45 protein-coding genes and 2 pseudogenes are annotated in these 49,849 nt (G+C 64.7%); 28 read left to right on the plus strand and 19 right to left on the minus strand.

Annotated elements, in window-relative coordinates:
• Positions 1-203 precede the first annotated feature (203 nt).
• The 5 genes from RYH74_RS04845 (at position 204) to RYH74_RS04865 (ending at position 4,117) form a co-directional block, all read left to right on the plus strand.
• Positions 204-908 (plus strand): TetR/AcrR family transcriptional regulator, encoded by a 705-nt coding sequence (locus RYH74_RS04845; RefSeq protein WP_025337938.1) that lies wholly within the window; start codon positions 204-206, stop codon positions 906-908.
• Positions 909-937: 29 nt separating this feature from the next.
• Positions 938-1,486, plus strand: coding sequence for a hypothetical protein (locus RYH74_RS04850; protein WP_003258915.1), 549 nt, complete (start codon positions 938-940; stop codon positions 1,484-1,486).
• Between the two features lie 135 nt (positions 1,487-1,621).
• Entirely contained in the window at positions 1,622-2,899 is a 1,278-nt protein-coding gene (locus RYH74_RS04855; RefSeq protein ID WP_013971219.1) for a flavohemoglobin expression-modulating QEGLA motif protein, read from the plus strand.
• The gene (locus RYH74_RS04860) at positions 2,871-3,794 is read left to right on the plus strand and encodes an alpha/beta hydrolase (RefSeq protein ID WP_317409033.1); all 924 of its coding nucleotides are present in this window, start codon (positions 2,871-2,873) and stop codon (positions 3,792-3,794) included. The genes RYH74_RS04855 and RYH74_RS04860 overlap by 29 nt, the downstream gene beginning before the upstream one ends.
• Positions 3,791-4,117 (plus strand): hypothetical protein, encoded by a 327-nt coding sequence (locus tag RYH74_RS04865; protein WP_003252219.1) that lies wholly within the window; start codon positions 3,791-3,793, stop codon positions 4,115-4,117. Before RYH74_RS04860 ends, RYH74_RS04865 begins: the two co-directional genes overlap by 4 nt.
• 161 nt (positions 4,118-4,278) lie before the next feature.
• Here RYH74_RS04865 and RYH74_RS04870 read toward each other — a convergent pair whose 3' ends face one another.
• The 3 genes from RYH74_RS04870 to RYH74_RS04880 form a co-directional block, all read right to left on the minus strand.
• Positions 4,279-5,070, minus strand: coding sequence for an OmpA family protein (locus tag RYH74_RS04870; RefSeq protein WP_025337942.1), 792 nt, complete (start codon positions 5,068-5,070; stop codon positions 4,279-4,281).
• A 50-nt stretch (positions 5,071-5,120) separates the two neighbouring features.
• Positions 5,121-5,534 (minus strand): DUF4398 domain-containing protein, encoded by a 414-nt coding sequence (locus RYH74_RS04875; protein ID WP_003258911.1) that lies wholly within the window; start codon positions 5,532-5,534, stop codon positions 5,121-5,123.
• 275 nt (positions 5,535-5,809) lie between these two features.
• On the minus strand, positions 5,810-6,154 hold the full coding sequence (locus RYH74_RS04880; RefSeq protein WP_013971223.1) for a type 1 pili tip component: 345 nt from the start codon (positions 6,152-6,154) through the stop codon (positions 5,810-5,812).
• 283 nt (positions 6,155-6,437) lie between these two features.
• Here RYH74_RS04880 and ppc point away from each other — a divergent pair, with 283 nt between their 5' ends.
• The 7 genes from ppc to RYH74_RS04915 all read left to right on the plus strand — a co-directional run bounded on the left by ppc (position 6,438) and on the right by RYH74_RS04915 (position 13,775).
• Entirely contained in the window at positions 6,438-9,065 is a 2,628-nt protein-coding gene (ppc, locus tag RYH74_RS04885; RefSeq protein WP_286101151.1) for a phosphoenolpyruvate carboxylase, read from the plus strand.
• 257 nt (positions 9,066-9,322) lie between these two features.
• Positions 9,323-9,973, plus strand: a complete 651-nt coding sequence (gene adk, locus RYH74_RS04890) for an adenylate kinase (RefSeq protein ID WP_003259830.1) — start codon at positions 9,323-9,325, stop codon at positions 9,971-9,973.
• A gap of 284 nt (positions 9,974-10,257) precedes the next feature.
• A complete protein-coding gene (gene tsaB / locus RYH74_RS04895; protein ID WP_075043965.1) occupies positions 10,258-10,932 on the plus strand; it encodes a tRNA (adenosine(37)-N6)-threonylcarbamoyltransferase complex dimerization subunit type 1 TsaB in 675 nt (224 codons plus the stop codon).
• A 131-nt stretch (positions 10,933-11,063) separates the two neighbouring features.
• Positions 11,064-11,354, plus strand: coding sequence for a hypothetical protein (locus tag RYH74_RS04900; protein WP_025337946.1), 291 nt, complete (start codon positions 11,064-11,066; stop codon positions 11,352-11,354).
• Between the two features lie 3 nt (positions 11,355-11,357).
• Entirely contained in the window at positions 11,358-12,227 is an 870-nt protein-coding gene (locus tag RYH74_RS04905; protein WP_317409034.1) for a DUF72 domain-containing protein, read from the plus strand.
• Positions 12,228-12,255: 28 nt separating this feature from the next.
• The gene (locus RYH74_RS04910; RefSeq protein ID WP_025337948.1) at positions 12,256-13,086 is read left to right on the plus strand and encodes an oxaloacetate decarboxylase; all 831 of its coding nucleotides are present in this window, start codon (positions 12,256-12,258) and stop codon (positions 13,084-13,086) included.
• Positions 13,086-13,775: an extensin family protein gene (locus RYH74_RS04915; protein WP_317409035.1), complete on the plus strand. Its 690-nt coding sequence runs from the start codon at positions 13,086-13,088 to the stop codon at positions 13,773-13,775. Before RYH74_RS04910 ends, RYH74_RS04915 begins: the two co-directional genes overlap by 1 nt.
• Before the next feature lie 12 nt (positions 13,776-13,787).
• Here the strand turns inward: RYH74_RS04915 and RYH74_RS04920 are convergent, their stop codons facing one another.
• Positions 13,788-14,408, minus strand: a complete 621-nt coding sequence (locus tag RYH74_RS04920; RefSeq protein ID WP_137163124.1) for an energy transducer TonB — start codon at positions 14,406-14,408, stop codon at positions 13,788-13,790.
• Positions 14,409-14,511: 103 nt separating this feature from the next.
• On the opposite strand from RYH74_RS04920, the gene RYH74_RS04925 reads away from it, so the two are divergent.
• Positions 14,512-15,288 carry a class I SAM-dependent methyltransferase gene (locus RYH74_RS04925; RefSeq protein ID WP_025337951.1) on the plus strand — a complete coding sequence of 259 codons (777 nt, stop codon included), beginning with the start codon at positions 14,512-14,514 and terminating at the stop codon, positions 15,286-15,288.
• Positions 15,289-15,417: 129 nt separating this feature from the next.
• Here RYH74_RS04925 and RYH74_RS04930 read toward each other — a convergent pair whose 3' ends face one another.
• Positions 15,418-16,059 carry a TetR/AcrR family transcriptional regulator gene (locus tag RYH74_RS04930; protein WP_075043969.1) on the minus strand — a complete coding sequence of 214 codons (642 nt, stop codon included), beginning with the start codon at positions 16,057-16,059 and terminating at the stop codon, positions 15,418-15,420.
• A 152-nt stretch (positions 16,060-16,211) separates the two neighbouring features.
• Here RYH74_RS04930 and RYH74_RS04935 point away from each other — a divergent pair.
• From RYH74_RS04935 to RYH74_RS04945, 3 genes and pseudogenes are all read left to right on the plus strand, one after another.
• Positions 16,212-16,357: pseudogene (locus tag RYH74_RS04935) on the plus strand (DNA-binding response regulator); the annotation flags it as partial.
• Positions 16,358-16,699: 342 nt separating this feature from the next.
• Entirely contained in the window at positions 16,700-17,800 is a 1,101-nt protein-coding gene (locus RYH74_RS04940; protein WP_025337955.1) for an efflux RND transporter periplasmic adaptor subunit, read from the plus strand.
• A 6-nt stretch (positions 17,801-17,806) separates the two neighbouring features.
• The gene (locus tag RYH74_RS04945) at positions 17,807-20,872 is read left to right on the plus strand and encodes an efflux RND transporter permease subunit (protein WP_317409036.1); all 3,066 of its coding nucleotides are present in this window, start codon (positions 17,807-17,809) and stop codon (positions 20,870-20,872) included.
• A gap of 250 nt (positions 20,873-21,122) precedes the next feature.
• Here RYH74_RS04945 and RYH74_RS04950 read toward each other — a convergent pair whose 3' ends face one another.
• The 3 genes from RYH74_RS04950 to plsB form a co-directional block, all read right to left on the minus strand.
• Complete coding sequence (locus RYH74_RS04950; RefSeq protein ID WP_025337957.1) at positions 21,123-21,812, minus strand: DUF4197 domain-containing protein; 690 nt, start codon at positions 21,810-21,812, stop codon at positions 21,123-21,125.
• Positions 21,813-21,845: 33 nt separating this feature from the next.
• Positions 21,846-22,244 (minus strand): YbaY family lipoprotein, encoded by a 399-nt coding sequence (locus RYH74_RS04955; protein WP_317409037.1) that lies wholly within the window; start codon positions 22,242-22,244, stop codon positions 21,846-21,848.
• Between the two features lie 76 nt (positions 22,245-22,320).
• Positions 22,321-24,807 carry a glycerol-3-phosphate 1-O-acyltransferase PlsB gene (gene plsB / locus RYH74_RS04960; protein WP_238067344.1) on the minus strand — a complete coding sequence of 829 codons (2,487 nt, stop codon included), beginning with the start codon at positions 24,805-24,807 and terminating at the stop codon, positions 22,321-22,323.
• Positions 24,808-25,038: 231 nt separating this feature from the next.
• Here plsB and RYH74_RS04965 point away from each other — a divergent pair, with 231 nt between their 5' ends.
• On the plus strand, positions 25,039-25,248 hold the full coding sequence (locus RYH74_RS04965; protein ID WP_003252255.1) for a cold-shock protein: 210 nt from the start codon (positions 25,039-25,041) through the stop codon (positions 25,246-25,248).
• 122 nt (positions 25,249-25,370) lie between these two features.
• On the opposite strand, the gene RYH74_RS04970 is transcribed toward RYH74_RS04965, so the two are convergent.
• The 4 genes from RYH74_RS04970 to RYH74_RS04985 all read right to left on the minus strand — a co-directional run bounded on the left by RYH74_RS04970 (position 25,371) and on the right by RYH74_RS04985 (position 30,520).
• Positions 25,371-25,745: a hypothetical protein gene (locus tag RYH74_RS04970; protein ID WP_286101163.1), complete on the minus strand. Its 375-nt coding sequence runs from the start codon at positions 25,743-25,745 to the stop codon at positions 25,371-25,373.
• A 17-nt stretch (positions 25,746-25,762) separates the two neighbouring features.
• Positions 25,763-26,575, minus strand: coding sequence for a putative RNA methyltransferase (locus RYH74_RS04975; RefSeq protein ID WP_025337963.1), 813 nt, complete (start codon positions 26,573-26,575; stop codon positions 25,763-25,765).
• Positions 26,575-27,726: a succinyl-diaminopimelate desuccinylase gene (gene dapE / locus RYH74_RS04980; protein ID WP_196175200.1), complete on the minus strand. Its 1,152-nt coding sequence runs from the start codon at positions 27,724-27,726 to the stop codon at positions 26,575-26,577. The genes RYH74_RS04975 and dapE overlap by 1 nt, the downstream gene beginning before the upstream one ends.
• A gap of 202 nt (positions 27,727-27,928) precedes the next feature.
• Complete coding sequence (locus tag RYH74_RS04985; RefSeq protein ID WP_075043974.1) at positions 27,929-30,520, minus strand: glycosyltransferase; 2,592 nt, start codon at positions 30,518-30,520, stop codon at positions 27,929-27,931.
• Between the two features lie 119 nt (positions 30,521-30,639).
• Here RYH74_RS04985 and tcdA point away from each other — a divergent pair, with 119 nt between their 5' ends.
• Entirely contained in the window at positions 30,640-31,449 is an 810-nt protein-coding gene (gene tcdA / locus RYH74_RS04990; RefSeq protein WP_162276773.1) for a tRNA cyclic N6-threonylcarbamoyladenosine(37) synthase TcdA, read from the plus strand.
• Positions 31,450-31,560: 111 nt separating this feature from the next.
• Here the strand turns inward: tcdA and RYH74_RS04995 are convergent, their stop codons facing one another.
• The 4 genes from RYH74_RS04995 to RYH74_RS05010 form a co-directional block, all read right to left on the minus strand.
• Positions 31,561-31,971, minus strand: a complete 411-nt coding sequence (locus RYH74_RS04995) for a SufE family protein (RefSeq protein WP_274119684.1) — start codon at positions 31,969-31,971, stop codon at positions 31,561-31,563.
• Positions 31,968-33,173 (minus strand): cysteine desulfurase, encoded by a 1,206-nt coding sequence (locus RYH74_RS05000; RefSeq protein ID WP_286101165.1) that lies wholly within the window; start codon positions 33,171-33,173, stop codon positions 31,968-31,970. The genes RYH74_RS04995 and RYH74_RS05000 overlap by 4 nt, the downstream gene beginning before the upstream one ends.
• A 120-nt stretch (positions 33,174-33,293) precedes the next feature.
• Positions 33,294-34,328 carry a 2,3,4,5-tetrahydropyridine-2,6-dicarboxylate N-succinyltransferase gene (gene dapD / locus RYH74_RS05005; protein WP_025337969.1) on the minus strand — a complete coding sequence of 345 codons (1,035 nt, stop codon included), beginning with the start codon at positions 34,326-34,328 and terminating at the stop codon, positions 33,294-33,296.
• 31 nt (positions 34,329-34,359) lie between these two features.
• Entirely contained in the window at positions 34,360-34,707 is a 348-nt protein-coding gene (locus RYH74_RS05010) for an ArsC family reductase (RefSeq protein ID WP_075043977.1), read from the minus strand.
• A gap of 592 nt (positions 34,708-35,299) precedes the next feature.
• Between RYH74_RS05010 and RYH74_RS05015 the strand changes: the two genes are divergently transcribed.
• The gene (locus RYH74_RS05015; RefSeq protein WP_084785061.1) at positions 35,300-36,946 is read left to right on the plus strand and encodes a Na+/H+ antiporter; all 1,647 of its coding nucleotides are present in this window, start codon (positions 35,300-35,302) and stop codon (positions 36,944-36,946) included.
• A gap of 151 nt (positions 36,947-37,097) precedes the next feature.
• On the opposite strand, the gene dapC is transcribed toward RYH74_RS05015, so the two are convergent.
• The 3 genes from dapC to map are packed head-to-tail and all read right to left on the minus strand — an operon-like array spanning position 37,098 to position 41,852.
• Positions 37,098-38,294, minus strand: coding sequence for a succinyldiaminopimelate transaminase (gene dapC / locus RYH74_RS05020; protein ID WP_075043979.1), 1,197 nt, complete (start codon positions 38,292-38,294; stop codon positions 37,098-37,100).
• Positions 38,295-38,324: 30 nt separating this feature from the next.
• Positions 38,325-41,027, minus strand: a complete 2,703-nt coding sequence (locus RYH74_RS05025; RefSeq protein ID WP_075043980.1) for a [protein-PII] uridylyltransferase — start codon at positions 41,025-41,027, stop codon at positions 38,325-38,327.
• 42 nt (positions 41,028-41,069) lie between these two features.
• Positions 41,070-41,852, minus strand: a complete 783-nt coding sequence (gene map, locus RYH74_RS05030) for a type I methionyl aminopeptidase (protein ID WP_025337973.1) — start codon at positions 41,850-41,852, stop codon at positions 41,070-41,072.
• 346 nt (positions 41,853-42,198) lie between these two features.
• Between map and rpsB the strand changes: the two genes are divergently transcribed.
• The 9 genes and pseudogenes from rpsB to RYH74_RS26425 form a co-directional block, all read left to right on the plus strand.
• Complete coding sequence (rpsB, locus tag RYH74_RS05035; protein ID WP_003252287.1) at positions 42,199-42,936, plus strand: 30S ribosomal protein S2; 738 nt, start codon at positions 42,199-42,201, stop codon at positions 42,934-42,936.
• Positions 42,937-43,122: 186 nt separating this feature from the next.
• Entirely contained in the window at positions 43,123-43,986 is an 864-nt protein-coding gene (tsf, locus tag RYH74_RS05040) for a translation elongation factor Ts (RefSeq protein WP_075043981.1), read from the plus strand.
• 180 nt (positions 43,987-44,166) lie between these two features.
• On the plus strand, positions 44,167-44,910 hold the full coding sequence (gene pyrH, locus RYH74_RS05045; protein ID WP_003252294.1) for a UMP kinase: 744 nt from the start codon (positions 44,167-44,169) through the stop codon (positions 44,908-44,910).
• Positions 44,907-45,464, plus strand: coding sequence for a ribosome recycling factor (frr, locus tag RYH74_RS05050; protein WP_025337974.1), 558 nt, complete (start codon positions 44,907-44,909; stop codon positions 45,462-45,464). Before pyrH ends, frr begins: the two co-directional genes overlap by 4 nt.
• Before the next feature lie 15 nt (positions 45,465-45,479).
• Complete coding sequence (uppS, locus tag RYH74_RS05055; protein ID WP_015269194.1) at positions 45,480-46,235, plus strand: polyprenyl diphosphate synthase; 756 nt, start codon at positions 45,480-45,482, stop codon at positions 46,233-46,235.
• The gene (locus tag RYH74_RS05060; protein WP_317409039.1) at positions 46,235-47,050 is read left to right on the plus strand and encodes a phosphatidate cytidylyltransferase; all 816 of its coding nucleotides are present in this window, start codon (positions 46,235-46,237) and stop codon (positions 47,048-47,050) included. The genes uppS and RYH74_RS05060 overlap by 1 nt, the downstream gene beginning before the upstream one ends.
• Entirely contained in the window at positions 47,047-48,237 is a 1,191-nt protein-coding gene (gene ispC / locus RYH74_RS05065; RefSeq protein ID WP_085587678.1) for a 1-deoxy-D-xylulose-5-phosphate reductoisomerase, read from the plus strand. The genes RYH74_RS05060 and ispC overlap by 4 nt, the downstream gene beginning before the upstream one ends.
• 71 nt (positions 48,238-48,308) lie before the next feature.
• Positions 48,309-49,661 carry an RIP metalloprotease RseP gene (gene rseP, locus RYH74_RS05070; protein ID WP_085587702.1) on the plus strand — a complete coding sequence of 451 codons (1,353 nt, stop codon included), beginning with the start codon at positions 48,309-48,311 and terminating at the stop codon, positions 49,659-49,661.
• 74 nt (positions 49,662-49,735) lie between these two features.
• Positions 49,736-49,849, plus strand: a pseudogene (locus RYH74_RS26425) (outer membrane assembly protein); the annotation flags it as partial.

The following is a 49,849-nucleotide window of genomic DNA, read 5'->3' on the forward strand; positions in this document are numbered from 1 at the left end:
GAATTGAACGAGCCGCCTTTCGAGGCGGCTTTTTCTTGCCCGTACACTTGAATTGCCTGTACCGGCCCTTTCGCGGCTAAAGCCGCTCCCACAGGGACCCCACTACCCTCAGGCTGGTGCGGTCCCTGTGGGAGCGGCTTTAGCCGCGAAGAGGCCGGCACTGACGAAACACTGTCCATGAGGTACCCTCCGTGACACCCGCAATGCCTCACCAGGGCGCCGCCGGCATCGCCACCGCCGTCGCCGAAAGCGTGCAATACCAAGGCCGCAAGACTGCCCGCCAGGGCAGCGAGCAGCGTCGCCAACTGATCCTCGACGCCGCCATGCGCATTGTCGTGCGCGATGGCGTACGCGGTGTGCGCCATCGCGCCGTCGCCGCCGAGGCCGGTGTGCCACTGTCGGCCACCACCTACTACTTCAAGGACATCGAGGACCTGCTGACCGATACCTTCGCCCAGTACGTCGAACGCAGCGCCGCCTACATGGCCAAGCTGTGGGCCAATACCGAGGTGGTGTTGCGCCAGTTGCTGGCCGAGGGTGACGGCAGCCCGCAGGCGCGGGCACGCCTGGCTGACGAGGTAGCGCGCATGACAGCCGACTACGTGCAGCGGCAACTTCTGAACCGCCGCGACTTCCTGATGGCCGAGCAGGCCTTCCGCCAGGAGGCGCTGCTGTGCCCGCGCCTGGCTCAACTGGTGTGCGCCCATGAACAGATCCTGCTGCATGGCACCCGCCAATTGCTGCAGGTGGTGGGCTCGCAGCAACCGGAACAGGACGCCCAAATGTTGACGGCGATTATCGAGCAGATGGAATATCAGGGCCTGCTCAAGGATGCGAACGCGCAAGCCGATGGGCAGATGCTCGCTATGCTTAGCCGATACCTGCAGCTGGTGCTGGCATCGGCCTGAGCCGAGACCGACTTTTCAAGGAGAACCTGATGAAAGCCTGGCGTGTGGTGTTGTTGACTTTGTCATTCCTGCTGCTGGGCGGTTGTCTGGTGACCTTCCACGAGCCTTTGCCGAGCAACCAGGCGGCGCCCAAGGCCCTGCTCGGCAAGTGGAGCAGCAAGGACGCCTGGGGCGAGCCGCTGAAGCTGGTGATCAGCCGTAGCGGCGGCGATGCCTACAAGGCAGTGGCCACGGCCAAGGGCAAGGCGCCCGAGGAATACGTGTTCACCGTGTCGCGCCACGGTAACCGCTGGTACCTGTCGGCTGGCGTGCCGAAGCGCCTGGGTGGCAACTTCCTGATCGGCGGTTTCGATATCGTCGATGGCAAGGAACTGGTGGTCTACAACCTGGATGTCGAGCAGGTGCAGCAGGCGGTGGACAAGAAGGAGCTGACCGGGCGCAGCACCGAGGTGCCGGAAGACAACGGCGACGGCGTGCTGATCGACAGCCCGTCGGCGCGGGTGCTGGCGTATCTGGACGACCCGGCCAACTCCGACCTGTTCGTTGAAGTGGCGCGGTTCCAGCGCTCCGGCAAATGACCGTGCTGGCTTCTTCGCGGCTAAAGCCGCTCCCACAGGGACCGCATCGGTTTCGAGCCTGATGCAGTACCTGTGGGAGCGGCTTTAGCCGCGAAGAGGCCGGTACAGGTTTCTTGTACTAGAAAGGAGTCCTCGGTGGACGAATACCAGCAAACCATCCGTGCCCTGTCCGACCGCATCGTTGCGGCACAGACCCCGATCCGGGTTCTGGACGCGGTGAAGTGGGACGACAACATCCGCCAGGGTTTCCTCAAGGCCAAGGGCAAGGAGCCGCCGGCCGTCGACCGTGCCTACTACCAGTCGCGCCCGCTGGCGTTCGATTCCAGCGCGGTCAAGGCCGAGTTCCAGGGCATCGAGCGCGACATCATTCGCCAGCTCGGCCAGTTCAACCCGGTCGGGCAGATCATGAAGCGCATGTGCCGCGAATACCGCATGGTGGTGCGCATGCTCGAAGCGCGCGGCACCGAGGATTTCGGGCTGATCTCCCAGGAACTGTACGGCGCTGCCTCGGATGCCTTCCACGCTGGTGATCCGACCCTGGCCGACCTCGGCCTGATGCTGTCGGACTACCTGAACAACATCGATGGCCGTGGCGACCTCAAGGACGAACCGAAGAACCTCACCGCCAAGGAGGCCGTGGAAATCCTCCAGCACCGGCTGAACAAGGTGTTCGGCGAGGCCGAGGAGACCATCCGTGTGTTCGAGTCCGACGGCATCGTCGCCGATGCCGCGGCCGGGGCCGACTACATCAAGGTGCGTGCCGACGCCATGTTCAACTCCCGTGACGTGCGCGCCCTGGAGGTGCACGAAGGGCTGGTGCATGTCGGCACCACGCTAAACGGCCTGAACCAGCCGATCTGTACCTTCCTGGCCAAGGGCCCGCCCTCGTCGACGGTCACCCAGGAAGGCCTGGCCATCCTCATGGAGGTGATCGCCTTCGCCTCCTACCCCAGCCGCCTGCGCAAGCTCACCAATCGGACCCGCGCCATCCACATGGTCGAGGAGGGTGCCGATTTCATGCAGATCTACAACTTCTTCCGCGAGCAGGGGTTCGAGATGGCGCAGAGCTACAGCAACGCCAGCCGGGTGTTCCGTGGGTCGGTGCCCAATGGCCTGCCATTTACCAAGGACTTGTCCTACCTCAAAGGCTTCATCATGGTTTACAACTACATTCAGTTGGCCGTGAAGAAGGGCAAGCTCGAACAGATCCCGTTGCTGTTCTGCGGCAAGACCACCCTGGAAGACATGCGTACCCTGCGACAGCTGGTCGAGGAAGGCCTGGTCGAGCCGCCCAAGTACCTGCCTGAGCAATTCCGCGACCTCAACGCGCTGTCGGCCTGGATGTGCTTCTCCAACTTCCTCAACCACCTGAGCCTGGACCGCATTGAAGCCGATTACGCGAACATTCTCTGAATGCTGCCGCCTGCTGGCCCTGGGTTTGATCCTGCTGGGCCTGGGCGGTTGCAGCAGCCTGCTGTTCTATCCCGAGCGCGGCCAGCCGTTCACGCCCGAGCGGGCCAAGCTCGAGTACCGCGATGTCACCTTGACCACTGCTGATGGCATCCGCCTGCACGGCTGGTGGTTGCCGGCCAAGGCCGGGGTCGAGGTCAAGGGCACGGTGCTGCACCTGCATGGCAATGGCGGCAACTTGCCTGGGCACCTGGGCGGCAGCTACTGGCTGCCGGAGCAGGGCTACCAGGTGTTGATGGTCGATTACCGCGGCTATGGCCTGTCCCAGGGCGAGCCGAGCCTGCCCGAGGTGTACCAGGACATCGCCGCGGCCATGGCCTGGCTGGAGCAGGCTCCCGAGGTCAAGGGCAAGCCACTGGTACTGCTGGGGCAGAGCCTTGGCGGGGCCATGGCCATTCACTACCTGGCGGCCCACCCGGAGCAGCGCCAGCGTTTCAGTGCCCTGGTGTTCGACGGTGTGCCGGCCAGTTACCGTGCGGTCGGGCGCTTTGCCCTCAGCACTTCCTGGATGACCTGGCCGCTGCAGGTGCCGCTGTCGTGGCTGGTGCCGGACGGTGACAGCGCGATCCGCTCGATCGAGCAGCTGAGCAGCCCGCCCAAGCTGTTCTTCCACAGCATCGACGACACCCTGGTGCCGATGGACAACGGCATCCGCCTGTACCAGCACGCGCCAGCGCCGCGGGTGCTGCAACTGACCCGTGGTGGCCATGTGCAGACCTTCGCCGACCCGACCTGGCGCCAGGTGATGCTGCGTTTCCTCGACGACCCCAGCCATTTCAACGGCCTGCGGCGGCTGGCCGAAGTACCCAATTACCCTGACGAGAAGAACAAGCAATGAGTGAAGAACGCAACGCCATCCCGCTGATCCTGACCGGTGTCGGCAGCATCATCGTGACGGTGGGGGCCTTGTGGTACTACGGTTACCTGCATTTCGCCAAGCCCGAGGATGCCCTGTTGCTGCAGGACTTCACCATGCTCAAGACCATCCCCGGCGAGGACTACAAGGTCTCGCTGGACCCGGCGCCACAAGTGGCCCAGTGCGTCGATGGCGTGCTGGTGCTGTTCGATACCCAGCAGAAAGGCCTGACCGGCGTGCTGGTGGACAACCGCAAGCGCGCGGTGCGTTGCATGGGCGAGGAAACCCCGCAGCAGGTGCAGTGAGCCATTATCTCTGCTGCCTGTGCTGGCCCTTTCGCGGCTAAAGCCGCTCCTACAGGGACCGCGCCAGTCCCTGTGGGAGCGGCTTTAGCCGCGAAGAGGCCGGAACAGGCAAAAGAAAGCCCCGCTTCGATCGCGGGGCTTGTCAGTTCAGCTAGCCAGCCTTACTGCTGTACCTGGCTCACCGAGCGCGGCGCCACCGGCTGGTTGTCGTTGGAGATGGTCACCTCCACCCGACGGTTCTGCGCACGCCCCGAATTGCTCGAGTTGTCCGCTACCGGGTACTCCTTGCCATAGCCCTGGGCGACGATGCGCGCCGGGTCGACGCCGGCACGTACCAGTGCCATGCGCACGCTGTTGGCGCGGCGCTCCGACAGGCCCTGGTTGTAGTTGGCCGAGCCGACGCTGTCGGTGTAACCCTCGACGATCACCTTGCGTTCCGGGTTTTCCTGGAGGAACTGCGCCAGCTTGGTGACGTTCGGGTAGGCGTTGCTCTTGAGTTCGGCCTTGTTGAAGTCGAACAGCACGTCACCGAAGGTGACCAGCGTGCCGCGGTCGGTCTGCTTGGCGTTGAGGCTGTCCTGCAGCTTGGCGATCTGTGCGTCGCGGGCGTCCAGCTTGGCCTGGGCGCGCTGGGCCGAGGCGTTCTTCAGTTCGCCTTCGGCGGTGCGCAGGGCGATGGTCTGCTTGGCCACTTCGACGCGCTGGTTGGTCAGGTAGGCCAACTGGTCGACCTTCTTCTCGTCTTCACGGTCCATGTAGGCCTTGTCGGCCTTGTTCAGCCAGTCCTGGGCGTCCTTGGTCTCCAGCGCGGCAACCTTGCTCGATTGCGGGTCGCTCTGCAGCGAGGAGAAGTTGGTGCGGGCCGATTCGAGGTTGGCGTTAGGGTCGTGCGAGCAGGCAGCAAGGCCGACGCTCAGGGCCAGCAGGGCGGGAATCATGACGTAGTTGCGCATAGTGTTCATCCTTTGATCGTGTGCGAAGGCCGAGGTAGGCGGGGCAGGGCTCACTGAGCGCTGCGCAGGCCTTCCTCACGTACGTCCTGAACGCCCTGGCGGGCATCCTGCACGGCCTTCTGGGCCTTGGCCGCCTGGGCCTTGCGTTCGGCGAGGCGGGCGTCCCACTCGGCCTGTTCGGCCAGGCGCCTGGCGTCGTCGTACTTCTTGTCATGCATGGCGATCTCGGCCTGCTTGAACTTGTCCTGTGCCGCTTTCATTTCTACGGCGGCGAACTCGGTGCCGCCAGCGCTGACGGCGGAGTTCACGGCGGACTGGGTGACTGCATACTGCTCGGTAGGCGGGTTGCCCGCACAGCCGGCCAGGACCAGGCTGCTGCCCAGGGCCAGCGCTGCCAGCTTGAACCCGCGCACATGAGTGGATGAGGGTTTGTAGATGCGGGTGTTCTTGGTGGTCAGTTCCATTGGATCACTCCTGTTTACGACGTTGTCCGTAGCAGTCCATCGCTCGTTCCCTGACACGTGCACGCGCTTCAGCTCAACGGTGCACAACGGCAGGTGTGCAGGGTTTTAGCGTGATGGCTATTGGCTGTGACTGACGCGTTTTTCGGATAGTTCAGAAAAAATCATCCTGAGCGGATAACTATTTCTGACTAATCGGTCAGTGCGATTCGCCCGGAACTTTCGCGGGGCGTAGCGGTATTCCGGGCCTTTGCCAGGCCCGGAGCGGGGGCGGCGGGTTACTTCTCGCTGTCGGCTGCCGGGTTGCTCAGGGCGTGCAGATGCTGTCGCGAAAGTGACAGAAAGCGCGGAGTAGGACCGATGTCCTCGTACAGCGGGTCGCCCTCCTCGTCGGTGGCAATGACCTGGCGGCCTTGCACATAGGGGAAGCTGGCTTCCAGCTCCTCGAGGGCTGCCGCGACCAGCTCACCGAGCAGTTCCTCGGCGGTGCGCTTGGGGTACATGTCGATCAGCGCGGCCAGGCGCGCTTCGGACTCAAGGTCCAGATGCAGGACATGGCCCGTGGGGCTGAGGGTACCGGCGGCATTCTGTTCCCAGTGCTGGGCGAGTTCACGGATTTTCATGCTGACCTCTGTTGACGCCTGAAAGGGCTGCAATGCATGGGAGTGTCGTGCTTTCACTTTAGTTTGCTTTGGCCGATCACGGCTTGCCATCGGCGCCTGGCTGTGGGCACTCTTGGGGCGAATACCGTGCACCCCTGTGGGAGCGGGTTCACCCGCGAACACCGGCGCAGCCGGTGCCAGGCACCGCGCTGGATGCTTCGCGGGTGAACCCGCTCCCACAGGGGCTCGCGTAAGGGCTGAAAAAGGGATGCAATGCGCCAGAGCCGCGCCGGAGAGAGGGCCAATGACCGATATCGATGTGCGTTTGCGTGAAGATGTCCATGTGTTGGGTGAGCTGCTCGGCGACACCATTCGCCAGCAGCATGGTGAGGCGTTCCTGCAGAAGATCGAGGACATCCGCCACAGTGCCAAGGCCGACCGCCGCGTTGCCGGCGAGCAACTGAGCTCGACCCTGGCGGACCTGGCCGATGAAGACTTGCTACCCGTGGCCAGGGCCTTCAACCAGTTCCTCAACCTGGCCAACATGGCCGAGCAGTACCAGTTGATCCGCCGCCGCGACGCCGACCAGCCCGAGCCGTTCGAGGCCCGGGTGCTGCCCGAGCTGCTGGCGCGCCTGAAGCAGGCCGGGCACAGCAATGATGCCCTGGCCCGGCAATTGGCCAAGCTCGACATCCAGCTGGTGCTCACCGCTCACCCCACCGAGGTGGCCCGCCGCACCCTGATCCAGAAGTACGACGCCATCGCCGGCCAACTGGCAGCCCAGGACCACCGCGACCTGACTCCGGGCGAACGCCAGCAGGTGCGCGAGCGCCTGCGCCGGCTGATTGCCGAGGCCTGGCACACCGAAGAAATCCGCCGCACCCGACCGACGCCGGTGGACGAAGCCAAGTGGGGCTTCGCGGTGATCGAGCATTCGCTGTGGCACGCCATCCCCAGCCACTTGCGCAAGGTCGACAAGGCCCTGCTGGAGGCTACCGGCCTGCGCCTGCCGCTGGAGGCGGCGCCGATCCGCTTCGCCTCGTGGATGGGCGGTGACCGTGATGGCAACCCCAACGTGACCGCAGCGGTCACCCGCGAAGTCCTGCTGCTGGCGCGCTGGATGGCTGCCGACCTGTTCCTGCGCGACATCGATGCGCTGGCGTCAGAGTTGTCCATGCAGCAGGCCGACGATGCCCTGCGCGAGCGGGTCGGCGACAGTGCCGAACCCTACCGCTCCCTGCTCAAGCAACTGCGCGATCGCCTGCGGGCGACGCGCGCCTGGGCGCATTCGGCATTGACCAGCAGCCAGCCGGCCAGTGCCGAGGTGCTGGTGGACAACCGCGACCTGATCGCGCCGCTGGAGCTGTGCTACCAGTCACTGCACGCCTGCGGCATGGGTGTGATCGCCGAAGGCCCGTTGCTCGACTGCCTGCGCCGCGCCGTGACCTTCGGCCTGTTCCTGGGCCGCCTGGACGTGCGCCAGGACGCCGCCCGCCACCGTGATGCGTTGAGCGAGATTACCGACTACCTGGGCCTGGGGCGCTATGCCGACTGGGATGAAGAGCAGCGCATCGAGTTCCTCCAGGCCGAGCTGAAAAACCGCCGGCCACTGCTGCCCGCGCACTTCAAGCCACAGGCCGATACCGCCGAGGTACTGGCCACCTGCCGGGAAATTGCTGCCGCACCGGCCGCCTCGCTGGGCTCTTACGTCATCTCCATGGCCGGTGCTGCCTCGGATGTGCTGGCGGTGCAGCTGCTGCTGAAGGAGGCCGGCCTGACTCGGCCCATGCGCGTGGTGCCGCTGTTCGAGACCCTGGCCGACCTCGACAATGCCGGCCCGGTGATGCAGCGCCTGCTCGGCCTGCCAGGCTACCGCGCCAACCTGCGCGGCCCGCAGGAAGTGATGATCGGCTATTCCGACTCGGCCAAGGATGCCGGTACCACGGCAGCGGCCTGGGCGCAGTACCGGGCCCAGGAAAACCTGGTGCGTATCTGCGCCGAGCACCAGGTCGAGTTGCTGCTGTTCCACGGCCGTGGCGGCACGGTAGGCCGCGGCGGCGGCCCGGCCCACGCGGCGATCCTGTCGCAGCCACCGGGTTCGGTGGCGGGGCGCTTCCGTACCACCGAGCAGGGCGAGATGATCCGCTTCAAGTTCGGCTTGCCGGGCATCGCCGAGCAGAACCTGAACCTGTACCTGGCCGCCGTGCTCGAAGCCACCTTGTTGCCACCGCCACCACCGCAGCCAGCCTGGCGCGAGGTGATGGACCAGCTGGCCGCCGATGGCGTCAAGGCCTACCGCGGCGTGGTGCGGGAGAACCCCGATTTCGTCGAGTACTTCCGCCAGTCCACCCCGGAGCAGGAACTGGGGCGCCTGCCGCTGGGCAGCCGCCCGGCCAAGCGCCGCGCCGGTGGCATCGAAAGCCTGCGGGCCATTCCGTGGATCTTCGGCTGGACCCAGACTCGCCTGATGCTGCCGGCCTGGCTTGGCTGGGAAACGGCATTGAACAATGCCCTGGCCCGTGGCCAGGGTGAACTGCTGGCGCAGATGCGCGAGCAATGGCCGTTCTTCCGCACCCGCATCGACATGCTCGAGATGGTGCTGGCCAAAGCCGACGCGCAGATCGCCGAGGCCTACGACGAACGTCTAGTGCAACCGCACCTGCTGCCTTTGGGTGCGCACCTGCGCGACCTATTGTCGCAGTCGTGCCAGGTGGTACTGGGCCTTACCGGGCAGCCGGTGCTACTGGCGCACAGCCCCGAGACGCTGGAATTCATCAGCCTGCGCAATACCTACCTGGACCCGTTGCACCGCCTGCAGGCCGAGTTGCTGGCCCGCTCGCGCAGCCGCGAAGCCGCTCTGGACAGCCCGTTGGAGCAGGCCTTGCTGGTGACTGTGGCGGGTATTGCAGCCGGCCTGCGCAACACCGGCTGAGGGTAGGCCCGGGGCGCACAGGGCAGGTGCCGTGCGGGGGATGCAAGTGGGCGAAGAGGGTGGTTGCGCCGGGCGCAACCGCCTGCCAGGCCAGCCGTAGGTGGCGCATTCCTGCAACTTTGGGACGCTTGTCTGGCTGCCGGGCGCTGTGTATCTTGAGCAGCCTTCTGACCGATTTATGGTCATACCCGATTTTCCGGACTTGGCCCTGGTCGCCGAATCCATTGAATTTCATAAAAAAATTTGAGGAGCACGAGATGCGCGTAATTCTGCTGGGAGCTCCCGGGGCCGGTAAAGGTACTCAGGCAAAGTTCATCACCGAAAAGTTCGGTATCCCCCAGATTTCCACCGGTGACATGCTGCGTGCCGCCGTCAAGGCCGGTACCCCGCTGGGCCTGGAACTGAAGAAAGTCATGGATGCCGGCCAGCTGGTCTCCGACGAGTTGATCATCAGCCTGGTCAAGGAGCGCATCGCCCAGCCTGATTGCGCCAAGGGCTGCCTGTTCGACGGCTTCCCACGTACCATCCCGCAAGCCGAAGCCATGGTCGCTGCCGGTGTCGACATCGACGCCGTGGTGGAAATCGCCGTGGACGACGAGGAAATCGTCGGCCGCATGGCTGGCCGCCGCGTGCACCTGGCCTCGGGCCGCACCTACCACATTCAGTACAACCCGCCGAAAGTGGAAGGCAAGGACGACGAGACGGGTGAAGACCTGATCCAGCGTGATGACGACAAGGAAGAAACCGTTCGCCATCGCCTGTCGGTCTACCACAGCCAGACCAAGCCGCTGGTGGACTTCTACCAGAAGCTGTCCGCCGCCAATGCCGGCAAGCCGAAGTACAGCCACATCGAAGGCGTCGGCTCGGTCGAAGCCATCACCGCCAAGGTCCTGGCAGCCCTGAGCTGATCCAGCGCCTGACGCACCTCGACAACGGCCCGCTTGCGGGCCGTTGTCGTTTGTGGGTCGCGGCCCCTGTGGGAGCGGCCTTGCGTCGCGAAAGGGCTGCGGAGCAGCCCCGGCAATCTTCGCGGCGAAGCTGAAAATGTGGGGCCGCTGCGCGCCCCATCGCGACACAAGGCCGCTCCCACAGAGACCGCGTCAAGGGGCCGTACAGCTGCCCCTTCGGGACACAACGCCGCCGCTGCTCTATACTGCCGCTCTTTTCCCCCTAGTACCTGGATACCCGTTCGATGACCACCCTCCTGGCCCTGGATACCGCCACCGAAGCCTGTTCCGTCGCACTGCTGCATGACGGCAAGGTAACCAGCCATTACGAGGTGATCCCGCGCATGCATGCCCAGAAGCTGCTGCCGATGATCAAGCAGCTGCTGGCCGAGTCCGGCGTGGCGCTGAATGCGCTGGATGCCATCGCCTTTGGCCGTGGACCGGGCGCGTTCACCGGCGTGCGCATCGCCATCGGTGTGGTCCAGGGCCTGGCCTTCGCCCTGGAGCGCCCGGTTTTGCCGGTGTCCAACCTGGCCGCACTGGCCCAGGGCGCGCTGCGCGAGCACGGCGTGCAGCAAGTGGCGGCCGCCATCGATGCGCGCATGGATGAAGTGTATTGGGGCTGCTATCAGGCCACCGAGGGCGAAATGCGCCTGGTCGGCCAGGAGGCAGTGCTGTCGCCCGAGCAGGTGGCGCTGCCGGCGGGCAGCGCTGGCGAGTGGTTCGGTGCCGGTACCGGTTGGGGCTATGCCGAGCGCCTGGCGGTGCAGGTGGCAGCCAGCAATGCCAGTGCCTTGCCCAACGCCCTGGACATCCTCAGCCTGGCCAGCTTTGCCTGGGCACGCGGTGAGGCGATCGTTGCCGAACAGGCACAACCGGTCTACCTGCGCGATAATGTAGCGACACCCAAGAAGCGCTGAGTGTTGTTCGTCGGTTATCGCCGATGACACTAAAACCTTTTGCGCGATCTGTGGTCTAGTTATCACTCGAGCATTAGCGATGGAACCCTGATGCTGCTAAATTGCCATCATTGGTTCTGAGTGCTCATGCCATGCGTATCGACGGCTTCTCATCGCAGTCCTACCCGATCAAGCGCACCCCACGCAAGGCAGCGGTGCGTGACGAGGCCATCGATGATGCCGAGGTGATCGAGGAGGTCGAAACCGCCCCTCAGGAAGCCACCGCCCGCCGTCGCAGCGGTGGCCTGCCAGCCCGCCAGCAGGACATGATCTTCCCCCGCGCCCGTGACCGCCGCACCGCTACCGCATTGGCCAGCTACCTGAGCACCGCCGGTTTTACCGACTGGGACATGGAAGTGCTGGGGCTCGACCTGTACATTTAGTGGATGAGTCCATCACCACTGCCTTATTTTCTCGGTTGCCCGTCATGGAGCGAAAACGCCTGGCGCGACTACCTGTATCCCGCCGATGCCAACAGCAGTGAAATGCTCGGCTACTACAGCCAGGTGTTCAACGCTGTCGAGGGCAATACCACTTTCTACGCACGTCCCGCACCCGGCACCATTGCGCGCTGGGGGCAGATCATGCCCGAACACTTCCGCTTCACTGCCAAGTTCCCCCGGGACATCAGCCATGAAGGCGACCTGCGCGATCAGCTGGAGCCGGCCTTTGACTTCACCCGCCTGATGGCCCCGCTGGGCCAGCGCGTAGCGCCGTACTGGCTGCAGTTGCCGGCCCAGTTCAGCCCGGCACGGCTGGGCGAGCTTTGCCACTTCCTTGACGAAGTCGGAGTGCCGGTGGCTGTGGAGGTGCGCAACCAGGCCTTCTTCGCCAAGGGTGAAGAAGAGCGGTTGCTCAACCGCCTGCTGCATGAGCGTGGCGTGGAGCGTATCTGCCTCGACCCGCGTGCCTTGTTCAGCTGCACCTCCCGTGATCCCGCCGTGCTGCATGCGCAGGCCAAGAAGCCCAAGGTACCGCCACGCCCGGCAGCCTTCAGCCAGCACCCGCAGGTGCGCTTCATCGGCCACCCGCAGTTGGAGGCCAACGAGGCCTTTCTTACCCCCTGGGTGGACAAGGCCGCCGCCTGGATCGAGGAAGGCCGCAACCCCTACATCTTCCTGCACACCTCGGACAACCGCCTGGCAGCGGCGTTGGCCCAGCGCTTTCACCAACGCCTGATGCAGCGCCTGCCGGGCCTTGCCGCGTTGCCGGAATTGCCGCGCACCCCCGAGGTCGAACAACTGGGGCTACTCTGACCTTTCCCTGACTGCCGGAGGTTGAACCATGGATGTGCAAACCCTGCGAGCCGAAGCCTTCAAGGCCCTGCACGAGCGTGACAGCGCCTTCGTCATCCCCAACCCGTGGGATGCCGGCTCGGCCAAGTTGCTGGCCAGCCTGGGCTTCGAGGCGCTGGCCACCACCAGTGCAGGCCTGGCTTTCAGCCTGGGCCGTCCGGATGCCGAAGGCGCCTTGAGCCTGGACGATACCCTCGATAATGCTGGCGAGATTGTCGACGCTACCCCCTTGCCGGTAGCCGCTGACTTGGAGAACGGCTTTGGCGACCTGCCCGAAGATTGCGCCCAGACCATTCTGCGGGCCGCCGAAGTCGGCTTGGTGGGTGGCTCTATCGAGGATGCCAGTGGTCACAGCGATACGCCGATCTATGATTTCGGGCTGGCAGTAGAGCGTGTGCGCGCAGCCGTGCAGGCGGCACGCAGCCTGCCGTTCCCGTTCACCCTGTGCGCCCGGGCAGAGAACCTGCTGCACGGGCGCATGGACCTGGACGACACCATCCTGCGCCTGCAGGCCTATGCCGAGGCCGGTGCTGATGTGCTCTATGCGCCCGGGCTGCGTACTGTCGAGGAAATCCGCGCGGTGGTGCAGGCCGTCGCGCCGCGGCCGGTGAATGTGCTGATGGGCATGGCGGGCGTGCCGCTGAGCGTCAACCAGTTGCAGGACCTGGGTGTACGCCGCATCAGCGTCGGCTCGTCGCTTGCCCGTGCCGCGTTGGGGGCCTTCCACCGGGCTGCGCTAGAGATTCGCGATGAGGGCACCTTCGGCTACGGTGAGCAGGCGCTGCCGTTCGCCCAACTCAACGACCTGTTCCGCCGCTGATGAGGGCCGTGCTGGCGTTGCTGGCCGGCCTGTCGTTGCTTGCGGGGCTGGCCTGGCACCTGGGTTGGCGGCTGCCCGCCGCGTGGAACCCGTGGGCGCCGCTGGACGTGCGTCAGCCCCCCAACCTGCTGACCCCCTACAAGCTGTCCCGCCTTCGTGATGACCCGATGCTGTGTCGCCTGGCACTTCAAACCAGCCAGTTGCGCTACCGGGCACAAGCCGACAGTTCGGCTGCTGCCGACTGCCCATTGCGAAACGTATGGCGTATCGACGGTGGTCAGGCGCGGCTCGGCGGCAGCTTCCTGGCCAGCTGTCCGTTGGCAGTGGCGTATGCACTGTTCGAAAACCATGGCCTGCAGCCTGTAGCGCAACGGGTGTTGGGGCAGCCGGTGGTTCAGGTCGACCACCTGGGCAGTTTTGCCTGCCGCAATGTCTACCACCGCAAGCAGGGCCGGCTGAGCCAGCACGCCACGGCCGATGCCCTGGACATCAGTGGCTTTCGCCTGCAGGACGGCCAGCGCATCGTCCTCGCGCGGGACTGGCAGGCGGGCGGGCAAAAAGCGGAATTCCTTCGCCAGGTGCAGCAGGCGGCCTGTGACAACTTCAGCACGGTACTGGGGCCGGACTACAACGCTGCACACCACAACCACTTTCATGTGGACATGGGCCGCTGGCAGATCTGTCGTTGAGCGTGGGCGCGTTCAGGCGTGGGCGCGCACGTTGTTCAGCACCACCGGGCGTGCCCAGTGGATGTCGAACTCCAGGTCGTTCTGTTGCTTGGCCAGGGTGGCGTCATCGAACGGTTCGGGCGCCGGGTCCAGCAGGTTGGTCTCGAACTCGGCGATCGGCAGGAACAGCGAGCGCGGGGTAGGGCCGGGGCCGGGTTCGGCAATCGGGTGACCTTGGCTCATCACCACCGGGCGTAGCCAGCTGTTGCTGATGTCGAGCTGGCGCTGCTGCTCGATCAACTCGACTGCGCTGAACGGCTCGGGGGCGGGCGGCAGCAGATTGGCTTCGAGTTCTGCCTTGGGCAGGAACAGTGGCTCGGGCGGTGCCACCTCGGTGTCGTGTACCGGGCAGGCACGTTGGGCGTCGATCAGGGCCAGCGCACGGGCGCCGCCGATCGGCTCGCCGCTGCTCTGGTCGTATTGCACGAACGACTGGCTGACGCTGTCTACCGGCTCTTCCTGCTGCTCGGCCATGGCCCGGGCAAAGAAATCCTGCCACAGGTGGCTGACGCCCCCGAGTGCCTGGGTGTTGTGCTGACTGTAGTTGCCGACAGGCGACAGGTAGGTCAAGCCGATGGGAAGAGTATCTGACATGGCAGTCGCGCGCGTTGTGCTCTGGCAGAATAGCGTGATATTGCCTGTATCGGCCGAAGTAGCCGATACATTAACGGCTGGGTTCAATTTCTAGGTGTGAATGATGGAAGAGCAGGGCACAGGTATCCGGGTCGAGGCGCTGTCGGCTGAATTCGAGGCGCAAGCTGCTGCGTGGGCACAGCGCCTTGAGTTGCCGCTGCAGGACGATGCTGCCGGGTTTGCCGTGCAGGTGGGCGTTGATGGCTTGCAGATCCAGCAATTGGGCCCGCAGGCCCCGGGGCCGGTGCGGGTCGACTTTGTCGAAGGCCAGGCCGCGCACCGGCGCATGTTCGGTGGTGGCAACGGGCAGATGATCGCCAAGGCGGTGGGCATTGCCCAAGGCGTGCGTCCGCAGGTGCTGGATGCCACTGCCGGGCTGGGCAAGGACGCGTTCGTGCTGGCCAGCCTGGGCTGCCAGATGACCCTGATCGAACGCCAGCCGCTGATTGCCGCATTGCTGGAGGATGGCCTGGCGCGGGCGCGGTCGGATGAAGAGGTGGGGCCGATCGTGGGGCGCATGCGCCTGCTGACCGGCAACGCCATCGAGCGCATGCGCGCCTGGGAAGGCGAGGCGCCACAGGTGATCTACCTCGACCCGATGTTCCCGCACCGGGACAAGAGTGCGCTGGTGAAGAAGGAAATGCGTGTGTTCCGCCCATTGGTCGGTGATGACCTGGATGCCCCGGCCCTGCTCGAAGCTGCCCTGGCGCTGGCCAGCCACCGGGTGGTGGTGAAGCGGCCGCGCAAGGCGCCGATCATCGACGGGCCGAAGCCGAGCCACAGCCTGGAGGGCAAGTCGAGCCGGTATGACATTTACCCGAAGAAGGCGCTGAAGGCCTGATTTGGCTATGCCTGTTCGGGCCTCTTCGCGGGTAAACCCGCTCCCACAGGTGCTGTACAAACTTCAAGATCACATTGACCCTGTGGGAGCGGGTTTACCCGCGAAGAGGCCCGCACAGACAGCCTGATCTCAGGGCTGGAATGCCCGCAGGAACACCCCGACCACTTCGCGCACATGCGCCTCGGCCTCATCCCCCTCCAGCGGCCCCGCGCACCCCAGCAGCAACCGGTAATCCGGTGCGCCCTTGACCAGGCAGAAGAAGTGCTCCGCCGCACGCAGCGGGTTGTCGATGCGCAACAGCCCGCGCTCGTGCGCCCCGCGCAGCAATGCTTCCATCCCCGCCAGCACGCGCTTGGGCCCGGCTTCGTAGAAGTACTCGCCAAAGCTCGGGTCCAGGCTGCCCTGGGCCATGATCAGGCGGCTGAGCTTGACCGCTTCATCGCTGCTGATCAGCGCCTGGAAGCCACGGGCAATGGTCAGCAGCACCTCTTCCACCGGCGCCCCCTCGGGGTACTCGAACAGCAGGTCGGGCAACTGGATCTGGCAGGTTGCCATGACCGCCGAGGAGAACAGCGTCTGCTTGTCGGTGAAGTGGCTGTATACGGTGAGCTTTGAAACACCTGCCGCCGCAGCGACCGCATCCATGCTGGTGTTGGCGTAGCCAAGGCTGAGGAACAAGGCCTTGGCTGCTTCGAGAATCGCCTCGCGTTTGGCCAGATCCTTGGGCCGGCCCGGGCCGATGGGTGCGTCGTTGGACATTGTGGTCTGCATCTGGTTGAAGAAACACCATCTTAACGGGTCAGGCGCCATCCGGCTAAAGCCTGCGGGCAAAACCTGCTGTTTGTCAGCGAAAAGCTGATCGACAGTGAGGTAGGAGATCGAGTGCAGCAAAAGCCCGACGCATGGCAAAAAATTGACGGGTTCCAGATGCGCTGGACCCGCTCGGGGTAGTTGCCGAACTCGCGCGCACCGGCGGAATGAAAGTGCTGGTGCTCAAGGAGTTGTACGAGACCGTCCCCGTTGCCCAGGCCATCGAGGCAGCGCGCTTGGCATCGTACTGGCCGAGGATTCGCCGTCGAGGCGAGTGCTTTGGCGGAGAAGAACACGATCTCCGTCGGTCTTACCGGCACTATCGTTGCCGAAGGCCGAGGTGAAGTTGGCGGCGAAGCTTTGCGTGGCGTCGGTCGTCAGGTCCGTTTCATCGACGGTCAGGACCGGTTCCGTGCCGGTGGTGCCGATGAACACCTTGTTCAGCAGATTGACGGCATCGTCAGGATTGCCCGTGTTCGGGTGCTTCAGCGGCTGGTATTCCACCGTCCAGATCTTTGCCGCCTCTTCCCGGCATCCGTTGCCTGACTTAATATACTCTCCAGTACAAATATTGAATGTGCCCTCCGCGAAAGGATTCATCATGTTGCGCCATGCCTTGTCCATCGCTCTGTCCGCCACTGCCGTGCTGTTGCTGGCGGCGTGCGGCCAGGAAGCCGCCCCACCTGCTGCGCCGCGCCCGGCGCTGGTGGTGCAGCCGCAGCCGGCCGAAGCCGCTGCCGACAGTTACCCCGGCGAAGTGCGGGCGCGCTTCGAGCCGGAACTGGCTTTCCGCATTGGCGGCAAGGTCAGCAAACGCCTGGTCGAGGAAGGGCAGCGGGTCAAGGCCGACCAGCCGCTGGCCGAGCTGGACCCGCAGGATGTGCGCCTGCAACTGGAAGCCAACCGTGCCCAGCTGGCGGCCGCCGAGGCCAACCTGTCGCTGGTGCGCGCCGAGCGCGATCGTTACCAGAAGCTGCTGGACCGGCAGATGGTCAGCCATTCCCAGTTCGATAACGCCGAAAACCTCTACCGCGCCGGCCTGGCCCGGCTGAAACAGGCCAAGGCCGAGTTCGACGTGGCTGGCAACCAGGCTGAATATGCTGTGCTGCGCGCACCCCAGGCCGGGGTGATCGCCAAGCGCCAGGTGGAAGTGGGCCAGGTGGTCGCCGCAGGGCAGACAGTGTTCACTCTGGCCGCCGATGGCGAGCGGGAAGTGGCCATCGGCCTGCCGGAGCAACAGTTCGCCCGCTTCGCCGTGGGCCAGCCGGTTAGCGTGGAGCTGTGGTCGCACCCGCAAGAGCGCTTCCAGGGGCGTATCCGCGAGTTGTCACCGGCCGCCGACCCGCGTTCGCGCACCTTTGCTGCCCGCATCGCCTTTACCACGGCCGCCACGCCGGCGGAGCTGGGCCAGAGCGCCCGGGTGTTCATCGCCCACGAAGGGCTGATCCCGCTGGCGGTGCCGCTGTCGGCAGTCACTGCGGAAAACGGCCAGGCCTACGTCTGGCGGGTCAACAAGGACAGCCGCCTGGAGCGGGCAGTGGTGCGCCTGGGGCCCTACGGCGCCGACAGCGTGCCCGTGCTCGAAGGCCTCGCCCCCGGCGACTGGGTTGTCGCCGCGGGTGGCCATGTATTGCGCGAGGGCCAGGAGATACGCCCCGTGGACCGTACCAACCGCGTAGTGAACCTGACGGCCAAGGAGTAAGTCCCGATGGGTTTCAACCTTTCTGCCTGGGCGCTGCGCAACCGCCAGATCGTCCTGTTCCTGATGATCCTGCTGGCGGCCATTGGCGCCATGTCCTACACCAAGCTCGGCCAGAGCGAGGACCCGCCGTTCACCTTCAAGGCCATGGTCATCCGTACCCTGTGGCCCGGTGCCACTGCCGAGGAAGTGTCGCGCCAGGTCACCGAGCGCATCGAGAAGAAGCTGATGGAAACCGGCGAGTACGAGCGGATCGTATCGTTCTCCCGCCCGGGCGAATCGCAGGTCACCTTCATGGCCCGCGACTCGCTGCATTCCAAGGACATCCCCGAGCTGTGGTACCAGATCCGCAAGAAGGTCGCGGACATCCGCCACACCTTGCCACCGGAAATCCAGGGCCCGTTCTTCAATGACGAGTTCGGCACCACCTTCGGCAATATCTATGCACTGACCGGGGAGGGCTTCGACTACGCGGTGCTCAAGGACTATGCCGACCGTATCCAGATCCAGTTGCAGCGGGTCAAGGACGTGGGCAAGGTCGAGCTGATCGGCCTGCAGGACGAGAAAATCTGGATCGAGCTGTCCAACCTCAAGCTGGCCACCCTCGGCGTGCCGCTGGAGGCCGTGCAGCAGGCCCTGCAGGAGCAGAATGCGGTCAGCACCGCCGGCTTCTTCGAAACGCCCAGCGAGCGCCTGCAACTGCGGGTGAGCGGGCGCTTCGACAGCGTCGAGCAGATTCGCCAGTTCCCCATCCGCGTGGGTGACCGCACCTTCCGTATCGGCGATGTGGCCGAGGTGCACCGCGGTTTCAACGACCCGCCCGCACCGCGCATGCGTTTCATGGGCGAGGATGCCATTGGCCTGGCGGTGTCGATGAAGGACGGCGGCGACATCCTGGTGCTGGGCAAGGCATTGGAAAGCGAGTTCGAGCGCCTGGCGCGCAGCCTGCCGGCCGGCATGGAGCTGCGCAAGGTCTCGGACCAGCCGGCGGCGGTCAAGGCTGGCGTGGGCGAGTTTGTCCAGGTGCTGGTCGAGGCGCTGGTCATCGTGCTGCTGGTGAGCTTCTTCTCGCTGGGCCTGCGCACAGGGCTGGTGGTGGCGCTGGCCATCCCGCTGGTGCTTGCCATGACCTTCGCCGCCATGCACTACTTCGGCATCGGCCTGCACAAGATCTCCCTTGGCGCGCTGGTGCTGGCCCTGGGCTTGTTGGTCGATGACGCGATCATTGCCGTGGAGATGATGGCGATCAAGATGGAGCAGGGCTACGACCGCCTCAAGGCGGCCAGCTACGCCTGGAGCAGCACCGCCTTCCCGATGCTCACCGGCACCCTGATCACGGCGGCGGGCTTCCTGCCCATTGCCACGGCAGCCTCCAGTACGGGCGAATACACCCGTTCGATCTTCCAGGTGGTGACCATCGCCTTGCTGACCTCCTGGGTGGCCGCCGTGGTATTCGTGCCTTACCTGGGCGAGCGCCTGCTGCCGGACCTGGCCAGGCTGCATGCCGCGCGCCATGGCAAGGACGGCCACGCGCCAGACCCTTACGCCACACCGTTCTACCAGCGTGTACGGCGTGTGGTGGAGTGGTGCGTGCGGCGGCGCAAGACGGTGATCCTGCTGACTATTGCCGCCTTTGTCGGCAGTATCCTGCTGTTCCGCTTCGTGCCCCAGCAGTTCTTCCCGGCCTCCGGGCGCCCGGAACTGATGGTCGACCTGAAACTGGCCGAGGGTGCCTCGCTGGTCAACACCGCCGAGCGGGTCAAGCAACTGGAGGCGTTGCTCAAGCAGCAGGAGGGAATCGACAACTACGTGGCCTATGTGGGCACCGGTTCGCCGCGTTTCTACCTGCCGCTGGACCAGCAGCTGCCGGCGGCCAGCTTCGCCCAGTTCGTGGTACTGGCCAAGTCGATGGAAGACCGCGAGCGCCTGCGCAGCTGGCTGATCAGCACCGTGGACCAGCAGTTCCCCGACCTGCGTGCCCGGGTCACCCGCCTGGAAAACGGCCCGCCCGTGGGTTACCCGGTGCAGTTCCGGGTAACTGGCGAGCACATCGAGAAGGCCCGTGCGCTGGCCCGCGAGGTGGCCGACAAGGTGCGCCAGAACCCGCATGTGGTGAACGTTCACCTGGACTGGGAGGAGCCGAGCAAGGCGGTGTTCCTCGAGATCGACCAGGACCGCGCCCGCGCCCTGGGCGTGAGCACCGCGCACCTGTCGAGCTTCCTGCAAAGCTCGCTGACCGGCACCACGGTCAGCCAGTACCGCGAGGACAACGAGCTGATCGAGATCCTGCTGCGCGGCACCCGCCAGGAACGCAGCGAGCTGGGCAACCTCGGCAGCCTGGCACTGCCGACCGACAATGGCCAGAGCGTGGCGTTGTCGCAGGTTGCGACCCTGGAGTACGGCTTCGAGGAAGGCATCATCTGGCACCGTAACCGCTTGCCGACGGTGACCGTGCGCGCCGATATCTACGACAAGGAGCAGCCGGCGACGCTGGTGAAGCAGATCGAGCCGACCCTGCATGACATCCGCGCCAAGCTGCCGGATGGCTATTTGCTGGAAGTGGGCGGCACGGTCGAGGACTCCGAGCGCGGGCAGAAGTCGGTGAATGCCGGCATGCCGCTGTTCGTGGTGGTGGTGCTGAGCTTGTTGATGATCCAGCTGCGCAGCTTCTCGCGCACGGTGATGGTGTTCCTCACCGCGCCGCTGGGGCTGATTGGCGTGACCTTGTTCCTGCTGGTTTTCCGCCAGCCGTTCGGCTTTGTCGCCATGCTCGGCACCATTGCCCTGGCGGGGATGATCATGCGCAACTCGGTGATCCTGGTGGACCAGATCGAGCAGGACATCGCGGCGGGGCTGGAGCGCTGGCAGGCGATCATCGAAGCCACGGTGCGGCGCTTCCGCCCGATCGTGCTGACTGCACTGGCTGCGGTGCTGGCGATGATTCCGTTGTCGCGCAGTGTGTTCTACGGGCCGATGGCGGTGGCGATCATGGGTGGGTTGATCGTGGCCACGGTGCTGACCCTGCTGTTCTTGCCGGCGTTGTATGCGGCTTGGTTCAGGGTGAAGAAGGGCTGAAGGCCGCAGGGGAGGGCTTTGCCCTCGAACCGCGGCAAGCCAGCTCCCACAGAACTGCACATAACTCATTAGCAGGGACACTGTGGGAGCGGCTTTAGCCGCGAACACCGGCGCAGCCGGTGCCATACACCGCGTTGGATTCTTCGCGGCTAAAGCCGCTCCCACCTCGACCGCATTGTCCTCAAGCCATGCGCTATCTCTGTGGGAGCTGGCTTGCCGGCGATGGGCTGCAAAGCAGCCCCCAGGGCCCTCAGAGGGCGCCGAAGACCTTCTTGGCCAGGCTGGTAGCCGCCTCAGCCGGGTTCTGGCGAATGCTCTGCTCCTGCTTGGCAATCATTTCGAACAGGCCATCCAGTGCCTTTTCAGTCACGTAGTTCTCGATGCTGGCGCTCTTGGCATCGACCACACCCAACGCCACGGCCTGCCCGGCAAAGTTGTTGTACTGCTGAGCCAGGCCAACCTTGTCGGTAGCCTGCTTGACGATCGGCAGGAACTTGGCGCGGATCTGCTCGCGGCTGCTCTTGTTCAGGTACTGGGTAGCCGAGTCGTCACCGCCGCTGAGGATGCCCTTGGCATCGGTCACGCTCATGTTCTTCACGGCATCTACCAGAATCGCCTGGGCCTGCGGCACGGCAGCCTCGGCGGCCTTGTTCATGCTGGTTTCCAGGGCTTCGACCTGTTCACCCTTGCCGAACATCTTCATCGCCTTGGCGGCCTTGCCCAGGTTGCCTGGCAGTTCGATGCGCACGTCCGGGTTGTTGCTGAAGCCGCCCGGGGTGCTCAGCTGCTTGACGGCCAGTTGCGCGCCTTGGGTCAGGGCATCCTTCAGGCCGCCGGTGGCGTCTTTCTGGGTCAGGTCGCCCAGCGACAGGGCCAGGGCACTGGCCGACAGCAGCAGGCCGGCGCACAGGGTGGTGAAACGCAGGGAAGTGCGGATCATGAAGCTTTCCTTGTAGACAGATGAATACGGGTATCAGCGAACCGGATCGACCTTGATCCGCACGGGCTGTGGGTCACTGCCGTCGAGCATGACGCCGTGGTGTTCGGTGTTGATGAACAGCAGCTTGCCGTCCAGCTCGATGCGCGCGCTTACCGCATAGCGGTGGCCGGGCTTGACCTGGGCCGGGTCGTAGGTGAGGTGAAACGGCAGTGGTACGTTGCCTTTGACCGGGCCGGCCTGGCGGGCCAGGGTCACCGCCGGGGCGTCCATCAGCGAGACGTCCTGCAGTTCCACGCTGAGGGTGGCGGCAGGTGGCAGGGCGCTGCGCTGCAGGTAGAAGACTTCGCCATCCAGGTTGGCCTGGTTGGACGGGGTGTGGCTGGAACAGGCTGCGAGCAAGGATGCGCAACACAGCATAAAGAGCTTTTTCATGGTATCTCCGAAGTCCTTGGCGTTGGCTTTTGGCCAACCCCAGGGACTTTAGCGGATTTTCCCGGCTGATAAAGCCTCAGATGGTGGAAGTTTCCAGCCCGTCTTCACGGTGCAATGCCACCTGGCGGATCGACAGGCGCAGCTCCGCCGACAGCACGCGCTTGGCCACGCCTTCGGCCAGCTCGCCGAGCTTGTCGTGATAACCCAGCTTGCCCTGGGCATCTGCATGCAGCACGCCTTGCTCGAGCAGGGTCTGGATGAAGTGGCGGAACAGGGTCTTGTCGAAGAACTCCGGGGCGTTCAGGCCGTGCAGGATCGACAGGCGCTGGGCCATCATCACGCACAGGTCTTCCAGTTCTTCGGCGCTGAGGCTGTTCTGGCCGCTGTTCAGCAGCAGCGAGGTGGCCATGTAGAAGCGCTGCAGGGTCTGGGTGATGGTGCGGGCGAGCAGGGTCAGCAACACGAACTGCCGCGAGCTGGGTGCCGGGCGAATGTAGGTGTCGTTGTCCTGGCGCAGCAGCCCTTGCTCGACCAGTGCGGTCAGCCACTGGTCGATCACCGCATCCAGTTGCTCCGGCGTCCAGCGCAGGAACAGTTCGGCCTGCAGGTAGGGGTACAGCGCGTGCACATACTGGCCCAGCAGTTCGCGGCTCATGCGCGAACTGCTGAGGAAGAAGCTGGCCAGCAGCGCCGGCAGGGCGAAGATGTGCAGCACGTTGTTGCGGTAATAGGTCATCAGTACCGCGTTGCCTTCATCCAGGTACAGGATGCGGCCCAGGGCGTCCTTCTGCTCGGCCACCAGGTTCATGCCGCGCACGTGCTCGATCAGCGCCTGGCCGTCGCCGTCGGGCAGGGTGGTGTGCGGCGAGTAGGGCACCTGGCGCAGCAACGCCAGGTACAGGTCGAGCACGCGGGTCAGGGCGCGCTCGTCCAGGGCCAGGCGGCTGGTGGACAGCAGCGCCAGGGCCACCAGGTTGACCGGGTTGATCGCGGCCGCCTCGTTGAGGTGGCGGGCCACGGTTTCGCCCAGGCGGGTGGTGGTGGCGTTGAGCCAGGCCGGGCGGTACTGCGGGCCGTGGTCCTGTTCACGCCAGCCGGGCTGTTGCTGGTCGAGGAAGCCGGCCAGGCGGATCGGCTCGCCGAAGTTCACGTATACCTGGCCAAAGCGCTGCTTGAGCGCGCCGAACACCTTGAAGATATCGAAGATCGACTCTTTCTTCTTGCTGGCACCGCGCAGCTCGCCCAGGTAGGTGCGGCCTTCGAGCACGCGCTCGTAGCCGATGTACACCGGCACGAACACGATCGGCGTGCGCGACGAGCGCAGGAAGCTGCGCAGGGTAATGGCCAGCATCCCGGTGCGTGGCTGCAGCATGCGCCCGGTGCGCGAGCGGCCGCCTTCGACGAAGTACTCGACCGGGAAGCCCTTGGTGTACAGGGTATGCAGGTACTCGTTGAACACCGCGGTGTACAGCGGGTTGCCCTTGAACGTGCGGCGCATGAAGAAGGCACCGCCACGGCGCAGCAGGTTACCCACCAGCGGCATGTTGAGGTTGATGCCCGCGGCCACGTGCGGCGGTGTCAGGCCGTTGCGGAACAGCAGGTACGACAGCAGCAGGTAGTCGATATGGCTGCGGTGGCACGGCACATAGATCACTTCGTGGCCGGGGGCGATGCCTTGCACCTGCTCGATGTGGTTGACCTTGATGCCGTCGTAGATCTTGTTCCAGAACCAGCTCAGCACCACTTCGAGGAAGCGGATGGCGGTGTAGGTGTAGTCCGAGGCGATTTCGTTGCCATAGCGCAGAGCCTGGGCTTCGGCCTTGGCCAGCGGCAGGTTTTCGCGCTGCGCCTCATCGACGATGGCCTGGCGCACCTGGGGCGCGTGGATCAGGCCCTTGACCAGGTTGCGCCGGTGCGAGATGTCCGGGCCGATGACGGCGGTCTTGAGGTTGCGAAAGTGCACGCGCATCAGGCGCTGGGCCATGCGCACGGTGCGCTCGTGGCCTTTGTTGTGCTGTACCAGTTCGCGCAGGTGGATGGGTGCGGAGAACTGCACCCGGGTCTTGCGCCCGAGGATCAGCACGGTCAGCAGCCGGCGCAGGCGCCCGGTAACCGCCCAACTGTCGGCGAACAGCAACTTCCACGGGCTGGATTCACTCGCCGGGGTCTGGCCCCAGAACACACTGACCGGAATGATCTGCGCATCCTCTTCGGCGTGCTGGCTGACGGCGGCGACCAGGCGCTCCAGGGTAGGCGGGGCGCCGCGCTTGTCATGGCGGCCGAGCCAGTCCGGGTCCGGGGTCAGGTAGAAGAACGCCGCCGGCTCCTGCAGCGGGCCAACCGCCACCGGCAGCACCGGGCGCGGCAGGCCTGCCTTGGTGCATTCATGGTCGAGCACGGCCAGGTCGGTGAGCGCGGGCGAGGGCAGGGCATAGAACACCGGGCGGCTGCGGTCGAGCTTGAGGGTGAGGGAGGACTGGTTGATGGTCTCGGAGCGCACCCACAGGTACAACAGGCGACGCAGGGCGCCGAAGATCAGGCGGCGCAGGGGGGAACGGGTCATGGGGTGTGTGCCCTGGGTGTGATTTTCAGGTGGGTATCCAGCCAATTAGTCTGCCGTATCCGCGCAAGTTCAGCAAAAATCGCCGAACGGCGCGACGGTCATCAAATTTTTTTGTTCTGTGTCATATACTCGGCCTGCCACTTGCAAGATATTTGCGCAAGCGGCGTCGACACAGGGAGGGACTCTGTGTCTGCAAGGCGATCTTCACAATAAAAATCCGGAGTAGTTCAGATGTCGTCTCGTGAGACTGGGAATGTAAAGTGGTTCAACGATGCCAAGGGTTATGGCTTCATTCAGCGCGAAGGTGGTGCGGATGTATTCGTCCACTATCGGGCGATCCGCGGTGAGGGGCATCGTACCCTGGTCGAAGGACAGCGGGTGGAATATGCCTGCGTGCAGGGCCAGAAAGGCCTGCAAGCCGAGGATGTGGTAGGCCTCTGAGCCTCATGCTGTAAGGCTTGTTGTGGGAGCTGGCTTGCCGGCGATCACCGGCGAAGCCGGTGCCAGGCACCGTGTTGCCTGCATCGCCGGCAAGCCGGGCTCCCACAAAGAATGCAGTGCATTCAGGTACGCCAGGTGATTTCCTCTTCACCGTCGGCGCTGATGCGGACCCAGCGGTCGGCATCTTCTTCCCCATCTTCCTCCACCCAGCCACCCGGCGCGCAGCGCACTTCCACGCCCAGTGCGGCGAATGCGGCGCGGGCGCAGGCAACGTCATCGGCCCACGGCGTCTGGTTGCTTTCCAGGTACAGGCTGTTCCATTTCCCTACAGCCTTGGGTAACCAGGTGACCGGAATGTTACCGGCCTGGCATTTGAAGGTATGGCCTTTCTGCTTCCATTCGCTGCATGGGCCGATTGCCTGGGCGAGCCACTCGGCAATCTGCTTGTGGTCGACGTCGGCGTCCTTCAGGTAGATCTCGATATCAGGTTGGCGCATAAGGGCTCCGGGTGTGCTCAGTCTTGGCGCACGAAATAGTCATAACGCATGGAAACCGTGACCTCGAACGGCTCGGGCTGGTCGATCACCCGGGCACGCTTTTCGGCACTCGCGCGCCAGCCGTGCGGGGTCATGGCCAGCAGGTCGGCGCGGGCCTTGGGCGCGGCCAGGCTCAGGCGGAACTCCAGGGTTTCGCTGTGGGCATGGGCCATGCCTTCGGGGACCAGGGCCAGGTGTTTGTCGTCGGCGTACGGGCGTACTTCATCGTAGAGCACTTCGCGCAGCTCCATCAGGTGGCCGCTGGTGGGGCCGACCCGCATCAGGCCGCCGCCGGGGCTGAGCAGGCGCTTGGCCTCGGCCCAGTCCAGCGGGCTGAACACGCTGGCGATGAACTGGCAGCTGGCGTCGGCCAGCGGCACGCGGGCCATGCTGGCGACCATCCAGGTAACCTCGGGCGCGCGGCGGCAGGCACGCTTGACCGCCTCACGGGAGATGTCCAGGGCGTAGCCGTCGGCAGCCGGCAGGGCCTGGGCGATCTGCGCGGTGTAGTAACCCTCGCCACAGCCGATGTCCAGCCAGGCACCGGGCTGGCGCTCGGCGGCCAGCTCGGCCAGGCGGCGCGCCACCGGCGCGTAGTGGCCGGCGTCGAGGAAATCGCGGCGGGCTTCGACCATGGCCTGGTTGTCACCCGGGTCGCGGCTGTTCTTGTGCTGCACCGGCAGCAGGTTCAGGTAACCCTGGCGGGCGCGGTCGAAGCGGTGGCCGGCCGGGCACACCACACCGTTGTCGAGCCGGCTCAGCGGTGCCTGGCAAAGAGGGCAGGCGAGCATCAGGCGAGCAACCGGACCAGGGTCTGGTAATAGATTTCGGTCAGCAAATCGAGGTCGCTGGCCAGGATCCGCTCGTCCACCTGGTGAATGGTGGCGTTGACCGGGCCGAGCTCGACCACCTGGGTGCCCATGGTGGCGATGAAGCGGCCATCGGAAGTACCACCGCTGGTGGACGGCTGGGTGTCGCGGCCGGTGACGCCCTTGATGCTGGCCGAGACGGCGCTCAGCAGTTCGCCCGGTTCGGTGAGGAACGGCAGGCCCGACAGCGCCCAGTCGATCGACCAGTCCAGTTCATGCTTGTCGAGGATCGCCGACACCCGCGCCTGCAGGCCTTCGACGGTGGACTCGGTGGAGAAGCGGAAGTTGAACAGTGCGGTCAGCTCGCCCGGGACCACGTTGGTGGCGCCGGTGCCGGAGTTGAGATTGGAGATCTGGAAGCTGGTCGGCGGGAAGAACGCATTGCCTTCGTCCCAGTGCTCGGCCGCCAGTTCCGCCAGGGCCGGAGCGGCCAGGTGGATCGGATTGCGCGCCAGGTGCGGGTAGGCCACATGGCCCTGCTTGCCGCGCACGGTCAGCTTGGCGCCCAGCGAGCCACGGCGGCCGTTCTTGACCACGTCACCCAGCAGGGTGGTGCTGGAGGGTTCGCCGACGATGCACCAGTCCAGGCGCTCGTTGCGTGCTTTCAGGCGCTCGACCACGGCCTTGGTGCCATGGTGGGCCGGGCCTTCCTCGTCGCTGGTGATCAGGAACGCGACCTTGCCGCGGTGGTCCGGGTAGTCCTGCACGAAGCGCTCGCTGGCAATCACCATGGAGGCCAGGCTGCCTTTCATGTCGGCGGCGCCACGGCCGCAGAGCATGCCGTCGGCGTCGATCAGCGCTTCGAACGGCTCATGCTGCCATTGCTGCACCGGGCCGGTGGGGACCACGTCGGTGTGGCCGGCAAAGCACAGCACCGGGCCATCCTGGCTGCCGTGGGTGGCCCAGAAATTGTCGACGTCCTCGAAGCGCATCGGCTCGAGCTGGAAGCCCACGGCGCCCAGGCGGTTCATCATCTGCGCCTGGCAGTCGGCGTCGACGGGGGTGACCGAGGGGCGGCGGATCAGGTCGCAGGCCAGTTGAAGGGTAGGCGAGAGCTCGGCAGGGGCCGTCATGGGGGACTCCGGGGCAAGGCAAGGCGGGGAAATCTGAGGGGCGTTATCTTATATCAAACCGATGGGCCATTGGGGCCGCTTTGCGGCCCTATCGCGACACAAGGCCGCTCCCACAGGATCACCACAGCCCATCAGGCGTGTGCAATACCTGTGGGAGCGGCCTTGTGTCGCGATAGGGGCGCAAAGCGCCCCCCCGGCAATCTCAGGCCTGCTGCGCCTCGACGGCCTTTTCCCCAGGCTTGGGCAACGAAGACAGGAACGCCATCACCAGCGCCGCCACATAAGGCAACGACTGCACCAGCAACATTGCCACCCAGAAGCGCATGTCCGAGCTCGGCAGCCCCTGTACCAGGTAGATGCCCAGCGCTGCGCCCCACAGCAGCAACATGATGAACAGCTCTTCCCGCGCCTCGGAAATCGCCACCAGCAGGCCGTGGCTGTCGGCGTTCTTCGGTGTGCGGAAGAACGGCATGCTGCTGGTGAAGAACCCGTACAGCACCGCCTTGGCAATGGTATGCGACAGCGCCAGCCCGGCCAGCGCCGCAGCAAAGGCATCCTTCAGGTTCACCCCTACCGCGCGACGGTAGAGGAAAATGATCTTGCCGACCTTGAAGAAGAACAGTGCCAGCGGCGGAATGGCAAAGATCATCAGCGGCGGGTCGACCCGGTGCGGCACGATGATCATCGCCGCCGACCACAGCAGCGCGCCGATGGTGAAGAAGATGTTCATGCCATCGGCGATCCACGGCAGCCAGCCGGCCAGGAAGTGGTAGCGCTGGCCGCGGGTCAGCTCGCTGCCCTTGCCGCGCAGCAGGGCGCTGGCGTGGTGCTTGATGATCTGGATGGCGCCATAGGCCCAGCGGAAGCGTTGCTTCTTGAAGTCGATGAAGGTGTCGGGCATCAGGCCCTTGCCGTAGCTGTTGTGGGCATAGGCGGCCGACAGGCCCTTCTCGAATACCCGCAAGCCCAGTTCGGCGTCCTCGCAGATGCACCACTCGGCCCAGCCCAGCTCTTCCAGCACGCTGCGCCGGGTCATGGTCATGGTGCCGTGCTGGATGATCGCGTCACGGTCGTTGCGGGTGACCATGCCGATGTGGAAGAAGCCCTTGTACTCGCTATAGCACAGCTTCTTGAAGGCGCTTTCGTGCTGGTCGCGGTAGTCCTGCGGCGACTGCACCACGGCAATCTTCGGGTCGGCGAAGTGCGGCACCATGTGCTTGAGCCAGTTGCGGTCGACGCAGTAATCCGAGTCGATCACCGCGATCACTTCGGCGTCCTTGGCGGTGTGCGGGATCAGGTAGTTCAGCGCGCCGCCCTTGAAACCGGCCAGGGGCGCGACGTGGAAGAACCTGAAGCGCTCGCCGAGTTTCTCGCAATGGGCCTTGAGCGGCTCCCACACGGCCGGGTCCTTGGTGTTGTTGTCGATCACCAGCACTTCGTAGTCGGGGTAGTCCAGCGCGGCCAGGGCATCGAGGGTCTGTTTGACCATCTCCGGCGGCTCGTTGTAGCACGGCACATGCACCGATACCTTGGGCCGGTAGGCGCTGTCGGCCTGCACCGGCAGGAATTCGCGCCGGCGCTTGTGTATCCATACCGCCTCGGCCAGTTCGTGGGCCTCGGTCAGCAGCACGATGAACACGCCCAGCGCGCCGAGGGCCAGCAGCACGCCCACGGTCAGGCTGAACCAGGTGCTGTATTGCTGGCTGTAGTCGTAGGCGATCCATACCAGCACCGACCCGCACAGGAAGGTGATGAAGGTCAGGAAGGTGCGGCCGCGCTGGCGCAGGGCCGAACCGTCGATGAACAGCACCATCAGGGCAATCATCGCCAGCACCACCGAGGCCACCGCCAGGGCACGCCATTGCGGGATCGCCACCACCGGGCCGTCAAAGTTGAATTTTTGCTGGCGCTCGGCGTTGTACACGCCCCAGTAGGCGCCGACCGAGCCTTCGTCACTGGCCTTCCACGGCTGGTCGTAGGCCTCGATGACGAAGTAATTGTAACCACGGCGGTTGAGGGTGTTGACCAGGGTACGCAGGTAGATGGCCTGGTCGGCCTGGGTGGCATCGGCGCCGCCGCGCATGCGGCCGTTGCTCGGCCAGCCGACTTCCGACAGCAGCAGGGGTTTGCGCGGGAACTGGTGCTTCAGTTCGCGGGCGCGGTCGAGCACGAACTCGACCGAATCCTTCATCGGCACGAACTCCCAGTACGGCAAGATGTGCGCGGCAATCAGGTCGACGTGCTTGGCCAGCTGCGGGTTTTCCTTCCAGATGTGCCACTGCTCACTGGTGGTCACCGGCACCTTTACTGCTGCGCGTACTCGGTCCAGGTACTTGATCAGGTTTTCCGGGGTGACTTCTTCGCGGAACAGTGCCTCGTTGCCGACCACAACCCGCACCACGCTGCGCGAGGTGTTGGCCAGCTGGATGGCCGTGGCGATTTCGCGTTCGTTGCGCTCCAGGTCCGGGCTGATCCAGATGCCCAGCGTCACCCGCAGGCCGAATTCCTCGGCCAGGCGCGGGATATCCGCCTGGGTGCCCTCCACGGTGTAGATCCGGATGCTGTCGGTCAGTTTGCTCAACTGCTCCAGGTCCTGGCGCATCTCGTCGTCACTGGGGTACTGGCCCTTCTGCGGGCTTTCGCCCAGACGGAACGGTGAATACGAGAATCCAGAGATCTGTTCTGGCCAGGCGGGGGCGGAGACCGGGCGGTTGATCAGCGCCCAGAACCCGGTGAACAACGCGGCGATGGCCAGGACCACGACCAGGTTCAGGCCGAATTTACGTGAAGACATTGTCGTCCATATGTGTCGAAGTGATAGGACATTAAAGCAGGGTTGATAGTCTCTTTCCTAACGATGCAGGCCATGGGCCCGCTGGCATATAATGCGCGCCGGTTTTTTGGGGTATGAACATGAGCACAGAAGATCCACGCTTCGCCGGCGTTGCCCGGCTGTATGGCGACCAGGGGTTGCACCGTCTGGGCCAGGCCCATGTGGCCGTGGTCGGTATTGGCGGGGTAGGCTCGTGGGCGGCGGAAGCGCTGGCCCGCAGTGGCGTGGGCGAGATCACCCTGTTCGACCTCGACGACGTGTGCGTCAGCAACACCAACCGCCAGGCCCATGCCCTGGATGGGCAGGTGGGGCGGCCCAAGGTCGAGGTCATGGCCGAGCGCCTGCGGGCGATCAACCCGGCGTGCACGGTGCATGCAGTGGCCGACTTCGTCACCCGCGACACCATGGTCGAGTACATTACCGAGAACCTCGACTGTGTGATCGACTGCATCGACAGCGTCATGGCCAAGGCGGCGCTGATTGCCTGGTGCCGGCGGCGCAAGATCGCCATCGTCACCACGGGTGGTGCCGGTGGGCAGATCGACCCGACACAGATCCAGATCGCCGACCTGAACAAGACCTTCAACGACCCGCTGGCCTCGCGGGTGCGTTCCACCCTGCGCCGCGACTACAACTTCTCGCGCAATGTCAGCCGCAACTATGGCGTGCCATGCGTGTTCTCCAGCGAACAGCTGCGCTACCCCAAGGGCGATGGCAGCGTTTGCCTGCAGAAAAGCTTCGTGGGTGAGGGCGTGCGGTTGGACTGCTCGGGTGGCTTTGGCGCGGTGATGATGGTGACCGCGACCTTTGGCATGGTGGCGGCGAGCAAGGCGGTGGAAAAACTGGTAGCGGGGGCGCGGCGGCCTTCGGAGCGGGTCAAGCCTGAATAGACCGCGTGGGCTTCTTCGCGGGCTTGCCCGCTCCCACAGGTACTGCATCTCTCTCCAGAAAGGTGAAGGTCCTGTGGGAGCGGGCGCGCCCGCGAAGAGGCCAGCACCGATTCAACGGTTGGACGCCAGCTCCGCCATCCGCTGCAACACCGCATGCAGCCCATTGCTGCGCGACGGCGAAAGCTGGCGCTCCAGGCCCAGCTGAGTGAACCACTCACGCAGATCGAGCCCGGCGAGTTCTTCACTGGCCAATCCCTGCACCCGCACCAGCAACAACGCCAGCAGCCCACGCAACAGGCGTGCATCGCTGCTGGCCTTGAACCGCCACAAGCCCTCGACCTGCTCGGCCACCAGCCATACCAGGCTTTCGCAGCCATGCACCCGGTTGGCCTCGGTCTTTTCAATGTCCGCCAGCGGTTCCAGTCGGTCGCCCCACTGCATCAGCAGCCGCGCACGCTGTTCCCAGCCCTTGCCCTGCTCGAAAGCTTCCAGCGCCTGGCGCGCCTGATCCGGCAGGGTCATCGCAACAGCTCCAGGCCTTGATCCAGCGCCGCGAAGAAACGCTGCAAGTCATCGCTGTCGTTATACAGCCCCAATGACACGCGGATTGCGCCCTCCAGGCCCAGGCCCTGCAGCAGCGGCATGGCACAGTGGTGCCCGGCTCGCACGGCAATGCCTTGCTCGGTCAGCAGGTGGGCGATGTCGGCGTTATGCACGCCGTCGATGACGAAACTGGCAAGGGCCGCCTGTGGCGTGCCCAGGATGCGCACGCCATCGCGGTCCGCCAGGCCACGCAGCAGGTACTGGTGCAGGCTGGTTTCATGGGCTTCGAGCGCCTGGGCATCGAGGCTGGCCAGGTAGTCCAGGGTTGCACCCAGGCCGATCACCCCGGCGATCGGCGGCGTGCCTGCCTCGAATCCCAGCGGCGCCGGGCGGAAGCTGGCGCTGTGGTATTCGGCCAGTTGCACCATCTCGCCACCGAACTGCCAGTGGTGCAGCAGTTCCAGCGCCTGGCTGCGGCCGTACAGCACACCGACGCCTTCCGGGCCGTACAGCTTGTGGCTGGAGAACACATAGAAGTCGCAGCCAAGCTGCTGCACATCATGGCGGCCATGCACCACGCCCTGGGCACCGTCGACCACGGTCAGCGCGCCTTGGGAGCGGGCATGGGCCAGCAGCGCCGGCAGCGGCTGCCAGGTACCCAGCACGTTGGATAGCTGGCTCACCGCCAGCACCCGGGTGCGCGGGCCGATCAGTTGCAGCGCCTGGTCCAGGTCGATGCGGCCATGGGCATCCAGCGGCAGCACCACCAGGCGCAGGTTGCGCCGGCGCGCCAGCTGTTGCCAGGGCAGCAGGTTGGCATGGTGCTCCAGGGCACTGACGGCAATTTCGTCACCGGCCTCGAAGCGGTGTTCCAGGCCATAGGCCAGCAGGTTCAGCGCCGAAGTGGCACCGTGGGTGAAGATGATCTGCCGCGAGTCTGCCGCATTGAGCCAGGCGGCAACCTTGTCGCGGCTGGTTTCGAAGGCCTGGGTCGCCAGTGCGCCGGGCAAGTGCTGGGCTCGGTGCACGTTGGCCGCGCCATGGCCGTAGTAATGGCTCAGGGCATCGAGCAGGGCTTGCGGCTTCTGGGTGGTGGCGGCGTTGTCCAGGTAGGTCTGGTGCTGCCGTTGCAGGGCGGCGATGGCGGGAAAATCGGCACGCCAGGGGGAGGGCTGAAACATGGTCGCGGGGCCTGGAATGAAAATCGGGTCTGGCGTGGTGCCAGACCCGATCTTAACATTTCAAACGCTGAGAATCCGCTGTTCGCGAGCAAGCTAGCTCCGGCAGCGGTTGAAGGGTTCTCAGTTGTGCGCGTGCAGCGCCTCGTTCAGCTCGATGGCCGACTTGTGGGTCTTGCACTCCACCGCGCCGTTCAGCGAGTTGCGGCGGAACAGCAGGTCGGTCTGGCCGGCCAGGTCGCGGGCCTTGACCACTTTGACCAGCTGGTTGTTCTCGTCCAGCAGGTTCACCTTGGTACCGGCGGTGATGTACAGGCCGGCTTCGACGGTGTTGCGGTCGCCCAGCGGAATGCCGATACCGGCGTTGGCGCCGATCAGGCAGCCTTCGCCAACCTTGATGACGATGTTGCCGCCACCGGACAGGGTGCCCATGGTCGAGCAGCCGCCGCCCAGGTCCGAGCCCTTGCCGACGAATACGCCAGCGGAAACGCGGCCTTCGATCATGCCCGGGCCTTCGGTGCCAGCGTTAAAGTTGACGAAGCCTTCGTGCATGATGGTGGTGCCTTCGCCGATGTAGGCGCCCAGGCGCACGCGGGCGGTGTCGGCGATACGCACGCCGGCCGGGACCACGTAGTCGGTCATTTTCGGGAACTTGTCCACCGAGAACACTTCCAGCAGCTCGCCCTTCAGGCGCGCTTCCAGTTGCAGTTCGGCGAGTTCGGCCAGGTCGACCGCGCCCTGGTTGGTCCAGGCCACGTTCGGCAGCAGCGGGAAGATGCCGGCCAGGCTCACGCCGTGCGGCTTGACCAGGCGGTGCGACAGCAGGTGCAGCTTGAGGTAGGCCTCTGGGGTCGAGGTCAGCGCGGCGTCTTCGGCCAGCAGGGTGGCGACCAGCGGCTTGTGGCTTTCGGCCAGGCGGGTCAGCAGGGCGGCCTGGGCGGCATCCACGCCTTTCACGGCTTCGGCCAGTTGCGCGGCCTGGGCGTTGCTGAAGGCGATGGCCTGGTTGCCACCTTGGTAACCGAGAACAGGGGCTACTGCAGCGACCAGTTCGGCGCTCGGGTTGAGCAGCGGTTGTGCGTAGAACACTTCCAGCCAGGCGCCCTGGCGGTTCTGGGAGCCGACACCGAAGGCCAGGCTGAACAGGGTATTGGACATGTGATTACCTCGTGCGAAATAGGGTAGGGGCTCAGGCCAGGGCAGCGGCGTACAGGTCGGGCTTGAAGCCGACCAGGGTACGCGCGCCAAGGTCGAGCACCGGGCGCTTGATCATCGACGGCTGGGCCAGCATCAGCTCGACGGCCTTGGCCTGGTCGAGGTCGGCCTTGCTGGCGTCGTCCAGCTTGCGGAAGGTGGTGCCGGCACGGTTGAGGATGACTTCCCAGCCGTGTTCGTCGCACCAGCGGTTCAGGCTGTCACGGTCGATGCCTTGGGTTTTGTAGTCATGGAATTCGTAGGCGATGGCCTGGTCTTCGAGCCAGGTACGTGCCTTTTTCATGGTGTCACAGGCTTTGATGCCGTAGAGCGTGTAGGTCATTTGTGTACATTGGGGATCACAGGCTGCCCCAATCTCTCCGTTTTCCGATTTCAGTCGCGGGATTATGCGGGAACGATCCTGTGAGCGCCACGGGTGTGCATGTCTTGGGTCTGGCAGTGTGTCGGAGACCGAGCGCCGCCCGCGCGGCGCATCGCCGGCAAGCCAGCTCCCACATCTGTTTCGGGCCAGTTATTTCTGCACCTCAGCCGCGCGAACCCTTAGTGCATGACTGAATTTTGGTGAGAAGCAGAAGCGATACCTTCAATATCGAAGGGAACAAACAAGGCGGGCAGCGGTAATTTCACAGAAGAGACTGGCCCGAAACAGATGTGGGAGCCGGCTTGCCGGCGATGCGCCGCGCGGGCGGCGCTCGATCTCAGCAGCCCCATAGCACTCAAGGCGTGTGCCTCCAAGCCGATGCGGCCCCGAGCCTGCGCCGTCATCAAGCCAAAGTATCATCATGTTACATATTCAACCGCCACCTGCGACTATCGTGCAGCGGCCCCGATTCCCCCATCGCCGCTAACATATTGTTTCAATGGCGATGTTTCGCCCTGTTGTCGTTTCTGGTTCACAAAGGAAGCTTTCCCGGATGCAGTCCGCCTACACCGTCCTCATCCTGCTGACGCTGGTCAGCGTGTCGAAGCTGGTCGGCCGCATGATTCCGCTGCCCTTGCCGCTGGTACAGATCGCCGCCGGCGCCTTGCTTGCGTGGCCGACACTGGGCCTGCATGTGGCACTGGACCCCGAGCTGTTCCTGTTCCTGTTCCTGCCGCCGTTGCTGTTCGCCGACGGCTGGCGCATTCCCAAGCGCGAGTTGTGGCGCATTCGTGGGCCGGTGGTGGCGCTGGCCGTGGGTCTGGTGCTGTTTACCGTGGTCGGGGCCGGTTACTTCATTCACTGGCTGCTGCCGAGCATCCCGCTGCCCGTGGCCTTCGCCCTGGCCGCAGTGTTGTCGCCGACCGACGCCGTGGCGGTTTCGGCCATTACCCAGGACCGCCTGCCCACCCCGCTGATGCACATGCTCCAGGGCGAGGCCCTGATGAACGATGCCTCGGGCCTGGTGACCTTCAAGTTCGCCCTGGCGGCGGCGATCACCGGGGTGTTCTCGCTGACCGACGCAAGCTTCAGCTTCGTACTGGTCGCCCTGGGCGGCTTGGCGGTGGGCGTGGCCCTGAGCTGGCTGATCGGCCGCCTGCGTGCCTGGATGATCGCCCGCGGCTGGGACGACCCGGCCACCCACGTGGTGTTCATGTTGCTGCTGCCGTTCGCTGCCTACGTGCTGGCCGAGCGCCTGGGCGTGTCGGGCATCCTTTCGGCGGTAGCGGCTGGCATGATGCAGAGCTGGCTCGACCTGCTGCCACGGCAGACCAGCACGCGCCTGCTCAACCGCAGCGTGTGGTCACTGCTGGAGTTCGCTTTCAACGGCCTGATCTTCCTGCTGCTGGGCCTGCAGTTACCGGACATCATCAAGGCCGTGGTCAGCCATGAACCCACCGTCTGGCCGACCCTGGCCTGGCGCTGCCTGGACGTGGTGGCGATCTTTGTGGCGCTGATCTTGCTGCGGTTCATCTGGGTCCAGAGCATCTGGCGCTCGATCGGTGTGGTACGCCGCTGGCGCGGCAAGCCGGCGCTGGTGCTGATGCCCACGGCGCGCTCCTGCTGGTTGCTGACCCTGGGTGGTGTGCGCGGTGCGGTCACCCTGGCCGGCGTGATGTCGATCCCGTTGCTGATGGGAGCAGGCAAGGCCTTCCCGGAGCGTGACCTGCTGATCTTCATTGCGGCCGGGGTGATCCTGCTGTCGTTGATCAGTGCCTGTATCGCGTTGCCGCTGTTGCTGCGCGGGGTGACCAAGAGCCCGGACGAGCGCTTGCACCAGGAGGTGCAGGAGGCCTGGCGACGCACGGCCGAGGCGGCGATCCATGCGCTGGAGGCAGAGGAAGTGATCGACAGCAATGCGCCGCAGGATGCCGCGCAGGCGACCCTGGCGACCGAGTTGAAGGCGCGCTTGATGGCGGAATACCGCGATGAGCTGGACAGCTACAACGACAGCGCCGAAGCCAAGGCGCTGGCCGAGCAGATGGACCTGCTGGAGCGGCGTTTGCGCTTGCGGGCGCTGCGGGCGCAGCGGCTGGAGCTGTATGAGCTGCATCGCCAGCATCTGGTGGGGGATGAAGTGGTGCGGCAGGTGCTGGGTGAGCTGGATATGAGTGAAGCGAACCTGGGGGCAGTCAAGTAGATTGCAGGGGGCCGCTATGCGGCCCTGTGGGAGCGGGTTTACCCGCGAATCAGGCGACGCGGTGCATGGCACCGGCTGTGCCGGTGTTCGCGGGTAAACCCGCTCCTACAGGTACTGCACAACACTCGAGAGTTGTACGGCCCCTGTCGAATCAGTGGTTCTGCAGGAACTCGCGAATCCGCTCCGCCGCCTCGATGCACTCGGCCAGCGGTGCAACCAGTGCCATGCGCACGCGCCCGGCGCCCGGGTTCACGCCATCCACTTCGCGCGACAGGTACGACCCCGGCACCACCGTCACATGCTGGGCCTCGAACAGGTCGCGGGTAAACTCGGCATCGCCGCCGGGTACCTTGGCCCACAGGTAGAAGCTGCCATCCGGGCGCTGCACGTCCAGCACCGGCTGCAGGATATCCAGCACGGCATCGTACTTGGCGCGGTACTGGTCGCGGTTCTCGCGCACATGCGCCTCGTCCTGCCAGGCAGCGATGCTGGCCAGCTGGGTTTGTACCGGCATGGCGCAGCCGTGATAGGTACGGTACAGCAGGAACGGCTTGATGATCTCGGCGTCACCGGCGACGAAGCCCGAGCGCAGGCCCGGCAGGTTGGAGCGCTTGGACAGGCTGTGGAATACCACGCAGCGCTTGAAGTCGCTGCGGCCCAGTTCCGCACAGGCAGTCAACAGGCCTGGTGGCGGGGCATCCTCGTCGAAGTACAGCTCGCTGTAGCACTCGTCGGCGGCAATCACGAAGTCGTGCTCGTCGGCCAGGGCAATCAGCTTCTTCAGGGTGTCCATCGGCACCAGTGCGCCGGTGGGGTTGCCCGGCGAGCACAGGAACAGGATCTGGCAACGCTTCCACACTTCAGCCGGCACGGCGTCGAAGTCGGGGTTGAAACCGTTGCTTTCCAGGCACGGCAGGTAGTGCGGGGTGGCACCGGCCAGCAGCGCTGCGCCTTCGTAGATCTGGTAGAACGGGTTGGGGCTGACCACCAGGCCGTCATCGGCGCGGTTGACCACGGCCTGGGTGAAGGCGAACAGCGCTTCACGGGTACCGTTGACCGGCAGGATGTGGCGGTCGGCATCCAGCCAGCCGGCCGGTACGCCGAAGCGCCGCTCGCACCACTGGCCGATGGCCTGGCGCAGGGCGGGCAGGCCGATGGTGCTCGGGTACACCGCCAGCTTGTCGAGGTTGTCGGCCATGGCCTGGGCGACGAACGCCGGCGATTCGTGCTTCGGCTCACCGATCGACAGGGCGATGGCGCGCTTGTCCGCCGCAGGTGCAACGCTGCCCAGCAGGGCGCGGAGTTTCTCGAACGGGTAGGGCTGAAGCTGGGTCAAGGCATGGTTCATCGGCGCAAGGTCTCGTCAATCGTCTAGTCGTTAAAAGGTCACGCGGGTGGGGCTGGCATCGCTGGCCTGGCCGGCCTGCAGCTGCTGGACGATGGCCTCCTGCAGTCGGCTGCACAGCTGTGGGTCGGACAACGGCTGGTTGTCGGCATCGGTGATGAAGAACACGTCTTCCACCCGCTCGCCAAGGGTGGCGATCTTGGCGTTCTGCAGCGACAGGTCGAACTCCAGGAAGATCCGCCCCAGCCGGGCCAGCAGGCCTGGGCGGTCGGGCGCGGTGATTTCGAGGATGGTCACCGGCCGCTGGGCATCGTTGAGGATGGTCACCTGTGGCGGGAAGTCGAAGTGCTTGAGCTGGCGCGGTACCCGGCGCTGGATGATGGTCGGGTAGTCCTCGGGGTTGCGCAGCGCTTCGGTCAGGCCGTCGCGAATCTGCTTGACCCGCTGCGGGTTGTCGCCGATCGAGCCGCCGTCGTTGTCCAGCACGATGTAGGTGTCGAGGGTGAACTGGCTGCTCGAGGTGATGATTCGCGCGTCATGAATGTTCAGGTTCAGCTGCGACATGGCCGCCACCGTCACGGCGAAGAAGTCGTGCTGGTCGGGGGCATAGATGAAGATCTGCGTGCCACCCTCGAACTCGCGCTGGGTGGTTTCCTTGATCAGCACCAGCGGCCCGCCATCGGCCGGCTGCTGGAGGATCGCGTCACTGTGCCAGGCCACGTCGGCAGCGGTGTGCTTGAGGAAGTAGTCATCGCCCAGCTGCGACCACAGCTGCTCGACGTCGTCCGGGTCGGTGCCTTCGCGCACCAGGATATCCAGCGCCGCCGATTGGGTCTGGCGAATCTGCTCCTCGCGGTCCAGCGGGTTTTCCAGGCCACGGCGCAGGGCGCGCTTGGTCTCGGTGTACAGCTGGCGCAGCAGGCTGGCCCGCCACGAGTTCCACAGGCTGGGGTTGGTGGCGTTGATATCGGCCACGGTCAGCACGTACAGGTAGTCCAGGCGCGTCTCGTCGCCCACGTGCAGGGCAAAATCGTTGATCACCTGAGGGTCGGACAGGTCCTTGCGCTGGGCGGTGGTCGACATCACCAGGTGGTTCTGCACCAGCCAGACGATCAGCCGGCTGTCCCAGGCCGGCAACTGGTGGCGCTCGCAGAACTTCTGCGCATCCACGGCGCCCAGCTCGGAATGGTCGCCCTGGCGGCCCTTGCCGATGTCGTGGTACAGGCCGGCCAGGTAGATCAGCTCGGGCTTGGGCAGGCGGCCCATGAGCTTGCTGGCCAGCGGGAATTTCTCGGACACCGGCGTGTATTGCAGCTTGCGCAGGTGCTTGATGAGGTTGAGGGTGTGCGCATCGACCGTATAGATGTGGAACAGGTCGTGCTGCATCTGCCCGACGATCAGGCCGAACTCCGGCAGGTAGCGGCCGAGGATGCCGTAGCGGTTCATACGCCGCAGGTTGCGGTGGATGCCGATTTCGCACTTGAACAGCTCGATGAACAGGCTGGTGTTGCGGATATCGGTGCGGAAGGTATCGTCGATCAGGTGCCGATGCTCGCGCAGCAGCCGCACGGTATCGGCGCGTACGCCCTTGATCTCGGGGTGCTGGGCCATCAGCACGAAGATTTCCAGCATGGCGAACGGCGTGCGCTTGAACACGTTCGGCCTTGCCGCTTCTATGTAGCCGTCATGCAGGCGGAAGCGCGCGTTCAGCGGCTGGGTGGTGCCGCTGTCGTCATCGGCGAGGATGACCTCCTCGAAGTGCTGGATGATCAGGTCGCACAGCTGGCTGATGCTCATCACCACCCGGTAGTACTGCTGCATGAACTGCTCGATCGCCCGCTTGGGGTTGTCGTCGCTGTAGCCCAGCAGCGCGGCGATGCTGCGCTGGTGGTCGAACAGCAGGCGATCCTCGGCGCGCCCGGCCAGCATGTGCAAGGCGTAGCGCACCCTCCACAGGAAGTCCTGGGACGAGGCCAGCAGCTCGTTCTCGCTTTCCAGCAGGAAACCTTCGCCGGCCAGCGCGTGCAGGTTGAGGGTGCCGTACTGGCGGCGGGCCACCCACAGCACTGTCTGGATGTCGCGCAGGCCGCCGGGCGAACCTTTCACATTGGGTTCGAGGTTGTACTCGGTGTCGTTGTACTTGTGGTGGCGGGCCTTGAGTTCGGCCCGCTTGGCCAGGAAGAAGTCCTTGCTCGGCCACATGTGCGCAGTGCTGGTCACCTCCAGCATGCGCTGGCGCAGGGCCTCGGGGCCGGCAATGGTGCGGCTTTCCATCAGGTTGGTGATGACCGTCAGGTCGGCGCGGGCCTGCTCGGCGCACTCGTCGACGGTGCGCACGCTCTGGCCCACTTCCAGGCCGATGTCCCACAGCAGGGTGAGAAACCGCTCGATGGCATCGCGATACTGCTCGTGTTCGGCAGCATCCAGCAGGATCAGCAGGTCGATGTCCGAATGCGGGTGCAGCTCACCGCGCCCGTAGCCACCCACCGCGACCAGGGCGATGCCGCTCTGGTCGCCCCAGTCGAACTGGTTCCAGGCCTGTTGCAGGATGTTGTCGACGAGCCAGGCGCGGGCCTCGATCAGTGGGCGGATTTCGCTGCCACTGCGAAAACGCTTGTCGAGTACCTCGCCAGCCTGGCGGATGGCTTTCTTGAAGGCGGCGATGGGGCTCGCCTTGAGGGCCAGTTCCGCCTGGAACTGGCCGCGGTCGAACAGCTCGGGGTCCACCTGGGGCATCGCGTCACGTTCCTGTCGTGGGGGTGGCCTGTGGGAGTGCGGTCAGGCCGAGGTGCGCGGGATGGTGTCGTCCTTGCGCAGGGTGAAGATCTCGTAGCCGGTCGCGGTCACCACCAGGGTGTGCTCCCACTGGGCCGAGAGCTTGCGGTCCTTGGTGATGGCGGTCCAGCCGTCGCCCAGCACCTTGGTGTCGGCCTTGCCCTGGTTGATCATCGGCTCGATGGTGAAGGTCATGCCTTCCTTCAGCTCCATGCCGGTGCCCGCGCGGCCATAGTGCAGGATCTGCGGCTCTTCGTGGAACACCTTGCCGATGCCGTGGCCGCAGAACTCGCGCACCACCGAGAAGCCGTTCTTTTCAGCGTGCTTCTGGATCACTTCGCCGATGTCGCCCAGGCGGCAGCCCGGCTTGACCAGTTCGATGGCCTTGTACATGCACTCCTGGGTGACCTTGGACAGGCGCTCGGCCCATACCGGCACGGTGCCGACGTGGAACATGCGGCTGGTGTCGCCGTGGTAGCCGTCCTTGATCACGGTGACGTCGATGTTCAGCGTGTCACCGTCCTTGAGCGGCTTGTCGTTGGGGATGCCGTGGCAGACCACATGGTTGATCGAGGTGCAGATCGACTTCGGGTAGCCCTTGTAGTTGAGCGGTGCCGGGATGGCCTGCTGGACGTTGACGATGTAGTCGTGGCACAGGCGGTCCAGCTCTTCGGTGGTGACACCGGGCTTGACGTGTTCCTCGATCATTTCCAGCACGTCGGCGGCCAGGCGGCCAGCGATGCGCATCTTCTCGATGTCTTCTGCGGTCTTGATGGTGACGGTCATTACAGGCTCTCTACAGCGCCGCATGCGGCGCGAACAAACGGGAAAGGCCGGATTCTAGCAGAGCAGGGCGCCGATCGGTCGGGATAAAGGCGGCCATGCTGCTGTCTACAGCTGGCATTCTGGCGCGAAAGCCGGGGTGCTGCAAAAACCGCTGACGGACGCAACAGTATCCGGGTTCCGTTCGGCCGCGGTCTGTGGTATAAAATGCGCCGCTTTCGGGGACGACCCCGTCAGCACTTAACCCACACACGTGTCGACACGATGACCTGGGTGCCCCGAGTTGCAGAATTCGCGGGTTGGTCATTGGGATACGTGGAGGCCCAACCCGACTTATCAAGGAACTATCATGTCCCAAGTCAACATGCGCGATATGCTGAAGGCCGGTGTGCACTTCGGCCACCAGACCCGTTACTGGAACCCGAAAATGGGCAAGTACATTTTCGGCGCGCGTAACAAGATCCACATCGTCAACCTGGAAAAAACCCTGCCAATGTTCAACGACGCTCTGTCGTTCGTAGAGCGCCTGGCCCAGGGCAAGAACAAGATCCTGTTCGTCGGCACCAAGCGTTCCGCCGGCAAGATCGTCGCCGAGCAAGCTGCTCGTTGCGGTTCGCCGTACGTTGACCACCGTTGGTTGGGCGGCATGCTGACCAACTACAAGACCATCCGCGCTTCGATCAAGCGTCTGCGCGACCTGGAAACCCAGGCCGAAGACGGCACTTTCGCCAAGCTGACCAAGAAAGAAGCCCTGATGCGCTCCCGCGACCTGGAAAAACTGGATCGCAGCCTGGGCGGCATCAAGGACATGGGCGGTCTGCCAGACGCTCTGTTCGTTATCGACGTTGATCACGAGCGCATCGCGATCACCGAAGCCAACAAGCTGGGCATCCCGGTTATCGGCGTTGTCGATACCAACAGCAGCCCGGAAGGTGTTGACTACATCATCCCAGGTAACGATGACGCCATCCGCGCTATCGAGCTGTACATGACTTCGATGGCTGACGCAGTCATCCGCGGCCGTAACAACGTTGCCGGCGGCACCGAAGTTTACGCTGAAGAAGCGGCTGCACCTGCTGCCGAGTAATTAGACGCTAGCGTCGACTTGGCACGCAAAAAGGGGGCTCTGCCCCCTTTTTGCCACCTTGAAATCCTGCTGTCAGCATCGGCCCCGCATCATGGGCTCGCTGAGATAAACACAGCGGATTTGCAGAATTGAACGCCCGTGACGAACGGGTGGAATGGTTGAAAAACTTTCCAAGAGGATTTTGAAATGGCAGCAATTACTGCAGCGCTGGTCAAAGAACTGCGCGAGCGTACCGGCGAAGGCATGATGGATTGCAAGAAGGCCCTGGAAAAGGCCGGCGGCGACATCGAAAAAGCCATTGACGACATGCGTGCCTCGGGCGCCATCAAGGCCGCCAAAAAGGCTGGCAACGTCGCTGCTGAAGGCGCTATCGCCGTCAAGACCGACGGTAAATCCGCCGTCCTGCTGGAAGTGAACTCGCAGACCGACTTCCTGGCCCTGCAAGACGACTTCAAGAACTTCGTTGCCGAGAGCATCGAAGAAGCCTTCGCCCAGAAGCTGACCGACGCTGCTCCGCTGATCGCCTCGCGTGAAGCTGCTCGTGAAGCCCTGGTTGCCAAGTGCGGCGAGAACGTCAACATCCGTCGCCTGGTGCGCGTTGAAGGTGACGTTGTCGGCGCCTACCTGCACGGCAACAAGATCGGCGCTGCCGTTGTCCTGAAAGGCGGCGACGTCGATCTGGCCAAGAACATCGCCATGCACGTTGCAGCTTCGAACCCTGAGTTCCTGCTGCCGTCGGAAGTATCGGCCGAAGCCATCGAGCGCGAGAAGGGCGTCTTCCTGCAGCTGAACGCTGACAAGATCGCCGGCAAGCCGGAAAACATCGTCGAGAACATGATCAAAGGTCGTATCTCGAAGTTCCTGGCCGAAGCCTCGCTGGTCGAGCAAGCCTTCGTCATGAACCCGGAAGTCAAGGTTGGCGAGCTGGCCAAGAAAGCCGGTGCTGAAATCGTTTCCTTCACCTACTTCAAAGTAGGCGAAGGCATCGAGAAGCCAGTCGACGACTTCGCTGCTGAAGTTGCCGCTCAGGTAGCTGCTGCCAAGCAGTAAGACAGCCCCGTCTGTCGCCCCGAAGAGGCTGCCCGCTCACGCGCGCAGCCTCTTTGTCAAAACGGCGAAGGGTTTATAAAACCTGCCGCCGCTGGCACCAAAGCGGTGCCACGCTACAGTTAGCAGGCTGCAAACAGCCCGCACGAATTTTCTAAAAGTACGCCGCAGGAGAGACTCGCAATGGCTCAGCAGGTGAGTGGTCGCCAACCTCGCTATAAACGCATTTTGCTCAAACTTAGCGGCGAGGCCCTGATGGGCTCGGAAGACTTCGGGATCGACCCGAAAGTGCTGGATCGCATGGCCCTCGAAGTTGGCCAGCTGGTAGGGATCGGTGTCCAGGTCGGCCTGGTGATCGGTGGTGGCAACCTGTTCCGCGGCGCCGCGCTCAGCGCAGCCGGCATGGACCGCGTCACCGGTGACCACATGGGCATGCTGGCCACCGTGATGAACGGCCTGGCCATGCGCGACGCGCTGGAGCGCTCGAACATCCCGGCCCTGGTCATGTCGGCCATTTCCATGGTCGGTGTCACCGATCATTACGATCGTCGCAAAGCTATTCGCCACCTCAACTCCGGGGATGTGGTAATTTTCTCCGCCGGTACCGGCAACCCGTTCTTCACCACCGACTCCGCGGCCTGCCTGCGCGCCATCGAAATCGATGCCGACGTGGTGCTGAAGGCGACCAAGGTCGATGGTGTGTACACTGCCGATCCATTCAAGGACCCGCATGCCGAGAAGTTCGATCACCTGACCTACGACGAGGTCCTGGATCGCAAGCTGGGTGTGATGGACCTGACCGCAATCTGCCTGTGCCGTGACCACAAGATGCCATTGCGGGTATTCAACATGAACAAGCCTGGCGCCCTGCTGAACATCGTGGTGGGTGGCGCTGAAGGTACTCTGATCGAGGAAGGCCAAGCATGATCAACGACATCAAGAAAGACGCGCAGGAGCGCATGACCAAGTCCCTCGAGGCCCTGGCCCGCAACCTGGCGGCAATCCGCACCGGTCGCGCCCACCCGAGCATCCTGGACAGCGTCAAGGTCCCGGCCTGGGGTAGCGAGATGCCGCTGAACCAGGTGGCCGCGATCACCGTCGAAGATGCCCGCACCCTGAAGATCGTCGCCCACGACAAGAACCTCAGCGCCGCCATCGAGAAGGCCATTCTCACCTCCGACCTGGGCCTGAACCCGTCCAGCGCCGGCACCACCATCCGTGTGCCGATGCCGGCCCTGACCGAGGAAACCCGCAAGGGCTACACCAAGCAGGCCAGCGGCGTTGCCGAGGATGCCAAGGTAGCCGTGCGCAACGTGCGCCGTGACGCCCTGGCCGACCTGAAGAAGCTGACCAAGGACAAGGAAATCAGCGAAGACGAAGAGCGTCGTGCCGCTGACGAAATCCAGAAACTGACCGACAAGTACGTTGCCGAAGTCGATGCCGCCTTCAAAGCCAAGGAAAAGGACCTGATGGCCGTCTAAGGCCGGGGTTTTTTAATGGAAAAGACCAAGCCAGCGGCGCCGTCCTCGGTGCCGCGTCATGTCGCGATCATCATGGATGGCAACAACCGCTGGGCGAAAAAGCGCCTGTTGCCCGGCGTTGCCGGGCACAAGGCGGGTGTCGACGCCGTTCGCGCGGTCATCGAAGTCTGTGCCGAGTCCGGGGTCGAGGTGCTGACCCTGTTCGCCTTCTCCAGTGAGAACTGGCAGCGTCCCGCCGAAGAGGTCGGTGCGCTGATGGAGCTGTTCTTCTCGGCCCTGCGCCGCGAGGCCAAGCGCCTCAACGAGAACAACATCAGCCTGCGTATCATCGGTGACCGTTCGCGTTTCCATCCCGAGCTGCAAGCCGCCATGCGCGAGGCCGAGGCGCTCACCGCCGGCAACAACCGCTTCATCCTGCAGATCGCGGCCAACTACGGTGGCCAGTGGGACATCGCCCAGGCCGCCCAGCGGCTGGCGCGGGAAGTGCAAGCCGGGCACCTGCGCCCGGAAGACATCACCCCGGGCCTGCTGCAGACCTGCCTGGCAACCGGCGAGCTGCCGCTGCCGGACCTGTGCATCCGCACTGGTGGCGAGCACCGCATCAGCAACTTCCTGTTGTGGCAGCTGGCCTACGCCGAGCTGTATTTCTCCGACCTGTACTGGCCGGACTTCAAACACGAGGCCATGCGCAACGCCCTGGCCGATTTCGCTTCGCGCCAGCGCCGCTTCGGTAAGACCAGCGAGCAGGTCGAGGCTGGAGCTCGTGCTTAATGCTTAAACAACGCATCATTACCGCGCTGATCCTGCTGCCGATCGCGCTGGGTGGCTTCTTCCTGCTCAATGGTGGGGATTTCGCCCTGTTCATCGGCTTCGTGGTGACCCTCGGCGCCTGGGAGTGGGCGCGCCTGGCCGGGCTCATGGCCCAGCCACTGCGCATCGCCTATGCCGTGGTCGTCGCCGGAGCGCTGATGTTGCTGTACATCCTTCCGGAGCTGGCGCCTTGGGTGCTGGGCGCTGCGGTGATCTGGTGGGGGTTGGCCACCTGGCTGGTGCTTACCTACCCGCGCAGCAGCGAGCTGTGGGCCAGTGCCGCCTGCCGGTTGCTGATCGGCCTGCTGGTATTGCTGCCGGCCTGGCAGGGGTTGGTGCTGCTCAAGCACTGGCCGCTGGGTAACTGGCTGATCCTGTCGGTCATGGTGTTGGTGTGGGCTGCCGATATTGGCGCGTACTTCTCCGGCCGTGCCTTCGGCAAGCGCAAGCTGGCGCCTCAGGTCAGCCCTGGCAAGAGCTGGGAAGGCGTGTATGGCGGCCTGGCGGTCAGCCTGGTGATCACCCTGGTGGTCGGTATCAGCCGCGACTGGGGCTTCGGCCAGATCCTGCTGGGCCTGCTGAGTGCCGCGCTGGTGGTCATGTCTTCGGTGGTCGGTGACCTGACCGAAAGCATGTTCAAGCGCCGTTCCGACATCAAGGACAGCAGCAACCTGTTGCCTGGCCATGGCGGGGTGCTCGACCGAATCGACAGCCTGACTGCGGCGATCCCGATTTTCGCCGTGCTGCTGTGGGCTGCCGAATGGGGTGTTATGTGAGCCGCCCGCAGCGTATTACCGTGCTCGGGGCCACCGGCTCCATCGGGCTGAGCACGCTGGATGTCATCGCGCGCCATCCCGACCGCTACCAGGTGTTCGCCCTGAGTGGCTATTCGCGTATCGACGAATTGCAGGCCCTGTGCGTGCGCCATCGCCCGGCATTCGCCGTGGTGCCGAGCGCCGAGGCGGCCGCGCGACTGCGCGAAAGCCTGGTAGCGGCGGGCTGCGCCACCGAGGTGCTGGAAGGCGAGGCCGGGCTGTGCCAGGTGGCTTCTGCGTCGGAAGTGGACGCAGTGATGGCGGCCATCGTCGGCGCCGCCGGCCTGCGCCCCACCCTGGCGGCGGTCGAGGCGGGCAAGAAGGTGTTGCTGGCCAACAAGGAGGCGCTGGTGATGTCCGGCGCGCTGTTCATGGAGGCGGTGCGGCGCAGTGGCGCCGTGCTGCTGCCGATCGACAGCGAGCACAATGCGATCTTCCAGTGCATGCCCGGCGACTACGCGCGCGGCCTGAGTGCCGTCGGCGTACGCCGGATCCTGCTCACCGCCTCCGGTGGCCCGTTCCGCGAGACCCCCGTCGAGGCGCTGCTGGATGTCACCCCGGAACAGGCCTGCGCGCACCCCAACTGGTCCATGGGGCGCAAGATTTCCGTGGATTCGGCCAGCATGATGAACAAGGGCCTGGAGCTGATCGAGGCCTGCTGGTTGTTCGATGCCGCACCGGCCAAGGTCGAGGTGGTGGTGCACCCGCAGAGCGTAATCCACTCCCTGGTGGATTATGTCGACGGTTCGGTGCTGGCGCAGCTGGGTAACCCGGACATGCGCACACCCATCGCCAACGCCCTGGCCTGGCCCGAGCGGATCGATTCCGGGGTGGCGCCGCTGGACCTGTTCGCCATCGCCCGTCTGGATTTCCAGGCGCCCGACGAACAGCGCTTCCCTTGCCTGCGCCTGGCGCGGCAGGCTGCCGAGGCCGGCAACAGCGCACCGGCCGTGCTCAATGCGGCCAACGAGGTTGCGGTCGAGGCATTTCTCCAGCGGCGTATCCGCTTCCCGGAGATCGCGGGTATGATCGAACAGGTGCTCGATCAGGAGCCCGTCGTACCGCTGCCGTCGCTGGACGCGGTGTTCGCCGCCGACCAGCGTGCCCGGGAGCTTTCCCGTGAGTGGCTGAGGCGTCACGGTCGCTGATGCAGGCCCGCCACGGTTCACGAGGGGGCTGGGCATGATGCCAGCCCGCTGAACATCATTCGGAGATGGATATGACAGCGCTCTACATGATTATCGGCACCCTCGTAGCCTTGGGTGTACTGGTCACTTTCCATGAATTCGGCCACTTCTGGGTGGCACGCCGCTGCGGTGTCAAGGTGCTGCGCTTCTCGGTGGGCTTCGGCACGCCGCTGCTGCGCTGGCATGACCGCCATGGCACCGAGTTCGTGGTCGCTGCGATCCCGCTGGGTGGTTACGTCAAGATGCTCGACGAGCGCGAGGGTGACGTGCCGCCGGCGCTGATCGAGCAGTCGTTCAACCGCAAGTCCGTGCGCCAGCGCATCGCGATCGTCGCGGCGGGCCCGGTTGCCAACTTCCTGCTGGCCATTCTGTTCTTCTGGGTGCTGGCGATGCTGGGTACCCAGCAGATCCGCCCGGTGATCGGTGCGGTCGATGCCGGCAGCCTGGCAGCATCGGCAGGCCTGACCGCAGGTCAGGAAATCGTCTCCATCGACGGCAAGCCGACCAATGGTTGGTCTGCGGTCAACCTGCAACTGGTTCGCCGCCTGGGCGAGAGCGGCACCCTGCAGGTTGGCGTGCGTGAAGAGGGCGCCAGCGCCGAGCGCCAGCTGCAGGTGAAGCTGGACAGCTGGCTCAAGGGCGCCGACGAGCCGGACCCGATCCAGTCCCTTGGGCTGCACCCTTGGCGCCCGGCGATCGTGCCGGTGTTGGCCGAGATCGATCCGAAGGGGCCGGCTGCCGCTGCGGGCCTGAAAACCGGTGACAAGCTGCTGGCCCTCGATGGCGTGGCAGTGAGCGAATGGCAGCAGGTGGTCGATGCCGTGCGGGCCCGCCCGCAAGCCAAGGTTGTGGTGCGTGTCGAGCGCGATGGTGCTGCGCTGGACGTCCCGGTCACCCTGGCGCGCAAAGGCGAGGGCAAGGCGGCCGGCGGCTATCTTGGCGCCGGAGTAAAAGGTGGCGAATGGCCTGCCAACATGCTCCGCGAAGTCAGCTACGGCCCGCTGGATGCGGTGGGTGAGGGCTTGTCACGCACCTGGAACATGAGCGTCCTGACCCTTGAATCGCTGAAGAAAATGCTGTTCGGGGAGCTCTCGGTAAAAAACTTGAGCGGACCGATAACCATTGCTAAAGTGGCGGGCGCTTCAGCCCAGTCCGGCGTGGGGGATTTCCTGAATTTCCTGGCCTACCTGAGCATAAGCCTGGGGGTTCTTAACCTGCTGCCCATCCCGGTTCTGGATGGGGGGCATTTGCTGTTTTACCTGGTCGAGTGGGCGCGCGGTCGTCCACTGTCGGATCGGGTGCAAGGTTGGGGGGTCCAGATCGGTATCAGTTTGGTCATAGGGGTGATGTTGCTCGCCCTGATCAACGATCTGGGTCGACTATAAAGCTTCGCTCAATTGCGAAACCTGCCGTCTTGTCGCGGCGGGCTGTTTATTGCCAGTTGGAATAAAAGGACTTCATGAAACGTCTGCTGCTAACTGCGGTCATGTCCGCACTGATGATCGCTGAAGTTCACGCCGAGTCCTTCACCATCTCCGATATCCGCGTCAACGGCCTGCAGCGGGTTTCCGCC

It is taken from the genome of Pseudomonas sp. LSJ-87, from assembly GCF_032971465.1.
Classification (GTDB): Bacteria; Pseudomonadota; Gammaproteobacteria; order Pseudomonadales; family Pseudomonadaceae; genus Aquipseudomonas; species Aquipseudomonas putida_Z.

Bases quoted from the DNA above. Each gene is read 5' to 3' on its own strand.
- RYH74_RS04865 (WP_003252219.1), top strand. From the start codon at position 3,791: ATGAGTGAAGAACGCAACGCCATCCCGCTGATCCTGACCGGTGTCGGC.
- tsf (WP_075043981.1), top strand. From the start codon at position 43,123: ATGGCAGCAATTACTGCAGCGCTGGTCAAAGAACTGCGCGAGCGTACC.
- tcdA (WP_162276773.1), top strand. From the start codon at position 30,640: ATGAGCACAGAAGATCCACGCTTCGCCGGCGTTGCCCGGCTGTATGGC.
- RYH74_RS04880 (WP_013971223.1), bottom strand. From the start codon at position 6,154: ATGAAAATCCGTGAACTCGCCCAGCACTGGGAACAGAATGCCGCCGGT.
- RYH74_RS05010 (WP_075043977.1), bottom strand. From the start codon at position 34,707: ATGACCTACACGCTCTACGGCATCAAAGCCTGTGACACCATGAAAAAG.
- pyrH (WP_003252294.1), top strand. From the start codon at position 44,167: ATGGCTCAGCAGGTGAGTGGTCGCCAACCTCGCTATAAACGCATTTTG.
- RYH74_RS04845 (WP_025337938.1), top strand. From the start codon at position 204: ATGCCTCACCAGGGCGCCGCCGGCATCGCCACCGCCGTCGCCGAAAGC.
- RYH74_RS05025 (WP_075043980.1), bottom strand. From the start codon at position 41,027: ATGCCCCAGGTGGACCCCGAGCTGTTCGACCGCGGCCAGTTCCAGGCG.
- uppS (WP_015269194.1), top strand. From the start codon at position 45,480: ATGGAAAAGACCAAGCCAGCGGCGCCGTCCTCGGTGCCGCGTCATGTC.
- RYH74_RS05000 (WP_286101165.1), bottom strand. From the start codon at position 33,173: ATGTTTCAGCCCTCCCCCTGGCGTGCCGATTTTCCCGCCATCGCCGCC.
- RYH74_RS04850 (WP_003258915.1), top strand. From the start codon at position 938: ATGAAAGCCTGGCGTGTGGTGTTGTTGACTTTGTCATTCCTGCTGCTG.
- rpsB (WP_003252287.1), top strand. From the start codon at position 42,199: ATGTCCCAAGTCAACATGCGCGATATGCTGAAGGCCGGTGTGCACTTC.
- RYH74_RS04920 (WP_137163124.1), bottom strand. From the start codon at position 14,408: ATGTCAGATACTCTTCCCATCGGCTTGACCTACCTGTCGCCTGTCGGC.
- RYH74_RS04970 (WP_286101163.1), bottom strand. From the start codon at position 25,745: ATGCGCCAACCTGATATCGAGATCTACCTGAAGGACGCCGACGTCGAC.
- RYH74_RS04940 (WP_025337955.1), top strand. From the start codon at position 16,700: ATGTTGCGCCATGCCTTGTCCATCGCTCTGTCCGCCACTGCCGTGCTG.
- RYH74_RS04875 (WP_003258911.1), bottom strand. From the start codon at position 5,534: ATGGAACTGACCACCAAGAACACCCGCATCTACAAACCCTCATCCACT.
- adk (WP_003259830.1), top strand. From the start codon at position 9,323: ATGCGCGTAATTCTGCTGGGAGCTCCCGGGGCCGGTAAAGGTACTCAG.
- RYH74_RS04950 (WP_025337957.1), bottom strand. From the start codon at position 21,812: ATGATCCGCACTTCCCTGCGTTTCACCACCCTGTGCGCCGGCCTGCTG.
- plsB (WP_238067344.1), bottom strand. From the start codon at position 24,807: ATGACCCGTTCCCCCCTGCGCCGCCTGATCTTCGGCGCCCTGCGTCGC.
- RYH74_RS05060 (WP_317409039.1), top strand. From the start codon at position 46,235: ATGCTTAAACAACGCATCATTACCGCGCTGATCCTGCTGCCGATCGCG.
- rseP (WP_085587702.1), top strand. From the start codon at position 48,309: ATGACAGCGCTCTACATGATTATCGGCACCCTCGTAGCCTTGGGTGTA.
- RYH74_RS04925 (WP_025337951.1), top strand. From the start codon at position 14,512: ATGGAAGAGCAGGGCACAGGTATCCGGGTCGAGGCGCTGTCGGCTGAA.
- RYH74_RS04870 (WP_025337942.1), bottom strand. From the start codon at position 5,070: ATGCGCAACTACGTCATGATTCCCGCCCTGCTGGCCCTGAGCGTCGGC.
- map (WP_025337973.1), bottom strand. From the start codon at position 41,852: ATGACCGTCACCATCAAGACCGCAGAAGACATCGAGAAGATGCGCATC.
- RYH74_RS04985 (WP_075043974.1), bottom strand. From the start codon at position 30,520: ATGTCTTCACGTAAATTCGGCCTGAACCTGGTCGTGGTCCTGGCCATC.
- RYH74_RS04945 (WP_317409036.1), top strand. From the start codon at position 17,807: ATGGGTTTCAACCTTTCTGCCTGGGCGCTGCGCAACCGCCAGATCGTC.
- RYH74_RS05015 (WP_084785061.1), top strand. From the start codon at position 35,300: ATGCAGTCCGCCTACACCGTCCTCATCCTGCTGACGCTGGTCAGCGTG.
- dapC (WP_075043979.1), bottom strand. From the start codon at position 38,294: ATGAACCATGCCTTGACCCAGCTTCAGCCCTACCCGTTCGAGAAACTC.
- RYH74_RS04900 (WP_025337946.1), top strand. From the start codon at position 11,064: ATGCGTATCGACGGCTTCTCATCGCAGTCCTACCCGATCAAGCGCACC.
- RYH74_RS04995 (WP_274119684.1), bottom strand. From the start codon at position 31,971: ATGACCCTGCCGGATCAGGCGCGCCAGGCGCTGGAAGCTTTCGAGCAG.
- RYH74_RS04910 (WP_025337948.1), top strand. From the start codon at position 12,256: ATGGATGTGCAAACCCTGCGAGCCGAAGCCTTCAAGGCCCTGCACGAG.
- RYH74_RS04915 (WP_317409035.1), top strand. From the start codon at position 13,086: ATGAGGGCCGTGCTGGCGTTGCTGGCCGGCCTGTCGTTGCTTGCGGGG.
- frr (WP_025337974.1), top strand. From the start codon at position 44,907: ATGATCAACGACATCAAGAAAGACGCGCAGGAGCGCATGACCAAGTCC.
- RYH74_RS04965 (WP_003252255.1), top strand. From the start codon at position 25,039: ATGTCGTCTCGTGAGACTGGGAATGTAAAGTGGTTCAACGATGCCAAG.
- RYH74_RS04975 (WP_025337963.1), bottom strand. From the start codon at position 26,575: ATGCTCGCCTGCCCTCTTTGCCAGGCACCGCTGAGCCGGCTCGACAAC.
- RYH74_RS04930 (WP_075043969.1), bottom strand. From the start codon at position 16,059: ATGCAGACCACAATGTCCAACGACGCACCCATCGGCCCGGGCCGGCCC.
- ppc (WP_286101151.1), top strand. From the start codon at position 6,438: ATGACCGATATCGATGTGCGTTTGCGTGAAGATGTCCATGTGTTGGGT.
- dapE (WP_196175200.1), bottom strand. From the start codon at position 27,726: ATGACGGCCCCTGCCGAGCTCTCGCCTACCCTTCAACTGGCCTGCGAC.
- RYH74_RS04905 (WP_317409034.1), top strand. From the start codon at position 11,358: ATGAGTCCATCACCACTGCCTTATTTTCTCGGTTGCCCGTCATGGAGC.
- RYH74_RS04955 (WP_317409037.1), bottom strand. From the start codon at position 22,244: ATGAAAAAGCTCTTTATGCTGTGTTGCGCATCCTTGCTCGCAGCCTGT.
- dapD (WP_025337969.1), bottom strand. From the start codon at position 34,328: ATGTCCAATACCCTGTTCAGCCTGGCCTTCGGTGTCGGCTCCCAGAAC.
- tsaB (WP_075043965.1), top strand. From the start codon at position 10,258: ATGACCACCCTCCTGGCCCTGGATACCGCCACCGAAGCCTGTTCCGTC.